Origin of the sequence: Candidatus Kapaibacterium sp., from assembly GCA_023957315.1 — a bacterium.
Lineage (GTDB): Bacteria > Bacteroidota > Ignavibacteria > Kapaibacteriales > UBA2268 > PGYU01.
This window is the reverse complement of the sequence record JAMLHE010000010.1, coordinates 1-57,671: the sequence shown is the minus strand read 5'-3', so window position 1 is coordinate 57,671 and position 57,671 is coordinate 1. Positions and strand designations below refer to the sequence as shown.

Genomic DNA, 57,671 nt, shown 5'->3' with positions numbered 1-57,671 from the left:
AATTATAAATTATCAGATTCAGACCGACTTTTTGTCAGCGGATTTTTTGGAAGAGATGTGCTGAAAGAGCCGGAATCTTCCAAAGAAAATTTTAGCATCAATTGGGGCAATTCTACTGCAAATATAAGATGGATGCATATTATGTCGCCCGAAATATTTACTAATTTCTCGCTAATTTATACCGATTATACTTTTGGAACTGAAATATACAATAAAGACAGACCGAGCGAAAATTTCAACACTAGTTCCCATATTAAAGACTTTATGTTGCGAGCAGAAGCTCAATACTTCCCGTCGCAAAATCATACTATCAAAACAGGCATCGAGACGATTTGGCATAATTTCCGCTCCGAATTAGGTTTCGATATGTTCGATGAAGTCTCAAATGAATTCACGAGCAAGGAACTGAAGTCGCTCGAAGCAGCTTTGTATTTACAGGATGAATGGAAAGTTTCAGAATTGATGAATGCCAATATTGGTGCGAGGATGTATTATTTTCAGGGTGGCGATTACTTTGCTTTCGAGCCGAGACTATCTACATCATATAAGCTTACGGACAAAACTTCTATGACAGGCTCGCTTGCTTTGGCGCATCAATTCTTACATTTGATTGTCCGAAATGACATTACTCTACCAACAGATTTGTGGTTCCCTTCGACCGAGAAAATCAAACCAAGCAAATCTTGGCAGGGAGTTTTGGGTGTCGAACATATTTTTGCCGAAGGTGAATACCTATTTTCAGCTGAAGTTTATTACAAGGATATGAAAAATTTGTATGAGTACAAGGAAGGTTCCTATTTTTCTCTCGGAATCCCGATTGAAGACCAATTCACATCCGGCAGAGGTGTTGCATACGGATTAGAACTGTTTTTGAACAAGCAAATTGGCTCATTCACAGGTTGGATTGGCTACACACTTGCATGGACAAAACGCCAATTTGACGAAATTAATGGTGGCAGATGGTTTTCACCGCGTTATGACAGACGACACGACGTAAATTTAGTATTGACATACCAACTCGGCGAACATTGGGAACTTGGGGCTTCGTGGGTATATGGTACCGGTCAAGCCTTTACTATGCCGACAGGTGTGTATTCATTCAACGATGTTGGTGATGAGTATTACGGCGGTTACGAGAAATATCAATATACCGACAGAAACGGCGCCAGATTGCCTGCATTTCACAAAATGGATTTGAATTTCATGTACAAATTCTCATGGTTCGATTTGCCTTTCCAACTTTCGATGAATATTTACAACGTTTACAATCGCAAAAATCCTTTTGCTTGGTACATTAGCGATTGGGACGAAGAAACAGGCGAATATAAAAAGACTGTTCGCCAAGTTACGTTGTTTCCAATTATTCCGACACTCGGACTTAGTTTCAAATTTTAATTCGGAGAAAATAAAATGAAATATTTATTATTAATAGCAATTATATTCAGCGTCGCACTAAACTCTTGCGAAGAAACAGTTTCGGATGTCACTTTGCCATATGTGGAACAATTAGTCATTCGTGCAATTATAAGTCCCGGACAAGGAATCAATTCTATTACAGTCGAACGCACTTTACCGCCGCTTGATGAGTACATCAAGGAAAATGCAATCGTCAGAGATGCGAAATTAACTATTTCAGATGGCACCAATGATTATGAATTGAGCTTCGACGGTGAATTCTATGGCAATGAAGAAATATTCGTGGAAGTTGGCAAAACATATTATTTGAGAGCCGAATGGAAAGGAAAAGTTGCGACATCGCAAACAACAATCCCCGAACCTGTAGAAATTGATGAAATTTACTACGAAATTGTCGAGCATAAATATGAATACGAGAACTTCAGGTATAAAGAAGTTTTTGTATATGGTGAATTCACTCCAAAGCCCGGTGCAGTATATCAGACGAGCTATAATTCTGAGTCACTACAATTAAGATTCGATTTTGATATCTATAGCTATAATAACAGAAATGCGGCAGGTAAAATCCGTACGGTATTACTGCGATTCTCCTATGATGAAACAATGGGCGAAGAGTTTATAAAAAATTATATTAAAGATTATGAGTTTTTGTTATACTCTTATGATGAGCAGTATTATAGTTATTTCAACTCAAGACACAATGGAAGCAGCAACAGCGGAATCTTTGGCTCAGATGGTTTAAACGTCCAGTGGAATGTGCATGGCAACGGCATAGGATTATTCATAGGTCATTCTTCGACAATGACAAGATACGAATAGGTGGGGGTAGAATCTTTTAAAGTTGAATGACTGAAATTGATTCACATTAATTATTCTCGAATAACAACCGGAGCTTTTGCGTTACTTCTTCAAAGCTTGAATGGTTTAAAATGCTGAATTTCTTCACAATCTTGCTTTTATGAATTGTGAATAGTTTATAAATCTTGATTACAGATGGCTCGGGCAATATACCGTATTCAAGTTCATTATTAGTTATAATTACGGAGTATTCATCAGTAAATTACTTGCTTGTTATTGCTGCTACAACCAAGTCCTCACTATTATCATTGAAACGATTGTTACTCAAAATAACAACTGGGCGCCTTTTGACAGAAGTCAAGTCTGAATATGGAAATGGAACTAATACTATTTCGCGTTGATTATACTTCATTCCAAACATCGCCTTTTGAGTGCCACTCGCTTAATTCATCTATAGTAACGGAAGTCAAATCGTCAGTGAAATCGCCGAGATACAAACCATATTTGCTCTCATACATCAAATCAATGACTTGGTTGACTTTCACCAACAAGTCTTGATTCTTAAGAATACGAATCTCATCAATCAGAGCCTTGTATTCTTCTATAGGTATATTCACTGTTCCCATCTCACAATTCCTTATCATACAAACTAAGTTTATGGACACTAAAGAGAATGTTTTATTTTGGTTAAGGTGAATCCAGCGGGTCAATCGAATTAATAAACTTCGTCATGAGTGCCGATATCTATTAGCTGAATCATACTGTCATCTAGTAATTTAAATACTAAACGGTAAGTATAATTGAGCGAACAGGATAGGTATGATTTTAATCTACCTTGCAATTTGTGTGTCTTTAAAGATGGGTGGTAAGGTTCAAGTTCCAAAATATTAATCTTAGCTCTAAAAATGCTCTCGATTTCGGGGTTGTTTTTTGTGAGTCTTCTTAGTTTACGCAAAAAAGAGTCATCCCAAACTAACTTATACATTGTTCATTTCCTCAAACAAATCGTCAGCGGAGCCACTCTTTACTTTTCCATCTGTGTAATTCTGCTCGGCTTCATAAATTCTGTCCACCAAGGCTTGTCGCTTCAGTTCTGCAAATCCTTTTTGGAGAATTTCCAAAGTCATTTCCTTATCCTCATAATCTAAGGATTCCCAAGTTTCGACTACTTCTGCAATTGTACTCATTTGTCATTCCAATATAACTATACACATAATTTATAAACGAAATTTTTAGTAATGTATTTTTATAGAATTTGAAGTTAAACTCCAAAAATATATGGATACCAAAGCTAGTTTGTTAACAGTTATGCCCGCCGTATTGTTTTCCGGCTCGCAACCTCTCACTCCACAAACTCAATATGCTCAAATAAACTTCTATCAAATGATGAATAGCTATGGTCAATCGTAATTTCTTTATATTTTTTATATATGTAAACTCCTTCGAAATCAGGATAAAGCTGTTGTAATGTTTTCATACTTAAATTTGTAGTTATTGTGTCAGTGAGTTTGTTAATTCCCCATAAGTATCTTGGTATTGCAACATCGGGGTTATACTTTAAATCAGAAAGATTCATGGGTTTTGAAGACCATTGAATATAAGCAGCACCATTTGAGAAAGCATCTAAATTGTGTTCAAAAGCTAATATTAACATTTTCTTTCTACCTGATAATTCTAATGGATATTCAATTTGGTATAACATTCCATTATAATCATTTGTTGAGTAAATCATGTATTTATAAAATAAAAATTCTCGAATATTATCTTTATAGTATTCTATTGATTGCCAAGTTAAATATGGAGTGGTATCTACTTCATTGATCTTGCGATAATTTATAAAATTTGAACTATCATTTAATACTTTACCTATTATGTCAGTATTTAATAACTTAGTATTTTCAGTTAATGTGTATCTGATAAAATGATCATAGTATTCAGGAAAATCCTCATAATACGCTCCTTTATAAATTTTAAGTTTCTTCTCATTATCGCAAGAAAGCATTAAAATTGATAGACCAAAAAAAAATAGTATTCTTTTCATCATTTTCATCTTTCATTCCAGTATTTTGATAAGTTACTTAAATTTCCTATTGAAAGGATATGTTTATACAACTCAATCATAGTATTTATTCAATTTAGCCCAATTTTTCCAAAAATGAATTGCGGAATCGCTTGTTTGGTATTTGCCACTTTCGTTTGTTATTTCTTCAAGACAATATACAATATAGTCCGTTTCAAAAATATATTTTCTGTCAAGTTTATTGAGTAGTTTGGGAATAGCTTCATTGCCTAAATCAATTATTTTTGCTGCGCTATTTTCTCTAATCTCTAAACTTTCAGAACTAAGATTCCAAACATAATACTCAAATATAGCTCTGTCTTTAAATAACAATAATATAGCAACAATAACTATGAAGGCTAATATTAATATTTTCATCTTTTTCATATTATTCACATTCAAAATAACTTTCCAAATTTTTTATATAATTATAATAATCTATTTGGTAAATTGGTGGTAATCGCTCAGTAAATAATTTTAATAGTGGTATTCTCGGCTTATAAAAATATTGATTAAAAACTATATCAAAGCATTCTCCAAATGCCAAAGTGTCAATTTTACCTGATTTTCTGAATATCAATGCAACTAATCTATAATCATTGCAAAAATTAATATTAACGGGTGTTGTGAATTTATTGAATTCAGCATCGAATAAGTCCAATAAGGAATCAGAAGTTATTGTATCTCTCTTTATATATAAAAGGGAAGTTTTTCTATGAAAAAATCCATAGTCAGATTGGTATTAATATGTATTCTCAAATCAGTATAATTAACAGCTATATATTTAATCGGATCACCATTTTGAGATTTCACGACTGATGAAAATAAAAATATAGTCAGTATGATAATTGTTAGTCTCATTTTATTTCCCTCACTCCTTCTTCAACTTCATTTCTTTGAGATTCATTTCGTAAAACTCGGAGTTACCAACATTGATTTTGATGTAAACGAAGCCATATTTTTCGTGAAAATAATAATCGTACAAGAATTTTGCACCATTATATTTATCGCCATCTACATTGTATGTAAAGCTGATTTGATAGTGTTCACAGCTATCATTAACTACCGGATTTGAAGAAAAGGATTTGCCTAAATACTTTAATTCATAGGGATATTCAATCTTTTGAGGTTCTGATTTTGCATTATCAACATCGTCAATTAGATTTCCTTCTTCATCATAACTTTTTGATGATGTTTCCCATTTTTTAATTGAAAATGTCTTTTCATCAGATTCATTTGCTTTTAGTGACTTGTCAATTTGTAATCTGGGCAATAAAGACCAAAACTGTTCATCTGTTAAGCTTGGAGTTGACAATTCAATCTTCAAAATTGAGACTTCTGATGCAGCAACGTATTCTCTTTCCGGATTCCCATTTGGATAAAACGAAGAATAGTACTGCCATTTAATTATAAGTTCCCCTTTTCTTGAATTCTCCTCTTTATCAATTTTGGTGTATAGCTTTACAGAATCGCCCGTTTTGTCGTGTGTCTCTAAGGCGAAATGCCAATAGTTGCCCTCAACATAGATATTGTTCTTGAGATTCTCAATTTCTGAGCAAGAGCCGAGTATGAAGGCTAAAATAATTAATAGTATTTTCATGGCACATCCCATTAGTTAAAAAATATTTTCATCAACAAATCTTTCAAATTGCATACAATCACTTTCCAAAGTAAAAATAGTTTATGATATATACAAATTATTTTTATTAACGTGAATTCCGCACTTTACCTTAAATATAAAAAAAAAACCGCCACAAAGTGACGGTATTAGGAGGTCTTATGAGATATAGAGAGATTAGTTTGTTACGAAACTTGTGCCGACATTGAATGCTTCCATGTTCAGTGGGACTAATTTATGGTAGCGTTCGGGGAGCACTTGTTTGAGTGCTTCGGTGATTGTTTCTTCTTTTACTATTTTTGTAGCTCTAACGAATGCACCTAACATCAGCATATTCAATACTTTGATGTTTTTGAGCTTTACTGCTTCTTCGCTGCCGGGCACATTGTAAATTGTGATGTCGGTACGAGTGGGCGGAGTCAATATATTTGTGCTGTCGTAAATTATCATACCACCGGGTTTGACTCTCGATTCGAATTTATCAACGGATGGTTGATTGAGTGCGATTACTGAGTCAAATCTCGATATAATGGGCGAACTGATATAGTCGTCGGATACAATTGTAATGGCATTTGCTGTACCGCCGCGCATTTCGGGTCCGTAGGATGGCATCCAACATACTTCTTTATTTTCGAGCATGCCCGAATAAGCCAAAATCATTCCCATCGAAAGTACGCCTTGACCGCCGAATCCTGCGAAAATTGCTTCTTGTGTCATATTATTTGCCCTCCGGAACTTTTATATCGCCAAGCGGATAAAATGGAATCATTTTTTCTTCGACGAATTGATTTGATTGCTTGGGTGTCATTTTCCAGTTGGACGGACAATTAGTCACGATTTCAACTAAGCAGAATCCGAGCCCTTGCTTTTGATATTCCAAAGCTTTTGCGATTGATTTTTTTGCTTTTCGGACATTATTTGGAGTATGGACTGAATGACGACTGACGTATGCCACACCCGGCAAATTTGCCAATAAATTGCTAATATATAGCGGATAGCCTTGAGTTTTGACATCGCGACCGTAAGGTGAAGTTGTAGTCACCATTCCGGGCAATGTAGTAGGAGCCATTTGACCGCTTGTCATACCATAAATACCGTTATTGATGAAAACTACCAGGATATTTTCGCCGCGATTTGCTGCGTGAACAGTTTCTGCGGTGCCAATTGCTGCCAAATCGCCGTCACCTTGGTAAGTGAAGACATATTTTTCGGGCATAATGCGTTTGAGACCGGTTGCAACTGCACAAGCGCGTCCGTGGGCTGCTTCTTGCATATCTACATTCATGTAGTGATAGGCGAATACGGAGCATCCAACCGGCGCTACGCCGATGATTTCTTCTTGAATTCCCATTTCGTCCACAACTTCCATCAGAATTTTATGTGCTGTACTGTGACCGCAACCCGGGCAATAGTGCATTGGGACGTCAATCAGAGTTTGTGGTTTGATATAGACCACATTTTCTGCCAGACAAATATCTTCGTCAAAATTGATTGGTTGGTCGGTCAATTCAGCTTCTATATCAACATATGTTCTTTCGCTCATTTTGTTTCTCCTTTGATGTAGATTCTTTCAAAATTTTCGAGAATTTCTTCGGGTGAGGGAATCATACCGCCCATTCTGCCGTAAAATTCAACTCTTGTGGCGCCATTTACCGATAGGCGAACGTCTTCTACCATTTGCCCTGCGTTCATTTCCACATCTAAAATTCCTTTTAGTTTTGGTGCAATGTCAGCATAAACTTGCGTTGGGAATGGGAATACTGTAATCGGTCTGATAACGCCCACTTTGTATCCTTTGGCGCGAGCCATTTCCATAGCTTTGATACAAATCCGAGCAACTAAGCCAAATCCTGTGAAAACGTATTCGGCATCGTCAAGATTGACAGCTTGGTAACGTACTTCATTTTTTTCGATTTCTTTGTATTTTGCTTGGAGTCTAAGGTTAATTTCTTCCATTTTTTCGGATTGAATATGCAAGGAAGTAATATAATTTCTGTCTTTGCCGGGTTTTTTGCCAACGGTAGCCCAATCGGGGAATTCAGTTTTTCGTGGCATTTGCTCAAACAAAACGACTTTTTCCATCATTTGTCCGATAGCACCGTCGGTTAAAATCATCACCGGATTGCGATATTTTTCGCCAAGTTCAAATCCGAGCTTGACAAAATCAACCATTTCTTGAACGCTTGACGGAGCTAAAACGATTAATTTATAGTCACCATGTCCGCCACCTTTGACAGATTGAAAATAATCAGCTTGCGAAGGCTGAATAGTGCCAAGTCCGGGACCACCTCTGACAACATTTGCCAAGAGGCAAGGCAGTTCGGCACTTGCGATATATGAAAGCCCTTCTTGCATAAGACTTATGCCGGGGCTTGATGAAGTAGTCATAACACGTCTTCCGGCGCCTGAAGCACCGTAAATCATATTAATAGCCGCAACTTCACTCTCGGCTTGCAGTACCACCATTCCGGTGCGTTGCGATGCTTCACGAGCAAGATATTCGAGTACTTCGGATTGCGGAGTGATAGGATAACCGAAATATGCATCACATCCGGCTCTAATCATTGCCTCGGAGAGTGCTTCGTTTCCTTTCATAAGCTTTAGATCGCCCATTTCTGTTCCTTTTAGTTAATCTTCAATTTCTATTACTTTGACAGGTCTTTTTGTTTTGTCCACCTTACGGTAAACTGTAATTACAGCGTCAGGGCATACCAATGCACAACTTGCGCAGCCATTGCATAAGTCGTTGACCTTGATTGCAAATTGGTATCCTTTGGAATTTATCGTGTCGCTCAACTGTATAGCTTCTTTCGGGCATGCATCGAAGCATAGTTCACAACCCTTGCACCTTTCGATATCAATTATGATTTCGCCCATTACTTTTGCCATGTTTTACCTCGTTCTTTTCTACGATGTTACTAAATGTTAGCTATTATGCTAATCTTATCTCATAAAAAAATGTTTTTTACCATTTTGTTACATTTAAAATTACGAAATTTTCTTTACATGGCAAAAGAAAATCGTATCAGTAACAAAATAAACGCTTTAATAATTAAGGACTTGCGAAGAATGATGTTAAGCGTAACTAAGTTTATTGTATCATCTGTCACATTAAATATCAACATTATGTCACATTTGAATTCATCGATTAAATTTCATTAACTGAAAAATTAACTTGCATACAATTAAATTATTATATATCTTTGTTATATATAACTTTATAAAGTTGCTTATGAAAATCACAGAAGTTGATTCGGAGAGTAAAATAGAGCCATTACGTAAGTCATTCCTGATAATATTTGTTGCAGGAATTTGTATTCTATTGATTTCGATTGCTTACTATTACTACAGTTCAACGCGTGAAATAGTAGTAAACGAGAAGTATAGTGAGTTGAAGACTTTATGCCAAATCAAAGCAACTCGCATCAATCAATGGCTATTTGAGCGACATTCCGATATTAAATTCTTCTCGAATAACAAATATCTCAGTGACTTGATAGTCGAATACAACAGCAAAGCCCATTCTGATGAACTCGAAAGCCAAATTATTGATATTCTCGAGCCTGTATTGCTCAATGATAGATACCATGATATAATAATTTTGGATACAAATCGCAAAATTTCATTATCACTCAAAAACGGTTCTTCATTGATGCCTTCGATTCTTGATTCATATATTGACAAAGCCATTTACGCAGATAGTATTGTATTGAGCGATTTATATAAAGATGATGTTCGAGAAGTGATTTTTATTGACCTTATTGCCCCAATAAGAGATAGTTCCGGAATTGTCCGAGCAATTATGTTATTCAGAATTGACCCTTCAATTAATTTTTATCCTCTGATTGTTGAATGGCCCGGACCAAGTCCATCGGCAGAATCTTTCTTAGTAAGATATCAAAATGACGAACTGCTTGTGTTGAACGAATTGCGTCATGCCCAAAATACAGCCCTAAAACTTACTATTCCTTTGCGATTTGTCGAGAATACTGCGGTCAAGGCTGTTAGTGGGCAAAGTGGCAAAATAGTGGGCGAAGATTACAGAGGTGTGCAGGTACTGGCTCACGCTCAGCCCATCAAGAATACAAATTGGTTCATTATCACCGAAATTGATATGGATGAAGTTGTGAGTGAATTGCGTAAGCGTGAATTTAATATTATGTTTGCTGTAGGGGTTATAATAATAATTCTTATACTCGGCTTATTAATATTTTATAAGAATCGAAAACAACAGATTTTCCAAAAATTGTATCAGAGAGAAAAGGCACTACGCGAGACTAACGAGATTTTCAGAACCACATTATACAGTATTGGCGATGCAGTAATCACCACAGGTGTGGATGGAAATATTATAAGAATGAACAAAATTGCCGAACAACTCACGGGTTGGCTCGAATCTGAAGCATTAGGACTGAATGTAGAGAAAGTTTTCAGAATTGTTAATGAAGATGACTTAAAAAGGGTAGAAAATCCCGTAAGGATTGTTCTCCAAAAAGGAAAAATTGTAGGATTAGCAAATCATACATTACTAATTTCAAAAGATGGAAATCAAATTCCAATCGTTGATAGTGGTGCTCCTATCAAAAATGAAGAGGGCGAAATATTTGGCGTGGTGTTAGTATTTCGTGACCAAACTGAAGAACGTCTTGCCCAAAATCAAATTAACGAATCCCGCGAGTTTTTTGTCAGAATGTTCAACTTATCGCCTTTGCCTACTGCCATTTTGAACGCTGATGAGATGCTGTACCTTAATATTAGCGACAGTTTTACCGATATAATTGGATATGCACCGGAAGACGTATTAAATAAGAGCTTTTATCATCTGCCAATTTGGATGCACCCCGAATCCATTATTGAACAGATGAGTACATTAATGACATTGAAAAAAATCACAAAGCACGAAGTTGAAGTCATTACCAGAACCGGTGAAGTACGACAGATGTTGCTTTTCCTTGATTTATTCGAACAGAAAGAAAGGCAATATATTTTCTTGAAATTATTGGATGTTACTAATGAGCACCAATACATTCAGGCGATTCGTGATAGCGAACAGCGATTCAAAACAATGTTTGTCTCAAATCCGCAGCCGATGATGGTATATGATATGGAAACCGAAAATATATTGGAAGTCAATGATGCTGCAATTAAGCACTTTGGGTTTAGCTACGAAGAATTCATAAACATTAAACTAAGTTCAATTAAATCTAAAGACAGTGCAAATCTAATTCAAGTGAAGTCCTTTTATGGTCCGGGTTGGGAAAAGCTCAAATGCCTACAAAAAAAATCCGGCGAATCTTTTGTTGCTGATGTTTTAACCGATAAAATTAGTTGGCAAGGTATTGATGCAAGAGTCATGTTGGTAATTGACATTACCGAAAGAATCAATGCTCAGAAAACATTGATAGAAGCAAAAGAAAGAGCAGAAATGAATGATAAGCTGAAATCGGCTTTCCTTGCAAACATGTCTCATGAAATCAGAACACCGCTTAATGGTATCATCGGTTTTTCGGAGTTACTGAAACAAATGGATTTTACTGTCACTGAACAATTTGAATTTTTCGAGATAATTAATAGTAGCGGTAAACGATTGTTAGCATTAGTGAATGATATTATTGATTTGTCCAAAATTCAGTCAGGAAACATAAAAGCCAAATTCTCCCAATTCGACTTAAATAAGACTTTTAATGATTTATATATCTTCTTCAAGCCAATTGCAGAAGCGAAATCCTTAAAATTATCAAAAGAAATCGCTTTACCGAATCAGGAAACGCTCATTGTTTCTGACGAACAAAGAGTATATCAGATTCTTGCCAATTTAATCGGAAATGCTATCAAATATACCGATACCGGAAGTATTGAAATTGGATACAAAATCAAAGAAGCGAAAATCATATTCTACGTCAAGGATACAGGAATCGGAATACCCGAAGAGGCTAGAGAAAGAGTATTTGAGCGTTTCATGCAATTAGAACGCCCGGACAAACAAGTGGACGGTACCGGGCTTGGGCTGGCAATTTCTAAGGGTTTGGTAGATATTCTTGGCGGCAAGATTGACTTTGAGTCCAACAAAGACGAAGGGACAACTTTCTTTGTCGAAATTCCTTACTTGAAAAATATGGAAATGTAATAAAATCGTAGGGACAGAACAGCGTTCTGTCCGAAAATATAGCCCATGAATTCATTCGTTTTCTGTACCGTCAGTTGTTACAACTAATGGATATTGATGAATCTGTATTATAGTGTCAGATGTAACAAAGACGATTCACTAACTATGGAACAACTGACGGGACCGCAAAATGCCAATAATCAGAGCAACATATTGAATCTTTTCTCGAACTTTTCTTGTATCTTGTACCCTATACTTAGGTAACTTGCATACCAAGGAGCATCGGGCTTTAATTTCAGCTTGATAGTCCAAATGCCGAAAAGCCAGATTGGGCTATAAAAATCATATAGAATTTTATTGCCTTCTATTGCAATCTCAAGGACAATGAGCGAGCCTTTGGGTCCTACAATATAATAAGTACGGTAATTTTCCCTTTCGATTAACTTGAATCCAATTGTACGATTGCCCCAATATGTGGAAACATAATCACGCCCCTTTTTGAATTCTGCTTGTTTTAATCCGTGGGCTTCAATCCAAGCATAAATTGAATTAATGTCGAGCTTTTTGTCTATTAAACCGTAATCTATGATTTGAGTCTCTGTATTCATCGTTGTATATATATACCATATTTAAACATCTCTATTTACTTAACGATAAATTAACAGATTTGTTTGGTAAAAATATTTTTGAGGATATTTTAATTTAACAATGAAGCTAAAATCAAAAAAAGGCAAGGCATGTAACACATACCTTGCCATTAATATTTAGAGCCACTTTACTTAATCAATCGAAACTTCTATTTGCTTTGGTTTGACAGGCTCAATCTTCGCCAAAGTCACAGTCAAAATGCCATCATCATACTTTGCTGAAATGCTGTCCTTATTTATATTGTCGGGCAAAGTAAACGAGCGAGTGAAGTCACCATATGCCCTTTCGGCTCTGATGTAAGTTCTCTCGGGCTTTTGAACTTCACCGTCAACAACTTCTTCATTGGCATACGGACTTTTCTTTGAGCCCTTGAAATAGATGATTTTGTCGTCGCTTACGGTCACTTTCACATCTTCTTTCTTCACACCGGGTAATTCGGCTGTAAAGTAGAGATTATTTTCGTCCTCGCTAATGTCAATCCTTGGAGCGAAAGGACCGTACTCGATTGAAAATCCTTTATCGAATTCATCGGCAATATTTGCCATTCTGCGAGTTAATTTCTCGAACCCTTTGAAAGGGTCTAATCTTAAGTAAGTCATTGTTATACCTCCTTTGATTGATTAATTAATAATAACTTCATATTGTTTTGGTGTTTCGGGTATTTTTTTGTCAATTGTCAATTCCAATACACCTTGGTTGTATGTAGCTTTGATTTTCTCGACATCGGCAGTTTCGGGCAATTGCAAATTGCGTTTGAAAGCTCCGAAAACACGTTCGCTACGTAATAGATTTGATTCATCGGAACGTTTCTTTTCGCCTTCGATAGTCATCAAATATTCGTCGTTGACCGATACTTTCACATCGCTTTTAGCCACACCGGGCAATTCGATATGAACAATAAAATTAGCATCGTTTTCGGTAACATCAAGTCTGGGGCTGAAATTGCCCGATTCGACAGTGATACCTTTTTCGATTGAGTCGGCAATTCCTTGAAATTGCTTAACAAATTCTTCGATGCCGCGTGCAGGATTCATTCTGTAATATCCCATTTTAAAACTCCTTTTGTATAATATTTTGTGAAATAACATTTTCAAATTCGAAAGTTAAATTACGAAAAGCGTGCCAAACGAAAAAAGTGCCGAAATGGCACAAATTAAAGACACAATGTCGCAAATATTTTGACAAAATGTCAGCATAAAATGCGACATTGTCACATTGTCGTTAATTTACCATTATTGACACACTTGAAATTTACAAAATATAATTTTTTTATTATCAGAACTTTTGCTAATTTTACATTTTGCGAAAGTAGCTCAGTTGGTAGAGCGTCGGCTTCCCAAGCCGTAGGTCGCGGGTTCGACTCCCGTCTTTCGCTCTTAAATATGAATAGAACACATAATAACTTATACGCTAAATGCTCAAGCAAGCAGCTGACAATCGAACACGCCTGCGAAGTCGGTGTATATATGCCCGAGAGTTCAAATGTTATTGATTTTATAGAAACAGGAAAACGCACTACATTGATAGAAGCCGACCCGGAGTCAATTGCATTAATAAATAAACGTTTCGGCGACTATCCGAGTGTTTCAATTCACTCTGTTGCGGTCTTCAATCGAAGGGGGAGAGTGAAACTCTCGCGTGCCAAAGCTTCAACATTCATATCAGAATTGACCGAAAGCCCGGCATTGGTCAATGATTCATACCAAAAGGCACCTGATAATGAATTTGAAACTGATTGCGTACTTTTCTCGGATTTAGATGATGGTAAGATTGATTTGCTCAGTATAGACATCGAAGGTGCAGAATGGTTCGTATTGTCGCACATGAAAAGTATGCCAAAGGTAATATCAGTCGAAACACACGGCAAATATTATACAAATCCCTATATAAAAAAAATACGTTCATTCATGCACGGGAATGATTATCAAGAATGGTTTATGGATTTATCAGATACTGTATATCTCAACAAAAATTCCGCTCGAGTTACGCTAACCGAGAAACTCAAGCTCACAATCATGAAAATTCGCATATTTGCTCGCAGAATGAAGAAAGTATTTAGAAGGCGGAAATAGAACTTCATAAACTAAAATCAAAATTTAGAAGTCAATGATTTCATCAAGGGGACGCGAACAACTCCTAAGCTTCATATTTATACTTTCCCGTATAAAGCGTTCCCTTGGTGCTATTTTGCTTTGACTTTGATTTTGAAATGCTTGACTATTCGCTGTATTTCTTCTAATTTGATTTCGCTGTGAATGCCCAATAGTGCTATATCGGTGACGAACTTGCTATCATTTTTCTCGAAAAGCATAATTGTCTCGTCAATGTCGTGCCAATCTCCAATTTGCTCTTGTAATTCATCAAGATATTCAACATTGAGATAGACTTTGTCCTTGAGTTTTGAGGGCATGAAGCGATAAGTATAAATCAGATTTTTGATTCTTTTGCGGCATTCGTGGAGATTTTCCTCAATTTCAGACGAATTCAAAAGCTCAGCCAATACATTTACTTGATTTTTGTAAAAGCTCTTAATGTCTTTTTCTTTAATTCGGGAGATTTCGCGATTGATTCTTTTCAACGAGCGGCTTAATTTTTCAGTATTATCGTAGTATTTCATCCTGAATTCCATCAGATGATTGTCCAATACTGCGTTTTGCATCTCGATTATTTCGATGTCGGCAAGCTCGTATTTTTCTGCAAGATTCAAATTGAGTTGAGCCACCCTTACTAAGCCGGCTTTTTTGAATACAGGGCGAATTGATTTGAGTTGCTTTTTCAATTTGGAGTTTTTGTTAATCAGAGTCAAAAACAGCACAAATGATGAGATTTTCTTCATTTCAAGACGCATTTTATGCAAATCTTCGGGATTCTCGAATTCGTTGAAAAGGTGATAGCTGCGAAGTAGTTTCTTAGTTCGCTTCTTGAGGTATTGCTTTTGTGAACTTTTAGACAGCATTTAAAAATCTTGAATATGTACTACAAAACAATGCAATATATGCTTTTTGGGTCATTTTTATCTTAACAAAAAACACATTCACATATCCCCTCAAAAAAAATTCAAATATTTTTACACTCTTACAATAACAAAAAATATTGCACGTTAATACATTAGTTGTTGTTACACATAATTTAAAAAGCACCTATGAAATTAGAAGACGAAATAAAGCAAAATAAGTTCAAAAGCGAGCACCACAAGATGGTTTTGAACATCATTTTTACTGCTCATTGGGTTGAATTGCAAAATACCAGAATGTTGAAGCCATTCGGTATTTCGCCGCAACAATACAATATACTCAGAATTTTAAGAGGGCAGCACCCTAATCCTGCTTCAATAACTTTGCTTCAAGATAGGATGATGGACAAAATGTCTAACGCATCGCGATTAGTCGAAAAATTGCGTATCAAAGGCTTTATCGAGCGTGTCCAATGCGAAGATGACAGACGTCAATGCGATGTTTTCATCAGCAAAAAGGGGCTTGAAGTGCTCAAACAATTAGACGAGGTATTTGACAATCAAAACGAATCGTTCAAAGTCCTTACCCAAGAGGAAGCCAAAATCGTCAATGAATTATTAGACAAATTAAGAAATTAAGTTTTTATTATAAATTTAGGAGATTTATTATGTTTACACAAAAAGCACTTACCATTCTCATCGGAGCGTTTCTGATGTTTACAGCGACTGCTATGCAGGCACAAAAATACACTTTAGACGTGAAATCCAGCTCAATCAAATGGATTGGGGAAAAAGTAATAGGCAAACACTGGGGAACAATCAAAATTGAGCAAGGACACTTAATTCGTAACGATAACCAAGCACGCGGAGAATTTCGCATTGACATGACAACGATAAAAATTGATGATTTGAAAGATGCTGCATCAAATGCCAAACTTTTGGGGCATTTGAAATCAGATGATTTCTTTAACGTTGATAATTACAAATTATCTACATTTTTATTAGATAAAATAACACCTTACAACCCGAAACCCGGAGAAAATTATAATTATTGGGTAACCGGCAAATTGATTATCAAAGGAATTACGAACGAAATTCGTTTCCCTGCAAAAATCAATTTTGATGAAAGAACTTTTACTGCTCATGCAGAATTTACAATTGACCGCACAAGATGGGATGTAAAATATAACTCAGGCAGTTTGTTCAGTGGCTTAGGCGACGCAATGATTTACGACGACATTAAATTTGAGTTGAATTTGAAAGGCTTTGCAAACTAAGAAGAACTTATAAAGTACTTCATTTTTTAATGATTCGGAGCATCAGTATAATTCGTTGATGTTCCGTTTTTTATTAAAACAAATACATCGCTTAAGTGTTTATAAGTATATAATTTAATCGGAGGAAAAATGACGGAAAATATGCTATTTGAATCGTACCAATATGATGGAATGGAACTAAAAAACAGAATTATCATGGCAGCAATGACACGAAGTCGTGCTTTTGAAAGAGGCATTCCACATGAATTAGCTTCACTGTATTATACTCAACGTGCTTCTGCGGGATTGATTATCACAGAAGGAACACATATTTCTCCCAGAAGTGCCGGTTATTTGTGGTGTCCGGGAATTTACACCGATGAACAAATCACGTCTTGGGCAAAGATTGTCAAGGCTGTCCATGAGAAGGGTGGCAAAATCTCTATGCAATTATGGCATACAGGGCGAATATCTCATTCCGATTTTCATGATGGCGACAAACCACCCGCGCCTTCAGCTATCAAGGCAATTGGCAAAACCTATACTGATGACGGTTGGAAAGAATTTTCGGAGCCGCGAGAAATGAGTCGCGATGAAATTAAAAGCGTAATCAACGATTACAAGAATGCTGCTAAAAATGCTATGGAAGCAGGATTTGACGGTATAGAAATTCACGCTGCTTTTGGTTATCTTCCCGACCAATTTTTGTGCTCGGGTTCCAATCAACGAAGTGATGAATATGGCGGTTCTGTCGAAAATAGGTCGAGATTTGTAATTGAAATAATCGAATCTATTTCCGAACTTATGGATTCATGGAGAATCGGCATTAAACTATCTCCTTCAAATATCGGAAATTCGATGAGTGATGAAAATCCTACCGAAACATTCGGCTATCTCATCAACAAATTGAATGACTACAATTTGGGACACATCCAACTTATGGAGGCAGATGAAGCCGCAAAGGAATTGCCAAACTACGTTGCCAATGTTGCCGCTCATTTTCGTGAAATTTACAAAGGCACTTTGATTTCGAATAATAACCACAATCGCAAAACGGCAATCGAATTTGTCGAATCCGGCAAAGCCAATTTGGTATCATTTGCAAGGTTGTTCTTAGCAAATCCCGATTTGCCCGAGCGACTCAGACTGAATACATCTTTGAATGAACCTCATAAAAGGACTTTTTACGGTGGTGGTGCCGAAGGTTACGTGGATTATCCCTTTTTATAATCAAAGCTAATGAAATACGATTTTAAGTATGGTGAAATCGTCCTTTTGGATGGTTTCGCCATACATTCCCAATATGTAATTATGCAAGTTATTTAGCTCCGATGCTTTTTTGTCTTTTCGGGTATCGAGGAAATGAATTAAATCATCTATAGTCCATTGAGTGCCATCAGACTTGACAATTTCAAATGTGCCATCTGAAAACACAAATAGTTCGCTCTCCGGTTCTAACTTCAAAGTCTCTTGCTTGAAATTATACTCCTCCATACCACCAACGATGAAATTGCCCTCGTCCAACTTAGAAAAGGAATCATCAGAATTGAATAATACTGATGGGTGATGCCCGGCAGCAGAATAATTTAACTCTCGTCTGGGAATATTATACACACCATACCAAATCGTGAAATACATTCCATGATGGGATGTGGTCTGGAAAATTTTGTTCAAAGAATTAAAAACATCTTTAGGTTGGCGGAAATCTGTATTTGGTAGATTGCGGAAGCGAAGAATATTCAATAATGATACTGAATAAAGCCCCGAAGCAATACCATGCCCGCAAACATCGAATAGGTAAAAAACGAAATTTTCGTCATCGAGCATAAAATACCCGAAAGCATCTCCACCTAATTTTTGAGTTGGGACATAATGCCAATATGTCGAAATTGATTTGTTGTCAATTCTATCGGGAAGTAGCGAGCGGAAATACTCAGCAGCAATTGATAACTCCGAGTTGAGCTTATTGTTCAACAAATTGATTTCGTCAGCAAAGGCTTTCAATTGGTCGCGAGAGCGTTTAAGTTCAATTTGGCTTTTGATTCTCGCCTTGATTTCCTGCTTGTGAAATGGCTTGGTGATGTAATCAGTCCCACCGACAGCAAATCCTTTCAAAATGTCGTCTATATCATTTTTCGCAGTCAAAAAGACCACCGGAACATCCGCCGTTTCCGGCATTTGTTTCAGCTGACGGCATACTTCATAACCATCCATATTCGGCATCATTATGTCAAGCAGAATCAAATCGGGTTTGATTAACTTTGCCGTTGTTAGAGCTTGTTCACCGGTCATAGCCAGCGATATATCATAGCCGGTTTCAATCAAATGATTACCGATGATTTGTAAATTTCTTACCACATCATCAACAATCAAAATCAACGGTTTTTTAGTATTCTTATATTTATCAGACATTGACATCTCCTTTATATTCCAAAGTAAAGAATTTGTCGCATACTAAAAAATAGTTAGTGATTTTCAATGACAAAATTGGACTATTTCAAATTTCTGAAAAAAATTTATAGGATTCGATTGCTTTAATTAAAAAATTGCTTAGTTTTGTTTTTTCTTTAAAAGAGGACAATATGAAAAAGGAAATTTTACATCCGATAGTGTTAGACAAAACACAACAAACGATAGTAGATATGCATAGTTTGATAAATATTATCAATATCATTGTAAGCGAAATATACTTGTTGCAGATTGACACTTTCTTTGACAATGAACTGAAAGAAGCTCTTGAACTAAACCAATCATTTGCAAAGGATATGTATTCAGAAAAAGTACGAATGAAACGCTTTTACTTGATTGATGATTTCATATCACAAAACAACCGTCATCTGAATGAATTTGCCAAACAGCTCCCACCTGACAAGCTACCAATCTTCGAAATCGCTCGTGATAATCTACGCTCAATTTTTAGCATATTGAAGGTACGAATTACAGAGATTTTGAATAGATTTGATTCTGAAGAAAAGTGGGTCGTACATGACATAGCACATCTAAAGACAAATTTTTCGGATGTCTTTGCTGCGATTGAAAAAAATAGTAAAGGTCGTTATAAAATTGTTTACTCTGCTGATGAGCATGACGAGAACTCATATCTTGTTGATTTAAAAATCCAAAGCCCGGATGGCAAAATTCTTCATATGCCTTCTATTATGCAAGATGTCTTTCGTGATTTGATAGCAAATGCACGCAAATATACAGAACCGGGTGGCAAAATAAGAGCGCACTTAATCAACGATGGAGTAAATCTTACAATCGAAGTCGAGGACACCGGAATCGGAATCCCCGATGAGGAGATAGACTTAGTTGTAGATTTTGGCTATCGAGCAGATAACGTACTTCACATCCAAACCAGAGGTGGAGGTTTCGGACTGACCAAAGCATATCACATTACCAAAAGAAACAATGGAAGATTCTGGATTGATTCCAAAATTGGTCAGGGAACCTTAGTAAAAATTGAAATTCCCGCTAATATGGATGAATAGCCAAATTTTATTCCATGAATTGAACTTCGCCGGTTGCAATATCATAGAATGCACCAACAATAGCGATTTTCTTTTCCTTAACATACTCGCTTATTACAGCACTTTTGGACAAAATATCTTCGATTGTCATTTTGACATTATTTTTAGCCGTTTCGTTGATAACATCAGAATGGCTCAAAGGAGTTTTGATTGCAGGTTTGATTTGAGCTAATAATTGAGTCAAATTACCTAACTTCACATCATGAATGGCACCTGTGACTGCTCCACAACTACTATGTCCCATCACGACAATTAGTTTGACTCCTGCATGGTCAACAGCGTATTCCATACTACCAAGAATGTTTTCATCTTCGATATTGCCTGCATTACGTAACGCAAATATGTTCCCAATCCCTTGGTCGAAAATGATTTCCGGCGGCACTCGCGAATCCATGCAACTCAGAATAGCAGAATGTGGCTTTTGACCGGATTTAGTTTCTTCAATATTCTCGCTATAATTAGTATTTATCAGATTCTCTGACAGAAATCTGCGATTTCCGGCTTTGAGCTCAACAAGAGCATCGTCCGGCGTTAATATCTGAACCTTCTCGATAGTTTGCAAAGTGTCTTGGATTTCGCCATTTTCTGCTACCTTAACCTTCTCATTACAAGAAATGAGAATCAAAGCAAAAATTAGTGACAACACGATAAAATAGGACTTTTTCATAGCACTCCTTATGAAAAGTGTAAAAATTTGTTTTTTGAATCTTTCAAAAAACTAAATTACATATTATTCAAAACTACAAAAGAATTAGGAGAGAAGAGTAAAAAAAAACTTTTTTTGCTTTTTTACAAAAGTTTATGTAATTTTGTCTATGGCGAAAATGATGTACATATTATTTTTTGTGTTGATTATCTCGTGTACCCACAAAGACGAGGACGAAAAGTATGTAGAGCTCGAAGGTGATTGGATTAGCCGATTTGACGGTAGTAGGCTGATGATTACAAAGGAAGAAACTTTCGCTGTCCAACTTAAAGACGGTTCCGCTTTAACAATCGAAGGCACTCTCTGGCACAATAAGGGCTACGTTTATTTCCTCAACTCTCCCAATGCTGTTCGCTGCAAGGGCGATACAGGCATTTATCAGTTTGTGTTAATAGGCGGCAATCTAGAATTTGCAGTCGTCAAAGACAGATGCAATAACCGAATCAAGCATCTTACAAACATCTGGGTTCGAAAATCCACGCTACAATAAACTCCTTTCGCAATCATTTTATCATAAAATCAGAATCTGACGTCTATATATAATTGTAGTATTTATACTTAGAGATTATGCGAAAGATTGAAATAGATAAAACGATTAAAAGTATCAACGTGATGACACTCGGATGTGCTAAAAATCTTGTTGATTCGGAGCGATTCACGGGCTTGCTTTTGGCTAACGGATTTGAATATACCGACAATGCCGATAAAGCCGATGCTTTGATTATCAACACTTGCGGCTTTATTAAGTCTGCGAAAGAGGAAAACGTACAACTGATACTGCAAGCTGCAGATATGCGTCGCCGCGGAAAATTGAAAAAGCTGATTGTAACCGGTTGCCTGAGCGAACGCTATAACAAGGAACTGAGCACGCAAATTAAAAATGTTGACTTTTTTCTGGGTATAAATTCTGACGAGAAAATTCTGAAAATCCTCAAAGGCGACTCGAAATACATTTTGCATGGCGAGCGTGCCTTATTCACTCCAAAGCATTATGCTTATCTGAAAATCTCGGAAGGTTGTAATCAAAAATGCTCATTTTGTGCGATTCCGCTCATGCGGGGCAAGCACATTTCCGAACCACAAGAAAAATTGCTGAACGAAGCTCGCAGACTTGCCAAAAACGGTACCAAGGAATTGGTACTGATAGCCCAAGACAGCACCTATTACGGAAAAGATGCCTCCGGAAAACAGATTTTAGCTCAACTTTTGCAAAATATTGCCGATATCGAAGAACTGAAATGGGTGCGTCTGATGTATGCTTATCCGCGCCAGTTTCCTCACGAAATATTAGACGTAATCGCAAATCACCCAAAATTATGTAATTATATTGATATACCGCTCCAACACATTTCGGATAATGTGCTTAAATCTATGAAACGCGGAATTAAAGCATTTAAAATCAAGAATTTAGTCGAAACAATCCGTGAAAAAATTCCGAATGTCGCAATTCGTAGCACATTTATCGTCGGCTATCCGAACGAAACGGAGCAAGATTTTGAGATGCTCTTAGACTTTATTCGCGAGACCGAACTTGATAGAGTCGGCGTGTTTACTTATTCGCACGAGGAAGGAACTACAGCTTATCCGCTTGGCGACCCAATTCCACAAAGTGTCAAAGATGAACGCCGTGGCAGACTTATGTTGGTGCAGCAGGAAATTTCACTCAAGAAAAATAATGCTAAAATCGGCAAAAAAATCGAAGTCATGATTGACGGTCGTGAAAACGGGCATTATATAGCACGAAGCCGTCATGATGCACCGGAAGTGGACAATTTTGTGTTTGTCGAATCGGATGCCGAATTGCAAAATGGAGATATTATGGAAGTTATTATTAACAAAGCAGAAGAATACGATTTATGGGCGACTCCGACAAATTAATCCCGAAAATACAATTAAAAAAATATCATAACAAATACCAAAGCGGGTATTTGTGGATTTTCAGCAACGAGCTTGTTGAGGTTCCAAAAATTGAAGCCGGAACTTTAGTAGAAGCTATTGCCGGCGATAATGTCAGTCTTGGGCTTGCATTCTATAATCCAAACAGCTTAATTTCATTGAGATTATTACTAACTGATGCGAAATCAAATGTTTCCGAATTAATTAAATATCGAATAATCGGTGCAAATAATCGCCGCAAACAATTATTAGCTCATTCAGACAGCTACCGCATGGTGTTTGGCGAATCGGATTTGTTGCCGGGATTAATCATCGATAAATACGGCTCATATTATGCCGTTCAGATTCAGTCTGCCGGATTTGAGGGAATGAAGAAATTAATTGCCGATACAATTTTGGAAATTGATTCAAATGCCAAAGGAATTATTTTAAAAGCAAATTCAAAATCTCGCGAAATCGAGGGTCTGTCAACAATTGATGAAAGATTATTTGGTGAAATTCCCGAATTAATTCAAATTAACGACCGAGAAATTAAAATAAATATTAATATTTCCGATGGGCAAAAAACCGGATATTTCTTAGACCAATGCAATAACAGACATTTATTATCACAAATTAGTCGCGGAAAAAATGTGCTGGATTGTTTTACGCATATCGGCGGATTTGCCCTAAATGCAGCCTATGGCGGTGCGGCAGAAATTACGGCAGTAGATTCATCTGCACCGGCAATCGAATTAGCAAAGCAAAATGCAGCAAATAATAATTATAATATTAATTTTGTTACTCAAGATGTTTTCGACTTTTTCAAAAATAATCCCGATAAAAAATGGGATATAATTGTACTCGACCCTCCGGCTTTTGCAAAGAATAAAAAATCTGTAACAAATGCAAAAGCAGCGTATTTGAAAATGAACCAAATCGCTCTCGAAGCCTTAGCACCTAATGGAATTTTGCTAACTGCAAGTTGCTCGCACCACATTTACGAAGATGTCTTTTACGACATCATCACAAGAGCAGCTTTGCGAGCGGACAAAACCGTTAATATGATTTATCGCGGCTCCCAAGCCCCAGACCATCCGGTTTATCCGCCAATGCCCGAAACCTCATACTTAAAATTCTACGCTCTGCAAAGCATAGATTAGATGTGAATTGTAGGGACAGAACAGCGTTCTGTCCGAAACATAGCCCATGGTTTCAACCGTGGGTGAAAATAAACGTAAACATAGCCCACGGTTTTAACCGTGGGATTATTTTTTATGGGTTTTCATTTTTAGTGGCTTAATCTCGAAGAGATTACATGTTTATAGAAAATTATTTATACTCGTTGCGGTGCGACCTCGAAGAGGTCGAATGTATAATTTAAACATTTTTTGCTATAAACATGTGACTCTTTCAGAGTCAAAATGCTTTTACAGTCTTTGTTACACCTGACGAAACAAAAAAATCACATTCTCGGGAACAAATTGTATTTTTATGTGTCATATAAGATATGTAGGTACAAATTTGAAAATTTGAAGGAAAGAATATGAAAAAGTTTTTGACTATTATTTTAACAGTGCTGTTTGTTTCGTCTTCGACGCAAGCGGATTTTAAAGCTGAGGAATAAATCAAATTCCTCGAAGAGAACAAGGATATGAGCGTTGATGAATTGCTTGAGATGTATCCTGCCGGAGCTTTTCTTAAAGAGGCTAACACTGATTTCATGAATGCCGATTATTCGAAAGAAATTGATTCCATTTTCACATTGACTGATTATGAGAAAGCTCTGATTTCAAAGCATGGCTTTATGGTCACGGAAAGATTGAATTTCCCGACATTTATCCATGCATTTTGGGATGTTTTCATCAAGGATATGCCTATTTATATTTCCGCCGATGCTATGCTTCATGCACTACATTTTACTTATAGTAGTATATTACACTAAACTGTTCTAAAAAATCTGAAATTGTCTGAAAATTGTAAGTAAATATCTCAAAATGTCTATAGTATGAGACAAAAGATGCTGAATAGCACTGTGTTTACAGCGATATTCAGCAACTAAGTTAGAGAGATATTCTTGGTTGTAAGCTAATTTTCGTGGTAAATTTCAAACTTATTATTCCCAACAGCTCTCTTCTTACCACTTCACAAACTTCACCACTTTATTGCCTACCCTTACGAAATACAATCCCGTTTGCAAATTTTCAATATTTATTGAGTATTAGAAATTTCAACACCGAAAACTACAGAAGTTTTTGAGGTTCGTTTAATAATTGAAAATTTCTATTAGACTATATTTACTTGATTTCATTAGTTACATCTCCGCATGTAAGCATAGACTTCCCGAAGTACGGATTCTTAATTTCTTTTTCGGAACTCAGCCAATCGGCGCCTTTGTTGTCATTAGCCATTAAGCAATGTTGGATGTACAGCGTTTTATTAAAGGGGTTGAAACTGTTCGTCATTTCAATCATAGTCATGGAAATATGCCGAAATTTCTCTCTGACTTCTTCCAGATTTGATAAATGAGGCACATGTTGCAGATTGCTTTTTAATTCTTTGTCGAATTTCATCCACTTATTGTGTGATTCACCTTTAAATAAAGTCATATCCACTTTTGCGAGATTTTCTTGCATGGATACAGCCGCCTTTTTGGCATTTTCCAAATTATCAGCTACAAGAGCGTCTTTCAGTTTTAAGTATTGAACATAAATCGGTTGAAGTGCATTTTTCGCCTGCTGACCGATAGACTTAGTTTCATTTACTTGCTCAACTTGTTGTGTAGCAGGAGCTTTACTGTCTTTCGTTTCTCCATGGTCGTGTCCTGTGATTACTGCACCTCCTTCCGGGCTCATCATACTGGGTTTACCTGCAAGTTGAGCGGCGGCATCAATACTGAAGGTTCCACTAACAGCAATTTCTTCGCCTTCCTGTAAACCGCTTTCAACAATATAACTTTCTCCCAGTGTGGTACCTAAAGTTATCTCACGCATGATAAAACTTACTCCGTTTTCAGTATCTGTTTTGATGTAAACAACAGAGCGCTTTCCTGTCCACATTACAGCAGTTTTCGGCACAACAAGCGCATTAGAGCTTGTCTTTAGTTTTGCCTCAACCACTCCTGATACGAACATTTCAGGCATAAGATTACCATTGGTATTGTTATACTCTACTCTTGCTTTCGCGACCCTTGTTTTTGGGTCAATTATTGGGTCTAAATATGAAATATTCCCCTCAAAACTTTTTCCGGGAATGGACGCTATAGTAAATTGAACCTTGTCACCTTTTTTTATCCATGCCATATCTGATTCATATATATCAAATAAAACCCAAACTTTAGTCAGATTTGTAATTTCATAAATAGTTTCTCCTTTTCGGACATAATCGCCCAAATTGATTGTTTTATTGGTCACATAACCGGAGACATCTGCTTGTATTGGGAATTCTTCCAGTATTTTACCATTTTTTAATATTCCTTCTATTTGATTATCGGAAAGTTTCCAATTTTTCAACTTTTCTTTGGCAGCAAGAAAAAGCTGAGGTTGGGATTCTCTGATTTTCTGTGCTTCAAATAACTCTTCTTGAGCCATTACCAAATCAGGAGAATAAATGTTAGCAATGGTTTGCCCTTTGCTTACAAACTCGCCGGTGAAATTCACAAATAGTTTTTCTATCCTTCCGGGAATATGTGATGCTTGTGAAAAAGCCAATCGTTCATCAGCCTGCACTTTCCCGCTTAACCTTACTTGTTTTACGGGATTCATTTTACCAACAAAAGCAGTGCTTACATTGGCTAATTTCATAGCAGTTGGAGACATTATGATTGCCATCGGGTCAATTTCACTGTTTTGGTCATCCTCCAATGGAATTAAATCCATTCCACAAATGGGACAATCGCCCGATTCGCTTTGTCGAATTTGTGGGTGCATAGAGCAAGTCCAAATAGTTTCCGATTCATCGCCTACAGAATGATTGTGGTCATCGGCACTTGATTGACCGGATGTGCTGAAAAGTAGCCATCCAAGCAGTAAGCCAACCGCAAGTGTACTTACGGCTATTATAACGGTTGATTTATTTATTTTTTTCATTTTACCCCTTGATTTGTTTTTTCAGTAATTGTGCATTGAGGGCAACTATAATGGTGCTTAGGCTCATCAAAACAGCAGCAATAGCAGGACTAAGAATTATACCGACACCTGCCAATACTCCGGCTGCCAAAGGCACTGCTACAATGTTGTAACCTGCTGCCCACCACAGGTTTTGCATCATTTTATTGTAAGTCGCAGTTCCAAATAAAATCAGATTAGCAATGTCTTTGGGATTGCTATTAACTAATATGATATCAGCAGTTTCAGCGGCTACATCAGTGCCTGACCCTACTGCTATGCCAACATTTGCTTGTGCAAGTGCAGGTGCATCATTTACTCCATCACCGGTCATTGCTACAAACTCTCCCTTCTCCTGAAGTTCTTTAATAATACGTTGCTTATCTTCCGGTAGCACTTCTGCATAGAAGTCATCTAATGAAAGTTGTTCGCTAACCGCTTTTGCTACTTGATGGTTGTCGCCTGTAGCCATCAATACTTTAATCCCCTTTTTCTTCAGGGTTTCAACAGCAGACAAGGATTCAGGTCTGATTTCATCTGCCAGGGCGATAAACCCTGCTAACTTGTCGTCAATCAAAATAAAGACTACTGTTTCATCTTCTGATTTGAATGCTTCTAATGGACTCTCAATTCCTTGTTCTTTCAGCATTCCGGGACTTACTATTTTGATTTCTTGCCCTTTTAAGGTTGCCTTTATGCCTTTACCTGTGATGTTTTGAAAGTTTTGTGGTTCGTCGAACTCCAACCCATCTGTTTTAGCTTTTCGAACGATTCCCCCGGCAATAGGGTGTTCTGAACTGCTTTCAACCGAAGCTGCAATTTGGAGTAATTCATTGTCTGACAATTTATCTGAAACACTTTGGACTCGCGTAACACCAAACTCTCCTTTTGTTAAGGTACCAGTTTTGTCAAAAATAATAGCTGTCAATTTTCGGGCATTCTCAAAGGCAGCTCTATTGCGAATCAATAATCCATTTTTGGCAGAAACAGCCGTAGATATTGCCACTACCAATGGAACCGCCAATCCAAGAGCGTGTGGGCAGGATATTATCATAACAGTAACCATCCGTTCTAAAGCATACTCAAATTCTTTTCCCAAACTTAACCAAACAATCAGAGTGGTAATCCCACCTCCAAGTGCAATGTAGAACAACCATGCAGCAGCTTTATCAGCCAGATTTTGAGTTTTGGATTTGGATTTCTGCGCTTCTTTGACCATACCAATCACTTTAGTCAGATAGGAGTCTTCACCAGTGTGTTTGACTTTGATTTTTAAAGTCCCATTGTCATTTACCGAACCACCAATCACCTGATCGTCCTTATGCTTTGAAACAGGTTTCGATTCTCCGGTAAGCATTGATTCGTTGACATGGCTTTCTCCTTCTATGACCGTTCCGTCCGCAGGTACTTTTTCTCCCGGTCGTACAAGTATGATGTCATTGCTTTGCAAGTCTTCAATAGATACATCTTCATGTTCACCGTCTTTATTGATTCTCCGAGCTGTGGAAGGCATCATTTTCGCTAATTCCTGAAGCGCGTTAGATGCGCCCAAGACCGACTTCATTTCTATCCAATGTCCTAAAAGCATAATGACTATTAGGCTTGCCAATTCCCAAAAGAATATTTTGCCACCAAGACCAAATACAACTGCCGAACTATAGAAGTAAGCAACCGAAATGGCAAGAGCAATCAAAGTCATCATGCCAGGTGCTTTCTTTTTAATTTCTTTAACCAAGCCTTTCAGAAAGGGCCATCCGCCATAAAAGAAGATGATAGAAGAAAGTACAAACTGCACGTATCGGTCACCAATGAAGCGAAGTTCATAACCCACCAGTTCCTGAATCATTGGGGCAAGCACTACAATAGGCAATGTTATGACCATTGAAATCCAAAAACGTTTTTTGAAATCTTCAATCATCATGGCATGATGGTCGTGGTTGCCATGTTGATGATCTGATTTGTTATTGGTTTGATTATCAGATAATTGATTCTTTTGGTGATTTTGATGTTTATTTTTCATTTTAATTCGATTTTGATGTGATATAATCCAATTTTGCTATTGCTATGTGGTATTGAGTCAAAGCCGTGGCTCTCATTTTCCGGTATTTCAGTAATTGTTGTTGCATTCTAAGTACCTCTTCGAACTCCTTACCGGAATTACCATATGATGTAAAGATTAAATTCAGTGATTGTTGTGATAATTGTATTTGTTGCTCATAAAGTGATAATAGTTGTTGTTGTTGTTGAATCTCAAACCACACCATTTCATAATTTGAAATTAGTGAATTTGTTAAATCAATCTTTTGATACATATAGCTTTCCTGCATTAATTTAGCTTCTGTCTCGGAAGCATCGTATTTTCCTCTGAAAATGGGAATGCTAATACTTATCATCGGCATTATTGCATCTTTGCCGTTATCCGGCATTACTATATCACGACGTTCACCAACCATCACATAATCTAATCCAATACCAAATTTTGGCATACCTTGCTTTTGTGCTGACAGTTCACCGGCTTCGCTTGCCTTTATTTTCAAGTCCAATGATTTTAAAATTGGATTTGCGGAAATCAAGGAATCCTTACGGAAATCATCGGTCAAGTAGTCCGTTTTGAGCGAATCAGTCATTGTCACCTTCTCATTTTCTGACCTATTCAACAGCTTATTGAAAGTGGTTAATAACGGTTTTTCTTTATCAATTAAAATATTCAAATTAGTCTGTGCATCCTTGAGCATAATTTCCACCCTTAAAACATCAACCATTGTTCCAATTCCATTTTCAAATTTTTTGGTTGAAATGCTTTTGTATGATTCAAGTATGTCTATGTTTTCCTTTTCAATGGCTATCAAATCATTTAGCTCATACAAAGGATAGAATGCAGCAGCTACCTGAAAATATAGTTTGTTTCGGGCATCCAGGAAATTTTGAAATTTTGCTTCTGCAATTAATGCTGCGGCATCACCCTGCGCTTTTAATGTGCCAAACCATGGAAACATTTGTACAAGTGAGAACCTTGCTTGTTGTGGTCCAACCCGTGTTTCTACCGGAGAAATAAAGTACCCGAATGTAAATGTTGGGTCAGGCAGGGAATTGACTTGTGGTACTTTTTGTAATGCAGCCTCGTATTCCTTATATACTGACTGCAAGCCCGGATTGTTTTCTGCGGCTATCTTAAAAGAGTCGTCCAGCGTTTGGGCATAGCACCATGAGTTACACAAAAGTGCGACGATTATTATTTTTATTATATATTTGTTCATGATGATTGTCTTTTAAGTTTATATTCTTCACGCATACAGTAAAGAGTAGGGACGATAAAGTATGTAATTGCAGCTACTATCATACCCCCGAATGCCGGAATCGCCATAGGGACCATAATGTCAGAACCTCGACCTGTTGAAGTAAGTATGGGCAGCAGGGCAATAACTGTAGTAGCGGTCGTCATTACAGCAGGGCGGATTCTACGCTCTCCTGCTTCTACAACAGCCTGCTTTATCCCATTTATAGTTTTAGTAGGATTTCGTTCAAAACTTTGGTCGAGATAAGTTCCCATAAGTACACCATCATCGGTTGCTAATCCAAAAAGGGCTATAAAACCAACCCAAACTGCTACACTCAGGTTAACGGTGTGCATTTGGAACAATTCACGCATATTCATTCCAAACACCGAAAAATCGGCAAACCAACCCTGCCCGTATAACCAAAGCATAATAAAACCTCCGCTGAAAGCCATAGCAATACCGGAAAAAATCATGAGTGAAGTAGTTACTGATTTGAACTGAAAATATAAAATCAGAAAAATAATCAGTAACACAATAGGTACAATGATTGTTAATCGCTTTTCTGCACGTATCTGATTTTCGTAACTTCCTGAAAATTTGTAATTCACACCTGCCGGAACAATGAGTTCTCCCGCATCAATTCTACGTTGAATCATTTCTTGGGCATCGTTCACCACATCTACTTCAGCAAATCCTTCCCGCTTATCGAAAAGCACATAAGCTACCAGAAAAGTATTTTCACTTTTTATAGCTTGAGGTCCACGTACATATTCGATATCAAGCAATTGCCCAAGTGGTATTTGAGCCCCTGTTGGTGTTGGTATAAGGATTTTACTTAGCGATTCAGGGTCATCCCGGAGTTCTCGCGGGTAACGCACTCTTATCGGGAAACGCTCGCGTCCTTCAACCGTAGAGGAAATCTTCATTCCGCCAATTGCTGTTTCAATAGTTTGTTGCACATCTTCAATATTTAAGCCGTATCGGGAAATTTCATCACGATTGATATTCAGATGAATGTATGGTTTACCTACAATCCTGTCGGCAAATGCAGCTTCTGCTTTTACCGATGGAACTTCTTTAAGAATGCCTTCCAACTTTAAACCAAATTGTTCGATAGTTACAAGGTCGGGTCCAAAAATTTTAATGCCCATAGGTGCTCGCATTCCGGTTTGTAACATTACAAGTCGGGTTTCAATAGGCTGTAATTTTGGAGCCGAAGTAACACCCGGTATTTTTGATACAGCTACTATTTCTTTCCAAATATCATTGGATGATTTGATGTGTGTACGCCAGTTTCGGAAATAGCTGCCATTTTCATGTGGTATCAGTTCGTTTGTTGATATACCACGTAAGAGCACCTCTTCATTGGTCAAAGTATCTCCGTTTGTAAGTATAAAACGGTTCTTATTATCAGTTTTAAATCTTTTGCGATGCCCCTTTTCATTGAGTGCATATTCGGATTTGTAGTTAATTAAATTCTCAAACATAGATATTGGTGCCGGATCAAGTGCCGATTCAACTCTGCCCAGCTTACCCACAGCAAGTTCTACTTCAGGGATGCCTGTAAGCAACATATCCAATTGGGCTACAACTTTCCGGTTAAATTCGACGCCCGAATGAGGCATTGATGTTGGCATAAGCAAAAAGCTACCTTCATCCAGTGAGGGCATAAACTCCTTCCCTAATCCCGGGAAAGTATGGGTTAATCCCGACCAAACTGAAGTAGTTCTGACATTCCAGCCAACCTGGTCTGTTCCTTTTGCTAAAAATCCAAAAACGCTCGTAAAGCCCATCCAGATATTTACTGCCAAAAGAATTAAAAAGGTCGGAATAAGGAGAAATATCACTTTATTGTTCAAACACCAAAGCAATATATTTTTGTAGAAATGTTGTAATAAACCAAATGCTCCCAGAATTAAACCAACCAACAGGGCAACAAAAATAAAGTTAAGTATAAGACTATTGCCTGCTCCAAGCGGTAACCAGTATTTTGCTAAAAGCCAAATTACGCCGATAACCACTAAAATCAATTCTGCATTATCTATAACTTTTCGATTAAAACGACTCTTAAACAGTTCCTTATCTTGGATTAGTGGTTTGATTAATCCGATTAATCCAAATAACATAAGCAAGATACCCGCCCATACCATTCCAAGTAATAATCCAATAATACCCACTAAAACAAGGATAAAATTTACCCATTTAATAAGGCGGAGATTTTTGAATTTAAAACCAAAAAACCAATGTGCTAATGTGGGTAAAATGAATAAGGCAACAATAAGTGCAGCAACCAAAGCAAAGGTTTTGGTAAAGGCAAGAGGACCAAATAATTTACCTTCGGCAGCCTGCATGGTAAATACAGGAATAAAACTCACAATGGTGGTCGAAACCGCAGTAAGAATTGCGGAGCTTACTTCCGCCGAACCCTTATATATGGTTGTAATTAGCTTTTGTTCGGGTGGAGCTTCATCAAGGTGTTTTATTACATTCTCAGTAAGGATAATGCCCAAATCAACCATCGTCCCAATTGCAATGGCAATTCCGGAAAGGGCTACTATATTGGCATCAACCCCAAAATAACGCATCGCAATAAAAACCATAAGAACTGCAATTGGCAATAGGCTCGAGATGAGCAACGATGCCCTCAGATTATAAATCATAACAATAATCACCAAAATGGTAATTAATATTTGAAGTGACAAAGCCTCTTCCAATGTTCCCAATGTCTCATAAATAAGTTCCGAACGGTCGTAAAAAGGCACAATTGTTAGTTGGCTAACTACTCCATTTGCAAGTGTTTTTTGGGGTAAGCCGGGCGAAATCTCTTTAATTTTATCTTTTAAATTATTAATGACTTGTAATGGGTTGGCACCATATCGGGCAACAACAACACCGCCCACCACTTCGGCTCCGTCTTTGTCAAGCACACCTCTGCGAGAGGCGGGTCCGAGTGTTACAAAAGCAATATCCTTAATGCGAATAGGGACATTGTCCTGAACAGCAACGACTGCTTTTTCAATATCTTCTACACTTTTAACATAGCCTAAGCCGCGTACAAGATATTCAGCCTGATTGATTTCTATGGTTTTTGCACCAACATCTCGGTTTGATTTTTGGACTGCCTGCATTACTTTATATAGTGGAATATTATATACTTTCAACGCATCGGGATTTACATCAATCTGATACTCCTGTACAAAACCACCAATGGAAGCCACTTCCGAAACTCCTTCGCTTGCATTCAGACCATATTTTACATAGAAATCCTGAACGGTACGGATTTCATGCAAATCCCATCCACCGGTTGGATTGCCTTCTTTGTCTCTCCCTTCAAGCGTGTACCAATAAATTTGTCCCAAAGCAGTTGCATCGGGACCCAAGGTAGGTTGGACACCATCAGGGAGCAAACCTGACGGTAACGAACTCAATTTTTCAAGGATGCGAGAGCGTGACCAATAAAATTCAATGTCTTCATCAAAGATAATATAAATGCTCGAAAACCCAAATATCGAGGAACTCCGAATAGTCTTTACTCCGGGAATACCCAACAAATAGGTAGTTAGCGGGTAGGAGATTTGGTCTTCAATATCTTGTGGTGAACGCCCTGCCCATGGAGTAAACACTATTTGTTGGTTTTCACCGATGTCGGGGATGGCATCTACCGGAACCGGGTCGGATGGCAAGCCTCCTACTTGCCATCCAAATGGTGCGGTAACAATACCCCAGGCTATTAAGCCAAGCAGAACAAGTAGCGTAACCAACTTATTCTCTAAAAAGTATTTGATTATTTTATTTAGCACAAAAAATCCCTATTTCTAATAATAACTGCCATTTATTTGCATAGAGTCTATTATCTATGAGTTATTTTATTAATACTTATTATACTTGTTAAATTGTAGAATAAATAAAAAGCAGGCAGAGCTTTTACCTCTCTGCCTGCAAAAAGTCTTAATTACCTCTTGTTCGGAAATGTGTTATGATATTTGAATTGCCCGGTCCATTTTTATGACAATCACAATTCATTAAACCCATTCCACTTGACATCATTCTCCTTTCAGACATTATTGATTTCATATGATTCATTACTTGGCTATCCATAAACACCATATAGTCAGTGTCAGCTTCAAAACCGGAATCAGGCATGAATTCGCACTTTGTTTTTTCGGAATTCCACTCAAAAGAACCTTTTATACAGTGGTTTTCTTTTAGATGTGCCAACATAGAACCATCGGACATCATTGAATTCATATCCGAATGGTCCATTTTTTTTCCATCAATATATTCAATATCCGAGATAGAATTTTGGTTGATTATGACAAAATTTTCTTCAACTATGTTCGCATCCACCGGGGCAGCAAATTGGAGGATAATTGGCTCATTGATTCCAATTTCTTGAGAATTGTCAGTCGGGGAAATAGTTAAGAAATTTTCGACAAACTGATTTGATGGATTGCTATCCATCATATTACTGCAGCCTAAAAACAAGGCAGTTGATATTAGCAATAATGCTAAATTGATTTGAAGTGTTGTTTTCACTTTTAACTCCTTTTAATTATTTTGAGAACCTTGGTTAATCCAAGCTTGAATTTTTATTCTTTCACAATCTGAACCGGTAAAGTAGTGGCTTCTTGATATAATTCGATTATTAATTTTGACTTTGTTAGATTTAATATTGTCGAAATCTTCAAGATTAATTCCACCGTACGTTGTTGAACTATTATGACACGAAACGCAATCGTCGAATAATGATTTGACAGTAATAGAGTATGATACATTCAACGTATCACAATCATTATCAATCAATATCGGGTCCACGATTGCAATTTCATCTCTTTCGCATGAACTTATCACCATTGCGAATACCAGAAGTAGCACTGCAGCACTTCTAATAAGAAATTGCCTGCATTTGTTTATATACAGTTTCATTTCCAGTCTCCTATGACTATAAATATAATTTGCTGTTTAAGGCAAATCTAATAGATTTCTAAGATTTTAATTTTTTAATATTCTAAAAAGGGGATTTTGCTAAGAAAATTTAGCAAATATCAGAGGCGGGAATGTCTGATTCATCATCAGATTGAGATGTAGTATGGATATACGATATGATAAAATCATTGGGTTCCTTGAGCGGGAATAGAATAGCTTTGATTTTACTTTTATCGTTATTTATGAAATCATACTGCATTTTGGAGATTAGACAAGAAGAATTTGCATATCCTTCAAAGTTCATTTTCACTTTTTCAGTTACAAGAACTTTGCCGGTTTGAGCAATTGATATTTCAGATGTGGAGCAACATTTTGCCTGTACCGGAGAACATTCTGCATTATTAGTTGATTGAAATTTTGAAACCAAGATAGCAGCATCTTGATTCATATTCTTATCACAACAAGAATACAAACCTAATTCTACTCCATCACTGCACCCACAAGATTCTATCTGAGATTTTTGGGACATTTCACTTCCGGAGCAGCAGCAATTGTTATGTTGTAGTACTTTAGGAGGAGCAAAAAAAGCTAAATGGAAAGTTCCTTTATGATTGCACTTTTGAACATTAATACTTAACCCAGTGGCTGATATTGGTAGGCTCACCAAGAGAAGTAATGCTACAATATGTTTTAATATGCTCAACAAGTCCTTTCGTCAAATTAGTATTCTATTTTAAGCTACGCAAAGATTTGAATATTATTGTGTCTTATTCACTTTATTTTTCAAAATGTAGAAGAGGTAGAATGTATATTATTAACTTTTTGCTATAAACATGTGACTCCTTCGGAGTCAAAACGATTTTTGCAGTCTTGGTAACAACTGACCGGACAAAAAAGGGATTAATCATAATAATCATATAAATCATAATTCAGACAAGTTTATATCAACACAAACCAAAAAAAAATAATTTCCGGGAACAAATTGTATTTTTATGTGTCATATAATATATGAAGGTACCAATTTGATAAATTGAAGGATAGACTATGAAAAAGTTTTTGACTATTATTTTAGCTTTGTTGTTTGTTTCGGCTTCGACGTATGCGAATTTTAAAGTTGAGGAATATATCAAATTCCTCGAAGAGAACAAGGATATGAGCGTTGATGATTTGCTTGAGATGTATCCTGCCGGAGCTTTTCTTAAAGAGGCAAACACTGATTTCATGAATGCCGATTATTCGAAAGAAATTGATTCCATTTTCACATTGACTGATTATGAGAAAGCTCTGATTTCAAAGCATGGCTTTATGGTCACGGAAAGATTGAATTTCCCGACATTTATCCATGCATTTTGGGATGTTTTCATCAAGGATATGCCTATTTATATTTCCGCCGATGCTATGCTTCATGCACTACATTTTACTTATAGTAGTTTATTACCTTATATTGAAGAGTATGAGATAGCAACAAGACTTGGAATAGGCATCAATTCTGTAAAAGAATATATGAAAAGCATTGACACAAATGAGATACCGGACAATTACCATAAAGCTCTGTTTGATATGGATTTATATTTCTCGGTAACTCAAATGTTGCTTTACCATGATTTTGAATGTAATTTTCCCGATAATCAAGCTAAAGTTGAAGAAATAAAGCAAATGGTTAAAGATTTATCGCCTTTAGATTATGCTCTTTTCTGCAACAGTCCTCGCAAATTGGATTTCAGTCAGTTTCAAATTCGTGGGCATTACACAAGAAGCTGGTACTTAGAAAGATATTTTCAAGCAATGATGTGGCTGGGTAGAACGGAAATTTTAATCTCGGCTCCTAAAAATGACCCGGTAAATATATTCACAAAAGAAGACATTGACCAAATGACGCTTTTGACAGCTGTGATAGCAGAAACAGTTCATAAATCAGGAGCTGATAAGGATTTTGCGTGGATAGACAGTATGTTGGTTATCCTCATCGGCAAACAGGATAACATTAACTTATGGGAAATCATAAATGCTATGGATGAACTCCAAATTACAGCTCTTGAACTTGCAGATACTAATAAATTAGAACTTTTCCGAAATAAAATTCTTGAATTAAATTCTGCAAATCAGCTATATAGTTCTCAGATACTATTTTCTGACCCTTTCGACCTGAACCAAGTAGTTCCACCTGCGGCATTTTTGCTAATGGGGCAACGACCGATTATTGACGGGTTTATAACTGCGAATGTTACATATGACAAGATTCTTTATAAAGGAAAAAAAGTCGAAAGAATGGTACCTCAGACATTAGATATTCTTTTTTCACTTGGAAATGATGCCGCAATTCAATTAATGCTCGAGGAATTAAAAAAGTATCCTTATTCATCAAATTTAGCCGCACTTCGTTATCTTATTGATTCTTATGATGGTAGTTTTTGGAATGAAAATGTATATGGCAGATGGATAAATACAATACGTTCATTGAATCCGCCAGTGAAGCGGGACAATTTGCCTCCATTTATGCAAACTGCTGCTTGGTGGCAAAAGACAATGAACACACAACTTGCTTCTTGGGCTGAACTGCGGCATGACTTTCTATTATATGGTAAGCAACCTTATACAAGTGGTAATATTTGTTCATATCCTCATGGATATGTAGAACCCGTCCCTGAATTATACGAAGAATTAAAAAATGTAATAAAAAATATTCACGAATTTCTTCCAAATGGTATTCCATATATATATCACAAGTGGGAAAATGCCTGCAATAACCTTAAAGCAATTTCCGAAAAGATACTTGCCGGAGAAAAATATTCTGAAAGTGATGTTGATTTTTTATGTTCAACTATTAAGGAAGATAGGAGTTGCGGAGGCACTAATCTCGGGTGGTATATTGGGCTATATGCGTATCTCACTGCAAATGAATTCAATGATAATTATTTAAAAGGTGATGGTTTTGAATCCGACAAACCTGTCGTTGCAGACGTACACACAATTCCCACAGATGAATTTGGCAATGAAGTGGGTTGGGTATTGCACGCCGGTACAGGCAAAATTAATATGGCTGTGATAACTGCACCCACTCCCGAAGGTGGAATGCGCTCATATATTGGTCCTGTTTCGAGCTATTACGAATTTCTTTCCAATGATTTTAAACGACTTACAAATGAAGAATGGCGAGAGATGGACGGCGCCCCTGCATATCGCCCTGCTTCTACAAATTTATATCTAGCCGATAAAGATGGTGCCAAGCCCGATGGCGATATAATGTCATTATTCACATATATTAGCAATAGCACCGAAGATTTGCCATTGGCAACAAATAACATAAGGATGAAAAATCATCCAAATCCGTTCAATCATAAAACTGTCATCAATTTTGTAATCCCATGGAATTTGGATGGTCAAAAAGCTAATTTAAGCATTTACGATATTCAGGGTAATAGGGTTATCACTTTATTCGACCAAATTGTTCCTGCAAATTCATATTCTTTGATTTGGAACGGATTGAATGCGAACGACATAGCAGTGCCGTCAGGAATATATATTTACACTCTCAAGATTGGCAAAATAATTCAATCCGGTAAAATGAATTTGATAAGGTAAAAATGAAAACATAGCCCATGAATTTATTCATGGGATTGTTTTTTTATGGGTCAAAACGCTTTTACAGTCTTTGTCACTATGACCACAAAGTTCCAAAAATAAAACCTTCCGAAAGTTTCAAAGCTTCGGAAGGTTAATTTTTTCCTGTCTTTGCAACAAAAACAGGGACAAAAAAATATTTTAGGCAATTCTAAAAATATTTTGTATTTTTGATAAGTAATGTTTAGGTTTCTAATTTTTTTATTAATTAATAAGAGATACTTTATGAAAAAATTCTCCTTCATCGTTTTGTTTCTATTATGCAATTCATTTGCATTTTCGCAGCCAACCACTATAACATACCAAGGTAAGCTGCTTGATAATAGTGATAAGCCGGTCAACGAATCGGCTGTAGCATTTACTTTTGCTATATATGATGCTGAAACAGGTGGCAACAAAATATGGCCTCCAAGTAATGCAGCTGCGACGAAATCCATTGACATAGTAAATGGATTATATTCAGTAATTCTTGGTACCGCATCTGGAAATGACGAGGTGATTGAACCAAGCATTTTTAATGGTATTACGCCATATCTGGAAGTCGGAGTAAAGTCTACTACTCTCCCAAGGACAAGTATTACCAGTGTACCATTTTCGATATTATCAAATAATTTAACAGCAAGTGCATGGGCGACGCCAATGGCAATTGGCTCTGCTACTCCAAATAGCGGTGCCTTTACTGCACTTACAGTTGGGACAACTAATACATATGCATTCCCTTCCGAAGATGGGACTGATGGCCAAGTATTAGTAACTGACGGAACGGGTGATTTGAGTTGGGAAACACCTTCAGGAATCACTGGATCAGGTACAACTAATTACATGACAAAATGGACTACTGGTGGCTCTGTTATTGGGAATTCTCTTTTTCAGGATAATGGAACAAGTGCGAGTATAAATACTTCTATTGCTTCAGGATACCAATTATATGTTTATAGACAGCAATTAACTGCTAATGGTGACGGGCAACATACGCTAATGGGTTATAGAAATCGTGATTCTAAAAATGATGGTACTGGTTATTCACAAGATGCTAGTAACACTGGTTCAGCTGGTCATAGTTTTTGGGGCGACCTTTATACTTTTGGTGTCGGTGGTTGGAATTATAATGATTATAGTCGGTGTGGTGGCGTTTTAGGGGCAGATGTTTCAGGTACTTATTGGGGCTCATTAGGGTATAGGAGTAGTGGAAGTATTAATTATGGAGTTTATGGAACTTCTGCTTATGCAAGTGGAACTGGATTTCTTTCGAACAATGAAGTTATGGGAATTGGAGCAGGTTTCTTCGGTGGCATAATCGGCTCTTGGTCACGTGGTATGATTATGGGTAATGTAAATAGTGGTGAGTTGTTTGCATCTTATAATGTCGGTAACGAATATACAAGTGGCTACTCTGCAGATTTAGTAAAGCCAAATACAGGTCAAACAAGAGTACCCGCTTACTCAATGACTTCCACTGAGCTTTCAATCCATACTTATGGGGTTTCACAAATCGAACAGCAGCCTGTTTACGTTGCTTTCCCAACTACATTTTCATCAATTCTTGGCGATGTACCTGTTGCAACTGTAACTCCAATCGGAGCCCCTGCAAGTTTGTATATTGCAAGTATTGACCAGAATGGTTTTTGGGTAGCATTAGCTCCTTCGAGTATAGCTGAAGGAATTTCAAATGTAAGATTTAGCTGGATTGCTGTCGGAAAGAGAATTGATGCTAATCAAATTGCAGAAGTACCAGCTGAAATCACGAATATTAACTTTGACTCAAATATGAACAATGTGTTATTTGACGAAAACAATAAAGAACAATCAGGTGGTTCTATATGGTGGGATGGTAATAAAGTTCGTTTCGATACAGCTCCTACTATTCCTGCAGCTCCTAAAGTTGAACCAATGCAAGAGCAAACTAAATAATAAATTTCAAATTTATGAAAATTTTTATCATATTTTTCTTATTATCATTTGTCAGTCTTCATTCGCAAGAATTTAGAAAGCATATTCTATTCCTAACAGCAGATTCATTAAATGGTAGGTACCCAGCAACTGAAGGAGAGCAAATTGCAGCAGATTATATTATCAGTGAACTTTTGAAATCCAATTGCGAAATTTATATTCAAAAATTTCCATTCGAGAAGAGCAAAGCCACGAATATTCTTGGAATTTTTGATAGGCAAGCTGATAGCACCATAATTATTAGTGCACATTACGATCACCTCGGCAATGGTTCTAATAAATCCCGCGAGATTGTTCGTAAAGGAATTCATCCTGGGGCTGATGATAATGCGTCTGGAGTTTCATTGATTCTTGAGTTATCAAAGCAAATAAGCAAGAATAAGAAATTAAAATACAATTATATTATTGCTGCTTGGTCTGGACACGAAGCTGGTTTATTAGGCTCGGAATTTTTTACTCGAAGTGGATTTTATCGTTCATTGAAAGTTGCTGCTGTTATAAATATTGATATGATAGGAAGATTAAATCTTACAAACCCGACTTTAAGAGTTAGTGGTGCGATAAAGAATTTAAAATTCTCTGAAATATTGAATGAATATGATGATAAATTTATATCATTTAGGTTTGATGATGAAAATATCATGAAGTCGGATTTAAAATACTTTGCTATAGATGGTGTAGATGTTTTGAACTTAACTACCGGTATTCATGATGATTATCACAAATTAAGTGATACCGAAAGTAAGATTAATTATGATGGAATTTATAGAATTTTAAATCTTGTGAATTATTTGATTGACAAAATTTAATTGTAAACATTTTGGTGTAATGTAAGTAATTATGAAGAAATTGATTAGGCTATACATATGAAAATAATAAAGTATATTTTGATTTTGATGCTGCTGCCGATGATGCTTTCTGCTCAAACCAACCAGACAGATGTGTTTCCTGCCGGTGGTGGGCAATCGGATAATACTCAGTACAAGAATTTCGGAACTATTGGTCAACCTGCGGCGAGCACAAGCTCAAATTCTTCCTACAAAAATAAGGAAGGTTTTCTAAATGCCCAGTATCTCGAATCAATAATTTTAACCCAACCGGTTTATAATATCACAAATAATTCGGCAATAAGCGGCGGCTCCATCAAATTAATTGATGATGGCAACGATGTTACCCAAAAAGGCGTCGTTTGGTCAACTTCAGCAATGCCAACAACTTTAGACAACGACGGTATAACGGAACAAGGAGCCGGACCAACATCAGGCAATTCTACGATATTTGCATCAAATTTGACCGGTATGCAATTAGGCACAAAATATTACGTTCGTGCTTACATGGTGAACAGCGAAGGCACATTCTACGGTCAGCAGCGCATCTTCACAACCATACCAACTCTCGGCGAATGGGGCTTAATCGCTCTCGGACTGCTTTTCGCAAGCTTCGGTGGCTGGTTCGTTATGCGTAAAATGGTGTAAATTTCGAAATCCGCTCCCTGAGCCTGTCGAAGGGTGGTTTTTGGTCTTTTACCACGAAGTGGTTAAATATCAATAGAAAAAAAACATTTAACCTTCCGAAGGTTCCAAACCTTCGGAAGGTTCATATTACTAAGCCCAAGCAAATTTCTTAGGATGGTCCGACTTCGAGAGCTACGATTTGGCTGCGGTTGGGATACTTAACGTTCAAAATTATTACGTCGCCCTTCTTTTTACTGTCTAAAATCTTTTTCAATTCTTTAGGTGAATTTACAGGTTTGCGGTCAATATTTGTAATTACTCCTTTTGGCATCAAACCGCGTTCGGCTGCTGCACCATATCTTGCAACATCGCTTACCAATACTCCGCTTTTGACATCGTATTCGTCTTTTATATCTTTTGTCAATGATTCTACAGTGAATCCGAGATTATCGAATTTTACGACGTCATTTTCCTTTTCTTCTTTTTCATCGGGGATATTTGTTCTGCCCGCAATTACTTCATCTTCATCTCTTGCTTTAAGTTTGACGGGGATTTTTATAATTTCGGCGTTTCTCCATATTGTAAGCATTACTTTGTCGCCTGCTTTGTGGAATACAATACGGCTTTGTAATTCTGAGGGCGAATTGACTTCTCTGCCTTCGATTTCGAGTATTACGTCACCTTTTTCAACTCCTGCAGATCTGGCAGCGCCATCTTCGACTAAATTTTCTACCAAAACCCCTTGAACTTTTGGCATTCCAAATCCTTTGGCAACCAATTCATCAACATTTGTGATAAAGACCCCGATATAGCCGCGATTAATTTTTCCGTCATCAATCAAATCATCTACAACAGCTTTCACCAAATCAACCGGAATTGCAAACCCGTAACCCATGAAAGCACCGGTTTCTGTTGCGATGGCTGTATTGATTCCAATCAGCGAGCCGTTTATGTCGAAAAGCCCGCCGCCACTATTGCCGGGATTAATTGCTGCATCAGTTTGAATGTAATGTTCGATGCTGTTTGGTTCTGACCTACCACGGGCGCCTCTACCGGTAGCACTAACAATGCCGCTTGTAACGGTATGATTCAGCCCGATTGGGTTGCCGACTGCAAGTACCAACTCACCGACTTTTAGATTATCGATATTTCCGAAGTGAACCGAGCTTAGTCCTTCAACTTCAATTTTAAGTAAAGCCAAGTCTGTCAATGGGTCTGTTCCAACCACTTTGGCAGTATATTCTTTCTTATCGTAAGTCATTACTTTTATTCCACCTTTTGTAGCATTTTCTACAACGTGATTATTTGTTACGATGTAACCGTTCGACGATATGATAACCCCCGAGCCGCTTCCACGTTGGCGACGTTGTTCGGGTCGAATATCGGGATGACCATCGGGTTGTTGTCCAAAAAATCGTTCGAACAAACTGCCACCACCACGAGTAATTTCTGCATCAACACTAATATATACTACAGTTGGCAGTACAGCTTCGCTTACTGCAACGAAAGTTCTGTTTAAAATCATAGCAGATTCGTCCGCTTTGATTGGTGGATTATCCGCTCCTAATTTTGTATTCTCGTCTGCAAAAAGCGAGTTTAAAGAGCCCAAACTAAGGTTGGACACAAGCAAGACACCCATGAAGATGCCGATTCCGACCATCAGGACTGAGACTACTAAAGTCCTTTTCATTATTACTCCTACCTATATTTAATATTATTACTTAACTTGTTAATAAACGTTCAAAAAATCAAATTCTTGTTTGTTTATAGTATAGACGAAATGAGCAATCAATAGGTAACTAATAAATTTTCAAGCATTGCAATTTATATGTAAATCCTTTGAAACATTTTTTCTTGAGTTCCGTTTTACCATTATATTTTAAAACATAATAGGTGGAGATACTTATGACTAAATTTTTGACTATCATCTTAACAACTTTTGCGTTGTTTGCACTTTTTTCTTGTTCGGAGGATAAAGCTCCAAATACCAATACCGATGCTGAATATTACCCAATGACTACCGGTTCTTACTGGGTTTATGAATCCAAAGAACTTGATGGCGAAGGAAAAGTAACAGCGACTACAACTGATTCGGTAGCTATTTCAAAGACAACAACCAAACTTGGTAAAGAATGCTTTGAATTCAAAAACTATGAAGGTGATGACCACGTTGGAAACACTTATAAATATAAAACTGAGACTGAGTTATATACTTTGTTGGATGTGATTTTGCCAGACCCGGATGATTTCCCTTTGCCTTATAGCGAAATTGATGACCAATGGGTGAAGATTGCTGATGAAAATCAATCCTCTTGGGATATTTTTGAGCTTGCATTAAATGAATTTGAGATTGAAATGGAGGGTGTTGCTGGCAAGTTGACTGGTACATTAAAAATCGTTGGTAGAAAAGGCGGAATAGTAAAACTTTCAGGAATTATGGGACAATCTTATAATGCTCAAGAATTTATAGTCGAAAACCATATTTCAGGCGTATTCACAATAACATCATTTGGCTGGCCGGTTGATGTTGATATTGACGAAAAGATTAACATCAGATATTATTATGCCGATAATATTGGTTTGATTAAGTATCGCGCCGAACCTTTGTTAGTTAAGTTGGTTACCCCATTAGGCACATATAATGTGCCGATTAAAGGCAGAGAAGAAATTTTGCTAAGAACTAATGTCAAAGCAGAATAAATCTTGTATAAATAAAAAAAACGCTGTCTTGATTGTTCGAGACAGCGTTTTTTTATATGTGAAACCCAATCTTATATGGCGTCAACGTAGATGTTTCTACCCACTTCGTTGCCAACGATGTATTCTTTACCGCTGTACTTAATCGTGAGAGGACCGTTGAAATGAGCTTTGGATAGCACCATAATATCAACGCCCGGAATCAATCCGACTTCCTCAAAATAGGCAACCATTTCATGATTGTCATCGGCAATTCGCTTGATTATGTATTGCTTGTTGAGTTCAGCATCTGTCACCGGCAAATAGCTGCTTTCGGGAATCCTGCCTTCCTTAGTCGGAATAGGATTGCCTAATGGGCTGTATTCGGGGCGACCTAACAAATCATCAATACGCTCAACGAATTCATCGGAAACGTAATGCTCCAAACGACAAGCTTCATCATGAACTTTTGCTAATGAAAAGCCGAGTGATTCTTTAAGGTAAAGCTCTAAAAGTCTGTGGTGACGTAAAATTTCAAGAGCAACTTTGGTTCCGTCTTCGGTCAAACGTACACCCTTGTATGAGTTATAGTCCACTAATTTCATAGCAGCTAAACGCTTCAACATGCCGGTAACTGAAGCACCGGATATATCCAACTCTTTGGCTATTTGAGTGGTAGAAACTGCAGAAGTATTTTCCTGCAGCTTATAGATTGTTTTCAAGTAGTCTTGAACTGATTGACTTAACATAACATTTTTTTATAATTTTAACACAATAATTTTACACATAAAAAGAAACTAATTTTTAATCTTACCTAAAGTAAGAAATTTTTTACAAATATCTAAATAAAATATTCAATTACATAAAATAAAAATCTAAAAATAAGTGCGGAACCGATTGCAACCAAAATACTTAAAACCGCCGAACCTGTTGCTACCTTTGCTCCAAACTCCTTCCAGATGACTACAAAAGTTGTGAAACACGGAAAATAGAAAGTTACAAAGGCAATGAATGTCATAACTTGAGCTGTCGTCAACGGCAAAAGTTCCAAACTTTCTACTCCTAATGCTTGGTTGACCATGACCAAAATCAGCTCTTTGCGAAAGAACCCAAACACTAATGTAGAACCCAATTCTTCAGGTAAATTCAATACATACTCGAGTATAGGTGCGAAAAGCAAATCTACATACATAGCTATATCAAAATATTCTATCCATCCCAAAAATATGCTGCCAAGTATCAAAAACGGCAATGCTTCCTTGAGAAATTCGATGATTTTATACCAAGTCTTGCGAAAAGTCATAGATATTTGCGGCATTCTAAGTACCGGAATTTCCAAAATCAGCCCAATCGGCTTCTTTAAGAATAATGAAATCAATTTGCCGTTGACTGCGATTACTAAAATCACATACAAAAATATTACAATTGCCCAAACTGGTCCTGCAAATGCGGCTGTGAGTGCAAATATTACGGCAATCCTTGCCGAACATGGCACAAATGGTACTAATATCCCAGTCAAAATCCTGTCTCGTCGTGATTCGAGTATGCGTGTCGCATAAATTGCAGGTACAGTGCAACCGACTCCCAAAATAAATGCCGCTACTGATTTGCCGTGCAAGCCGATTCGGTGGATTGTGTTGTCGATTAAAAATGCTAAACGAGCCAAATAGCCTGTATCCTCGAAAAATGCAGTGAGGAACACGAGCGGCAGGAAATAGGGCAATACTATCCCGATTGCACCCGTAATCCCCTGAACAATCCCATCTACTGTAAACCAGGCGAACATATTCCATTCTTTCAGTGGCGAATACAAGCTCCCTATGAAGTCAAATGCAGGTTCTATCAGTTCTGTTAGGAAATTCCCTACGTAAAATATCGTTACAAACATCAGCCCGAAAAATATTGGTAATGACAAGAATCCATATTTCGGATTCATGATGAATCTATCAAGTCTATCTATGAAGTTCAGTTTATCTTTAGGCGTAAATCGTGATGCTTTTTCGGCAATTTTCATTGATAAATGATGTCGTTCGTACGAGATAGCTTCGTAAGTATCAACATTGTGCTCGAGTTTGATTTCAGTTTCGACTACTTTCAAAGCTGTACTAAGAGATGATTGCAATTCTAAGGGCAATAGTTCAGGATTTTCGATGGCTTTGATAGCCAAGAACACATCAGAAACCCTATACGATTTTGAGCTTCGATTTTGAATTTCCGCACTGATTCGATGTACGTGTTTCTCCATATGCTGAGTATATGGAAATCGCGAAAAATTTATTTCACTTTTTCGGAGTACTTCATAGCATTTTGTCGTGAGTGCTTTTACCCCTTTGCCATAAATTGCCGAAATCGGTACGATTGGAATTTTGAGTTCATCAGCCAAAATTTCTTGGTTTATTTCCAAACCGCTGAACTTAGCTTCGTCCATCATATTGAGAGCCACCACCATCGGAATGCCTAATTCCATTATCTCGACGGTCATTTCCAAGCTCCGAACAAATAGCGATGCATCCATCACATTTATGATTAGGTCAACCTTTTCATTAAGCAGGTAATCATAAGTCACTTTTTCGGCGTTATCGGAATAGTTCAGCGAATAAGTACCGGGCAAATCAACTATTTTGAAGTAATCTCCATAGATATTAATCAAGGATTCGGACATTTGAACCGAAGTACCCGCAAAATTTGAAGTAGAGGTCTTCAAATCTGAAAGTACGTTGAATAAAGTGCTTTTCCCTGCGTTTGGTTGCCCGACAATCGCTATAGTTTTAGTGTGGGGCATGGATGTAGGAAATATATATGTTAGATGCCAAATTTTGCCCTAAAGCTATCGGGGTTGACATATTTGACACATTGCTTATTAATACAGGGCTTGCGGAGTTGCCACCGGTTTTGACGTAAATATTACGTGCATGAATACCCATAGTATGCAGCCGTAATTTTGATTCCCTGTCTAGATCTATCTTTTCTATTACAAAATTTCTACCTAATTCAGCTTGAAGTAAATTCAATTCTTTCATTTGATACACACAATAATCATTAGAAAAATCTAATTACAAAATTAGACAAATCTAACTAAATAAGCAAGTATAGATTGCATTATTATTTAAAAATTAACAATAACTTTGCTTGTGCATCATCCAAAGATTCCTTGGCAGTTTTCTTTCCATATAGAGCTTCGACTGCAGCTTCCTCAATTATTGCTTCGATATCTAACCATTTCGGGTGAACCGGTGTCATCAAAGCATGATTAAGCTGATTTGCGAAGACCAATCTATTTGGCTGACTTTGGTAAAAATCGTCTCTGTAATAATTTTTATCTGCAGGAAATCCTGCTTCGATAATCTTACTACTGAATTTGATGGCATTTTCGCCCGAAGTCATATATTTGATAAATTTCAAGGACAGTTCGCGATTTTGACTTGACTTGCTGATAGCAAGGTATTCTCCACCTGCAAAAGATATTCCGAGACTGTCATTTACTCCCGGGACCAACTGAACTTCAAAATTGAGCGTAGGATTCTCGTTCTTAATTTTTTCCAAGAGCCAACCTCCGGAAACCCAATATCCGAGTTTACCTTCGGCGAATCGTGAATCCAATTGACGCTGTGTTTCTATTAAGCCATTTTGAGAAAGTCGAACGTATGATTCGAGAGCTTTGATATTTTGGGCAGAATTGATGACTGGTTTGCCTGACGAATCCAAAATTGTACCGCCATAAGTCCAAAATAATGATACGACTTTTTTGTAAATCATGTGCGAGCCCGAACCGGTTGCCCCGTAACCATAGACTCCTTCTATAGCATTTACTTTTTCGGCATTTTCAAGCAATTGCTTTGTGTTGGTAACTTTCGTATCTTCAATACCTGCTTGATGCAACAAAGCCTTGTTGACATACAGCACCCTTGTATCAACTATCCAGGGTAAGGCATAAATGCTGTCTTTCCACAATGATGGTGCAGTCGAAAATTCAACATATTGACTGAGATTTGCTTCCTCATCTGTCAATTTTTCGAGAACGCCCGCCGATGAAAATTGTGCAACCCAATCGGAGCCAAGTTCCAAAACATCGGGAGCAGTAGAGGAATTGAACGCCGCAAACAATTTAGTTTTGCCGTCAGACCAACTAAGCTCGACAGTTTCGACCTTGCAATCGTATTCTTGCTCGAATCCGTTTATGATTTCCTTCAGAACTTTCCGGTGGTTTGGTTCGCTCCAGAAGTGCCAAAAGACTAATTTTCCTGTTTCTCCGGGCTGTTCTTTTTTTTCGGAGCACGATATTACTACAAGAGACAAAATGATAATAAGTAACTTTTTCATTGTATAAAGTTTAAATTTAGAGAAAGTTTCAAATTTAAATATAAGAAATTTTTCAAAACTGACTTTTTTTTTACTTATAATCCTTTGTAATTTTGTTAATTTGTAAGAGATTTTTGTAACAAATGAAATATAATAATGTCAAAAAATGAAAAATTTACGACTAAGTATGTATTTATAACAGGCGGAGTGCTTTCTTCTTTGGGGAAAGGCATTGCATCAGCGTCACTTGGATTGCTTTTGCAACAACGCGGTTTCAGCGTAACGATGATGAAGCTCGACCCCTACATAAATGTTGACCCGGGAACAATGAACCCTTTTCAACACGGTGAAGTATTCGTTACTGACGACGGAGCCGAAACTGACTTGGATTTGGGGCACTACGAAAGATTCTTGGGCTATTCATTGAACAAGAAAAATAACCATACTACAGGTCAGGTTTATTTCGAAGTTATCACGAAAGAGCGCAAAGGACAATATCTCGGCAAAACGGTTCAAGTGATTCCGCATATTACCGATGAAATTAAAAAACGCATTTTCAGTTTCGAAGGAGAGTACGATTTTGTGCTTATCGAAATTGGCGGAACTGTAGGCGATATTGAATCATTGCCATTTTTGGAAGCCCAAAGACAAATCAACCTTGAGTTAGGTTGGAGCAGAACGATTAATTTGCATCTGACCTATGTGCCATACATAAAGTCTGCAGGAGAGGTTAAGACCAAACCGACGCAGCACTCTGTCAAAACGCTTATGGAATTCGGTATCAGACCCGATATTTTGTTATGCCGCTCCGAATCTAAGCTTTCTAAGGATGTACGTCAAAAAATTGCTCTCTTTTGCAGCGTAGAGGAAAATTCCGTAGTCGAAGTTGTTGACGTTGATACTACTATTTACGAAGTTCCGATTATGTTTGCCAAAAGAGGTTTGGAAGAAATTGTCCTTAAAAAACTAAATCTTCCGGAAAGCAAATTGGAATTCGATACTTGGACAAAATTCGTCAATCGTATCAAAAGCCCCAAACACGAAGTGACTATTGCATTAGTGGGCAAATATACCAAATATAGAGATTCATATAAAAGCATTCTCGAAGCATTCATTCATGCGGGCTCGATAAATAACACGCGTGTAAATGTAGAATTGATAAACGCCGAAAGCATAACCGAAGCAACGGTTGACGAACTTTTAGGTAACGTGAACGGCATATTGGTTGGTCCCGGATTCGGTCACAGAGGAATCGAAGGGAAAATCACTGCTATTAAATACGTTCGTGAAAACAATATCCCATTTTTCGGTATTTGCCTTGGTATGCAATGTGCAGTTATCGAATTTGCTCGCAATGTTTGCGATATGCCTGATGCAAATTCCGGTGAATTCGAAAAACCGAGCATAATGTAATCGATATGATGGAAGAGCAGAAAAAAATTACGAATAAGGGTGGAACAATGCGTCTGGGTGCATATCCTTGCACTATCGAAGCCGGTACCAAAGCATTCCAAGCCTATAAGAGTTATGATATTTCCGAGCGTCACAGACATAGATATGAGCTAAACAATACTTTTAAAGACGATTTGCTTGCAAATGGTATGATTATGAGCGGTCATTCACCGGATGGGCATTTAGTAGAGATTGTAGAATTGAAAAATCATCTTTGGTTTGTCGGAGTTCAGTTCCATCCCGAACTGAAATCTCGCGCCGTTACGGGACATCCGCTTTTTATCAGCTTTATTAAAGCGGCTTTGCAATCTAACAATAAGACAAATCGAACCAAAAAGGCTGAGGATTAATCACCGCATGGATATAAATAACATCATATTGTTCGAAAATAATAATACAAGTGATTTGTATCCATTTTCAATTATGCATTGCAGTTGGGAATTACGGACAGGTGTGTTCAGAAATTGCGACCGAGTCCAACATTTATTCCCAAAGGTCAACTTAGGATTTATAGGCAGAGCATTGCATATTGACTCTTTTATTGCTCGCGAAGGCTTAAAAAATACTATTATTGATGGAAATGCACTGCTGATTGATGGAAATGCATATATCAATTATGATTTCCCCGAGCTTTTAGAATCAAAATTGAATTCAATTGGCGATAAACCGATTATTTTGACTTCTAACGGCAAAAGATTTGGATGTTTTATACCGGAAAATTATGATTTTAAATCTTCGTTAAATTCTCAAAATATAAATCTTGATGACGATGTTTTTAAAGTATATGATGAAATTGAATTTCCGGGCATTATCCAATACAATTATCTCTGGGAAACGCTTGATACGGTAGCGGAGAATATTGCAAAAGACGCAAAAATTGTCACCAAAAATTACCACAGATTGTATTTGCCCCAATTCCACGGGATTCATGCACATAATCCTGATAATGTACTTGTCGGCAAAAATATTAGCATTTCGCCCAATGTTCTGCTCGATGCTACCGATGGTCCCATCATTCTTGGTGACGGAGTGCGAATTATGCCCAATTCTACAATTATCGGCCCGACATCAATAGGCGATAATACTATAATTAAAATCGGTGCAAAAATATACGGTAATAATATTTTCGGTCCACATTGCAAATTAGGTGGCGAAATCGAAAATAGTATAATTCAAAGCTATTCGAACAAACAACATGATGGATATCTCGGTCATTCCTATATCTGCGAATGGGTTAATCTGGGTGCTGATACGAACACTTCCGATTTGAAAAATACATATTCCGAAATTACAATGGAATTACCACATAAATCAATCAATACCGGCAAAATTTTTGTGGGTCTTATGTGTGGTGACCATACCAAAAGCGGTATAAATTCCATGTTCACTACAGGAACTACCGCAGGTATTTGTGGGATACTGGTAAAAGAATGGTTTTTGCCAAATTATATCAAATCATATTCATGGGGTGGCAAATCAACATCGCCTGTTTACAAATTCGACAAAGCAATCGAAACTGCCAAAATTGTAATGGCAAGAAGAAATAAATCAATAACTGACGAAGAAATTGAACTTATGCAAATCGAATATGATAAAGTAAGAGAGAGCCAAATTTGAAAATGAAATCAATTTGGCATATTGTAATTTGTATTATAATTATTATCCCTGTTATTTATTTTCCATATTCGGGTGATTTGTGGATTTATGTCACCGGTGGTCAAGTAATTGCCGAAGGTGGCAAAATATTTAAAGATTTTGTGGACTTGAAGCCGCCCTTCCTATTTATGATATTTTCTGTTATTTATTCGATTTTTGGTAATTCCGATATTAACATACGTTTGGCAGAATTTTTTATCCAATCCGGAATAATTGTATCATTATATTACTTAATGCGAAAAGTATTTGATTCGGCTAATTTAGCTTTTTATGGCACATTTTTTTACGCTCTTTCATATGGTGCACTGACCCATTCAAACACATTTCAAACTGAATCATTTTTGCCACTTTTCATATTACCAATTATATATTTGCGAATTAAAAATCAAAGCAATCTTAATCTTTTCCTCCAAGGTCTATTTATTGGACTATCGGGAGGATTGAAATATACGTTTATTGCAATTTATCCTGCAATGTTTCTTGCAGATTTATTTGCCAAAAAGCAAGCAAAAATTTTCATTCGTGAGCAATTAATCATTCTTTTAGGTGTTGTTATCGGATTCGGGCTGACTTTTGTTTTATTATTGGATTCTGAAGTCAGGACAGGATTTTGGGAAGTTCAGAATTTTACTTATTTATACGCACAGCTACCTGAAGTAAATTTTGCATTATTCAAGTTTGCACACGAGAAAGTAACTTATTTTTTCGGGAATCATTTATCTATGCTGTTTGTATCAGTTATCATTATAGGTCTATTTAACATATTCAGCAAAAGTAATAACTATAAAGATCAAAAACAGATAATCTTTCTTTTATTATCAATAGCTCTATTCCTATTATTAACTGTTTTTATCGAGAAAAAATTTGCTCCTTATCACTTCACCAGAATATTCATCCCCTTATCATTCATTTTTTCTATCGGAACAAATGAATTAATAAAAATATTAAAATATAAATTTAATAATATCACTATCCCCAAAATCATAGTAATACTTATTATAATTCCTTTTGTCATCTTTTTTTCGCCTCTTCCGCGTTATATGACTGTACTGACTCCAATACCGCATTACTACTTGAATAAAGATAAATATCTCGAACATTATAATAAACCGGAAACTCATTCAGTACTTCATAAAGAAATGAAGAATATTGCCCAATATGTTAAGAATTCTGAATATTATAATGAGAATGATAAAATCATGGTTATGAGTTTGGGAAGTCAGACATTGAATTATTATTTAGACAACAAAGATATTTCAAAATTCCCATTGCCATTATTTCCATTATCCGGTGTAAGTGATAAGTGGCTCAAGGAATACATTATCGAAATTGATAATTCAGACTTTTTAATCATTCAAACTGATGATTCGCACCCAATTGTAAGTGGATATATTGAGCCTACTATCGACAAAATTAATATGAATACTCAAATATCGAATATTTTGCACAATGATTTTCACATGATATATCAAGACGACTATTTTGTAATTTTCAAAAGAAATTAATTATTTACTTAACGGCGATAAAACCAATCAAATACTCCCGTAATTATTAATATCATAAAGACTAACGACGCTAAAGGTATCAACAGCATATGATATGGACCCAGAATTGCTTGGAAAATTCTGCCATTATGCAATTCAAACAAAAAATTCCAAAATGGTAGTTCAGCCGTATTCAAAATATGCTCCGGCATTAGAAATTTATCGCTCTCAGCAGCCTTTTTGTTAGCAGGAATCAATCCGGCAAAATGCGTTGCAATATATTCTTCACCTTCAGGAGTTTTGAAATATCCGGTAACAAGATTAGTACCCGGTCGGAGCGCAGTTACGTTATAAGGCGGCTTTCCTGTTGATACATCAACGATTTTACCTTCGTAATTAACTTTGAAAAGTCCTGCAAATGAACCAAGCAAATGATTTCCGGCATAATCTGTTTCAAAAACAGTAGCACCCATCGCAAATATTGGCGCCGGAGGTGCTTGCTTTGTGTAAAATCCCCGTAAGCCTCTGTCAGAAACCCAATAGCCGTCTTTCGTGTCAATAATGAATTTATCTCGCTTCTCATCGTACATTGCGTTGCGAATTCTATGATTCCAGGGATTAGATTTATCCATCCCGATTATCCAAGATTTATCAATATCACTCCCAAAAATCATCGCAATCATCGGAGGACGCATAAAAAAGCCTGTCAAACCGAAAATGAAGAGAATTAGCGCTGAATAAATGCCAAGTTTCAGATGATACTTTGTGAAAAATTTATACAGCGTCCATCGAGATTTACGATATTTTTCAAGCATTTTGAGCTTAAATACGCTCTTTTTGGGAGTAATCCATAAGAAAAATCCACTTATCGCGAGGAATAATAATATCAAGCCTGCAACATCGAACAGCAGCTTGCCCGGTAATCCCCAAAGCTCGCCCGTATGGAGGCTGAACATGAATTCGACCATTGTCAGTTTATTGTCATCATCAAACCTTATCAAATCGCTCTGCTGAAAATTCAAAGGCAATGACGCATGGCTAACGAAGGCATTCGATTCGCTAAAAACCGCAATGCTATCCTTATAACTAAGTATTTTTGCAATTCTCGGATTGCTGCCGCCAAGTTCGATATTTGTCCATTTATTAATGCTCTTTTCGTAAAAGTACAATCCGCCATATGTACCCGCCAAAAGCAACTCATTCCCGTCAAAGTTTGTGAGCATCATGGATTTGACGCGTCTGTAATATCTCGAATCCGGTAAACCTTCTACATTGAGGCTCGAAAAATTCAATCCGGCATCCGTAGTTTTCCAAACTCCCTCAAAACCACCGATATAAGCGAGCTTTTGGTCGTCATTTGAGAATTGAACATTGTTCAAAGTGCTTCTTGCCCAATTGTGGGCACTATAATTATCTGGCAAATACTTATAAGGAATAGATAGTCCGCTTATAAGCTCGGGATGATTCATCAAAATTCCTGAGATGCTCATCCAAATAAGGAACACAATCAGCGCCAAGCTGGAATATTTATGTAAAAACTTCGATATTCTATATAATCTTTTCATATCATTCTCAAAACAGATATAATAATCTGATTCAAAAGTAACACTAAAAATTGTCATAAGCAAGAAAAATCGTATCTAAGAGTCAAAATTGAACAATAATTGAGTACAATACAACAATCGGAACTTAATTCGTCACTAAAAATACCCGGGGATGTAACGGATTCGACGGGGTGATGGACGTTTGATGTGGCATGTCGTGCTTAGTCGGTGGCGCACGTAAATTCAACTGACACAGCTATAAATGCTGACAATAACTATGCTCTGGCTGCTTAATTAAAACGTAGCCACATTCTTTTAAGGACTTGCCTGTTAGTTCTTACGAGGGTGACGCAAACAAACAGGATAGTGTGTGTGCTCTCATTCGGTACCCATGCGAAATAATAGAATGATAGGTTTTCGGAGACCCGTCCGTTGGTCACCCGAAGAAAGAAAATTAGAAAGCGGAATAAACATGTAGAGGCTCAGATTGAAACTCTTCGGACGCGGGTTCGACTCCCGCCATCTCCACAAAACGATTTGCTAAGCCCTTGTAATATAAGAAGTTACGAGGGCTTGTTTTTTGTTTCCAACACATTTCCAACAGAATTTCCCAAAAGCTAAGTATTTTGAGTTTGATTCCGAGGAAAACTTCAAATGAAGTTGGAACTATTTTATCACCAACAATAACTTTCCTATCAAAGAACAATCACAGAACAATCACAATGTTACGCAAAAATACAAAATGCCGGATTAATAGTGCTATAGTAGGGTATTTTACTACAGACCGCCATAAATGCCCTACAACGCATTTTTACAAATCGAGCCATAGTTAGATATAGCCTGATATTTTTAACTATGGCTAAAAGTGTGGGTGGAGGTTGGAAGTTGAAATCACAACTGCAATAGATTTCATTTTTTGTCGTATAATATTGAGTGCAGCAACCACAATTCAGGATAATGGCAATAGGAACCTCAAATTTTATACATTTATGAATGGTGTTATTATGACAGGAAGTGAATTTAGGGCAATTAGACGTTTTAACAAATATTCTCAGCGAACTATTTCGGAAAAAACTGGGATGTACATGTCAGACAGTGCAGTCAAAGAAATGGAAAGAGGTAGTAAAGCGCCTCATTTTTTCGTGAGGATTTTATCATCGCTAATAGGACTTGATTTGTCTAAAGAAGACAACTTGAGAAAGGTGTTAGATGGAATTCCCGAAAAATTATTTCATGCCAAAATAAGTACTCGTAAACCTAAACCTAAGCCTGCGGTGGTATTCCGCCCAACAGGGAATATTTTTTTAAATTGAATCCCGAAACTGTACAGACATGCTGGACAATATTGAAATCAATACGGTTTGTCGTATTCACTATGACAAATCGTATTTTGTTGTTTCTTGTATGATAAATCGAAAAGGCTGTACCAATCAGTCTAAGATGAGCTTTGGACTTAATATGTTCTTCTTATACGAATTTTTTTGTGTTACAAACTCGTACTTTTCCAACAAATCCCTGTATCTCTTTTATTTTCTAAAGAATTACAATGGGGGAAATGTAGGGGAGATGTAGTGGAAATGTAGGGGGAATGTATTGGAGATGTACGCATCTCGAAAATTTGGCGAAAATTCACCGTTGGGAATGTGTTGGATAAGGTTTTAGAACTCCAACACTTCTCCCCTAAATCCTGTTTTGTAAGTATCAATATTTTATAATAGTTAGCCATGCTTGTTGGAGAAGGTTTTACATCTCCAACACTTCTCCCCCTCAGTAACCCATTAGAATTTAATAGACATGCGGCGATTTTCAATTTTTACCCCTTGTTTCGTCGGACACTTTTTTTAAAAAAAATATTTTGAAATTCTTAATCACTACTAAACCTCAGATGAATACTGAATACTTCTTCTGTTACTGTCAAACTCGCTGTGCCATCATCATGAGCCGGACAAACAGCCTGATGATTATTATTCAGGCTTTTTGTTATTTTAAATTTCGATAAAACACTTTCTAATTTGGATCCTTGATTTTCGTTCTTCATTTCTTAGCTCACTCCTCTAAATACAAGTGTGAAGAGAACCTAAGTTGAAACTCTTTAGAGCTTGTTGAACTTCCACGGGGTCGAAGTAAACCATTTTGGAGATTTTTTTGTAGGGAAGGATGCCTTTTTTACGCCAGTTGTAAATTATAATCCTGCTTACTCCTAACAATTTGCATAATTGCTCAGTATTAATTAAACTGAACTTCTGCTCTTTAGTTACAG

Annotated in this window: 51 protein-coding genes, 1 tRNA gene, 1 other RNA gene and 2 pseudogenes (1 of these 55 running past the window's edge); 23 read left to right on the top strand and 32 right to left on the bottom strand. The window is 37.0% G+C overall.

What is annotated here, in order from left to right; genetic code table 11:
• Both M9949_11040 and M9949_11035 read left to right on the top strand, forming a co-directional pair.
• On the top strand, positions 1-1,395 hold the 3' portion of the coding sequence (locus M9949_11040) for a TonB-dependent receptor (GenBank protein MCO5251937.1). 924 nt of this gene lie to the left of the window's left edge; the window shows 1,395 of its 2,319 coding nt (coding positions 925-2,319); its start codon lies beyond the left edge, outside the window; its stop codon occupies positions 1,393-1,395.
• Between the two features lie 15 nt (positions 1,396-1,410).
• The gene (locus tag M9949_11035) at positions 1,411-2,235 is read left to right on the top strand and encodes a DUF4249 domain-containing protein (GenBank protein ID MCO5251936.1); all 825 of its coding nucleotides are present in this window, start codon (positions 1,411-1,413) and stop codon (positions 2,233-2,235) included.
• 46 nt (positions 2,236-2,281) lie between these two features.
• Here the strand turns inward: M9949_11035 and M9949_11030 are convergent.
• The 12 genes and pseudogenes from M9949_11030 to M9949_10975 all read right to left on the bottom strand — a co-directional run bounded on the left by M9949_11030 (position 2,282) and on the right by M9949_10975 (position 8,780).
• Positions 2,282-2,626 (bottom strand): annotated as a pseudogene (locus tag M9949_11030) (type II toxin-antitoxin system PemK/MazF family toxin).
• A complete protein-coding gene (locus M9949_11025; GenBank protein ID MCO5251935.1) occupies positions 2,616-2,840 on the bottom strand; it encodes a hypothetical protein in 225 nt (74 codons plus the stop codon). The pseudogene M9949_11030 and the gene M9949_11025 overlap by 11 nt, the downstream one beginning before the upstream one ends.
• An 89-nt stretch (positions 2,841-2,929) precedes the next feature.
• Positions 2,930-3,199, bottom strand: a complete 270-nt coding sequence (locus tag M9949_11020) for a type II toxin-antitoxin system mRNA interferase toxin, RelE/StbE family (protein MCO5251934.1) — start codon at positions 3,197-3,199, stop codon at positions 2,930-2,932.
• Positions 3,192-3,401, bottom strand: coding sequence for a hypothetical protein (locus M9949_11015; GenBank protein ID MCO5251933.1), 210 nt, complete (start codon positions 3,399-3,401; stop codon positions 3,192-3,194). Before M9949_11015 ends, M9949_11020 begins: the two co-directional genes overlap by 8 nt.
• A 155-nt stretch (positions 3,402-3,556) precedes the next feature.
• Positions 3,557-4,264, bottom strand: coding sequence for a hypothetical protein (locus M9949_11010; protein MCO5251932.1), 708 nt, complete (start codon positions 4,262-4,264; stop codon positions 3,557-3,559).
• A gap of 63 nt (positions 4,265-4,327) precedes the next feature.
• The gene (locus M9949_11005; protein ID MCO5251931.1) at positions 4,328-4,660 is read right to left on the bottom strand and encodes a hypothetical protein; all 333 of its coding nucleotides are present in this window, start codon (positions 4,658-4,660) and stop codon (positions 4,328-4,330) included.
• Positions 4,661-4,963: 303 nt separating this feature from the next.
• Positions 4,964-5,134: a hypothetical protein gene (locus M9949_11000; protein ID MCO5251930.1), complete on the bottom strand. Its 171-nt coding sequence runs from the start codon at positions 5,132-5,134 to the stop codon at positions 4,964-4,966.
• A gap of 10 nt (positions 5,135-5,144) precedes the next feature.
• Positions 5,145-5,873 carry a hypothetical protein gene (locus M9949_10995; protein MCO5251929.1) on the bottom strand — a complete coding sequence of 243 codons (729 nt, stop codon included), beginning with the start codon at positions 5,871-5,873 and terminating at the stop codon, positions 5,145-5,147.
• 195 nt (positions 5,874-6,068) lie between these two features.
• Positions 6,069-6,608 carry a 2-oxoacid:acceptor oxidoreductase family protein gene (locus M9949_10990; GenBank protein ID MCO5251928.1) on the bottom strand — a complete coding sequence of 180 codons (540 nt, stop codon included), beginning with the start codon at positions 6,606-6,608 and terminating at the stop codon, positions 6,069-6,071.
• 1 nt (position 6,609) lies between these two features.
• The gene (locus tag M9949_10985; protein ID MCO5251927.1) at positions 6,610-7,434 is read right to left on the bottom strand and encodes a thiamine pyrophosphate-dependent enzyme; all 825 of its coding nucleotides are present in this window, start codon (positions 7,432-7,434) and stop codon (positions 6,610-6,612) included.
• Positions 7,431-8,504 (bottom strand): 3-methyl-2-oxobutanoate dehydrogenase subunit VorB, encoded by a 1,074-nt coding sequence (locus M9949_10980; GenBank protein ID MCO5251926.1) that lies wholly within the window; start codon positions 8,502-8,504, stop codon positions 7,431-7,433. The genes M9949_10985 and M9949_10980 overlap by 4 nt, the downstream gene beginning before the upstream one ends.
• Before the next feature lie 15 nt (positions 8,505-8,519).
• Complete coding sequence (locus M9949_10975) at positions 8,520-8,780, bottom strand: ferredoxin family protein (protein ID MCO5251925.1); 261 nt, start codon at positions 8,778-8,780, stop codon at positions 8,520-8,522.
• A 343-nt stretch (positions 8,781-9,123) separates the two neighbouring features.
• On the opposite strand from M9949_10975, the gene M9949_10970 reads away from it, so the two are divergent.
• Positions 9,124-12,018, top strand: a complete 2,895-nt coding sequence (locus M9949_10970; GenBank protein ID MCO5251924.1) for a PAS domain S-box protein — start codon at positions 9,124-9,126, stop codon at positions 12,016-12,018.
• Between the two features lie 179 nt (positions 12,019-12,197).
• Here M9949_10970 and M9949_10965 read toward each other — a convergent pair whose 3' ends face one another.
• The 3 genes from M9949_10965 to M9949_10955 all read right to left on the bottom strand — a co-directional run bounded on the left by M9949_10965 (position 12,198) and on the right by M9949_10955 (position 13,694).
• On the bottom strand, positions 12,198-12,605 hold the full coding sequence (locus M9949_10965; protein ID MCO5251923.1) for a hypothetical protein: 408 nt from the start codon (positions 12,603-12,605) through the stop codon (positions 12,198-12,200).
• A gap of 171 nt (positions 12,606-12,776) precedes the next feature.
• Positions 12,777-13,244 carry an Hsp20/alpha crystallin family protein gene (locus M9949_10960; protein MCO5251922.1) on the bottom strand — a complete coding sequence of 156 codons (468 nt, stop codon included), beginning with the start codon at positions 13,242-13,244 and terminating at the stop codon, positions 12,777-12,779.
• A gap of 21 nt (positions 13,245-13,265) precedes the next feature.
• The gene (locus M9949_10955; GenBank protein ID MCO5251921.1) at positions 13,266-13,694 is read right to left on the bottom strand and encodes an Hsp20/alpha crystallin family protein; all 429 of its coding nucleotides are present in this window, start codon (positions 13,692-13,694) and stop codon (positions 13,266-13,268) included.
• 253 nt (positions 13,695-13,947) lie between these two features.
• On the opposite strand from M9949_10955, the gene M9949_10950 reads away from it, so the two are divergent.
• Positions 13,948-14,020: transfer RNA gene (locus M9949_10950), tRNA-Gly, on the top strand.
• 7 nt (positions 14,021-14,027) lie between these two features.
• Positions 14,028-14,717 (top strand): FkbM family methyltransferase, encoded by a 690-nt coding sequence (locus M9949_10945; protein ID MCO5251920.1) that lies wholly within the window; start codon positions 14,028-14,030, stop codon positions 14,715-14,717.
• Positions 14,718-14,827: 110 nt separating this feature from the next.
• Here the strand turns inward: M9949_10945 and M9949_10940 are convergent, their stop codons facing one another.
• Positions 14,828-15,601: a CHAD domain-containing protein gene (locus M9949_10940; GenBank protein MCO5251919.1), complete on the bottom strand. Its 774-nt coding sequence runs from the start codon at positions 15,599-15,601 to the stop codon at positions 14,828-14,830.
• 186 nt (positions 15,602-15,787) lie between these two features.
• On the opposite strand from M9949_10940, the gene M9949_10935 reads away from it, so the two are divergent.
• The 3 genes from M9949_10935 (at position 15,788) to M9949_10925 (ending at position 18,084) form a co-directional block, all read left to right on the top strand.
• On the top strand, positions 15,788-16,237 hold the full coding sequence (locus M9949_10935) for a MarR family transcriptional regulator (GenBank protein ID MCO5251918.1): 450 nt from the start codon (positions 15,788-15,790) through the stop codon (positions 16,235-16,237).
• 29 nt (positions 16,238-16,266) lie between these two features.
• Positions 16,267-16,875 carry a YceI family protein gene (locus tag M9949_10930; protein ID MCO5251917.1) on the top strand — a complete coding sequence of 203 codons (609 nt, stop codon included), beginning with the start codon at positions 16,267-16,269 and terminating at the stop codon, positions 16,873-16,875.
• A gap of 129 nt (positions 16,876-17,004) precedes the next feature.
• The gene (locus tag M9949_10925; protein ID MCO5251916.1) at positions 17,005-18,084 is read left to right on the top strand and encodes an alkene reductase; all 1,080 of its coding nucleotides are present in this window, start codon (positions 17,005-17,007) and stop codon (positions 18,082-18,084) included.
• Positions 18,085-18,090: 6 nt separating this feature from the next.
• On the opposite strand, the gene M9949_10920 is transcribed toward M9949_10925, so the two are convergent.
• Positions 18,091-19,266 (bottom strand): SpoIIE family protein phosphatase, encoded by a 1,176-nt coding sequence (locus tag M9949_10920; GenBank protein MCO5251915.1) that lies wholly within the window; start codon positions 19,264-19,266, stop codon positions 18,091-18,093.
• A gap of 170 nt (positions 19,267-19,436) precedes the next feature.
• On the opposite strand from M9949_10920, the gene M9949_10915 reads away from it, so the two are divergent.
• Positions 19,437-20,345: an ATP-binding protein gene (locus M9949_10915; GenBank protein MCO5251914.1), complete on the top strand. Its 909-nt coding sequence runs from the start codon at positions 19,437-19,439 to the stop codon at positions 20,343-20,345.
• A gap of 7 nt (positions 20,346-20,352) precedes the next feature.
• Here the strand turns inward: M9949_10915 and M9949_10910 are convergent, their stop codons facing one another.
• Positions 20,353-21,051 carry a carbonic anhydrase gene (locus tag M9949_10910; GenBank protein MCO5251913.1) on the bottom strand — a complete coding sequence of 233 codons (699 nt, stop codon included), beginning with the start codon at positions 21,049-21,051 and terminating at the stop codon, positions 20,353-20,355.
• 157 nt (positions 21,052-21,208) lie between these two features.
• Between M9949_10910 and M9949_10905 the strand changes: the two genes are divergently transcribed.
• From M9949_10905 to M9949_10890, 4 genes are all read left to right on the top strand, one after another.
• The gene (locus M9949_10905) at positions 21,209-21,580 is read left to right on the top strand and encodes a hypothetical protein (GenBank protein ID MCO5251912.1); all 372 of its coding nucleotides are present in this window, start codon (positions 21,209-21,211) and stop codon (positions 21,578-21,580) included.
• A gap of 77 nt (positions 21,581-21,657) precedes the next feature.
• Positions 21,658-22,968, top strand: coding sequence for a 30S ribosomal protein S12 methylthiotransferase RimO (rimO, locus tag M9949_10900; GenBank protein ID MCO5251911.1), 1,311 nt, complete (start codon positions 21,658-21,660; stop codon positions 22,966-22,968).
• Positions 22,947-24,128 (top strand): class I SAM-dependent rRNA methyltransferase, encoded by a 1,182-nt coding sequence (locus M9949_10895; GenBank protein MCO5251910.1) that lies wholly within the window; start codon positions 22,947-22,949, stop codon positions 24,126-24,128. Before rimO ends, M9949_10895 begins: the two co-directional genes overlap by 22 nt.
• 491 nt (positions 24,129-24,619) lie before the next feature.
• A complete protein-coding gene (locus tag M9949_10890) occupies positions 24,620-24,910 on the top strand; it encodes a DUF3160 domain-containing protein (protein ID MCO5251909.1) in 291 nt (96 codons plus the stop codon).
• 352 nt (positions 24,911-25,262) lie between these two features.
• Here the strand turns inward: M9949_10890 and M9949_10885 are convergent, their stop codons facing one another.
• The 7 genes from M9949_10885 to M9949_10855 form a co-directional block, all read right to left on the bottom strand.
• On the bottom strand, positions 25,263-27,053 hold the full coding sequence (locus M9949_10885) for an efflux RND transporter periplasmic adaptor subunit (GenBank protein MCO5251908.1): 1,791 nt from the start codon (positions 27,051-27,053) through the stop codon (positions 25,263-25,265).
• Between the two features lies 1 nt (position 27,054).
• Positions 27,055-29,091 (bottom strand): cadmium-translocating P-type ATPase, encoded by a 2,037-nt coding sequence (gene cadA / locus M9949_10880; GenBank protein ID MCO5251907.1) that lies wholly within the window; start codon positions 29,089-29,091, stop codon positions 27,055-27,057.
• 1 nt (position 29,092) lies between these two features.
• Positions 29,093-30,328, bottom strand: a complete 1,236-nt coding sequence (locus M9949_10875; protein ID MCO5251906.1) for a TolC family protein — start codon at positions 30,326-30,328, stop codon at positions 29,093-29,095.
• Complete coding sequence (locus M9949_10870) at positions 30,325-34,149, bottom strand: efflux RND transporter permease subunit (GenBank protein ID MCO5251905.1); 3,825 nt, start codon at positions 34,147-34,149, stop codon at positions 30,325-30,327. Before M9949_10870 ends, M9949_10875 begins: the two co-directional genes overlap by 4 nt.
• 148 nt (positions 34,150-34,297) lie before the next feature.
• Complete coding sequence (locus M9949_10865) at positions 34,298-34,885, bottom strand: hypothetical protein (protein ID MCO5251904.1); 588 nt, start codon at positions 34,883-34,885, stop codon at positions 34,298-34,300.
• A gap of 12 nt (positions 34,886-34,897) precedes the next feature.
• Positions 34,898-35,275 (bottom strand): hypothetical protein, encoded by a 378-nt coding sequence (locus M9949_10860; GenBank protein MCO5251903.1) that lies wholly within the window; start codon positions 35,273-35,275, stop codon positions 34,898-34,900.
• A gap of 109 nt (positions 35,276-35,384) precedes the next feature.
• Positions 35,385-35,804: a hypothetical protein gene (locus M9949_10855; GenBank protein MCO5251902.1), complete on the bottom strand. Its 420-nt coding sequence runs from the start codon at positions 35,802-35,804 to the stop codon at positions 35,385-35,387.
• A 515-nt stretch (positions 35,805-36,319) separates the two neighbouring features.
• Here M9949_10855 and M9949_10850 point away from each other — a divergent pair.
• The 4 genes from M9949_10850 (at position 36,320) to M9949_10835 (ending at position 42,321) form a co-directional block, all read left to right on the top strand.
• The gene (locus M9949_10850) at positions 36,320-38,857 is read left to right on the top strand and encodes a DUF3160 domain-containing protein (GenBank protein ID MCO5251901.1); all 2,538 of its coding nucleotides are present in this window, start codon (positions 36,320-36,322) and stop codon (positions 38,855-38,857) included.
• Positions 38,858-39,121: 264 nt separating this feature from the next.
• On the top strand, positions 39,122-40,807 hold the full coding sequence (locus M9949_10845; GenBank protein MCO5251900.1) for a hypothetical protein: 1,686 nt from the start codon (positions 39,122-39,124) through the stop codon (positions 40,805-40,807).
• 14 nt (positions 40,808-40,821) lie between these two features.
• The gene (locus tag M9949_10840; GenBank protein ID MCO5251899.1) at positions 40,822-41,655 is read left to right on the top strand and encodes a M28 family peptidase; all 834 of its coding nucleotides are present in this window, start codon (positions 40,822-40,824) and stop codon (positions 41,653-41,655) included.
• A 57-nt stretch (positions 41,656-41,712) separates the two neighbouring features.
• On the top strand, positions 41,713-42,321 hold the full coding sequence (locus M9949_10835) for an IPTL-CTERM sorting domain-containing protein (protein ID MCO5251898.1): 609 nt from the start codon (positions 41,713-41,715) through the stop codon (positions 42,319-42,321).
• Positions 42,322-42,469: 148 nt separating this feature from the next.
• On the opposite strand, the gene M9949_10830 is transcribed toward M9949_10835, so the two are convergent.
• Positions 42,470-43,990 carry a Do family serine endopeptidase gene (locus M9949_10830; GenBank protein ID MCO5251897.1) on the bottom strand — a complete coding sequence of 507 codons (1,521 nt, stop codon included), beginning with the start codon at positions 43,988-43,990 and terminating at the stop codon, positions 42,470-42,472.
• Between the two features lie 215 nt (positions 43,991-44,205).
• On the opposite strand from M9949_10830, the gene M9949_10825 reads away from it, so the two are divergent.
• A complete protein-coding gene (locus M9949_10825; protein MCO5251896.1) occupies positions 44,206-45,000 on the top strand; it encodes a hypothetical protein in 795 nt (264 codons plus the stop codon).
• Between the two features lie 71 nt (positions 45,001-45,071).
• Here M9949_10825 and M9949_10820 read toward each other — a convergent pair whose 3' ends face one another.
• The 3 genes from M9949_10820 to M9949_10810 all read right to left on the bottom strand — a co-directional run bounded on the left by M9949_10820 (position 45,072) and on the right by M9949_10810 (position 49,296).
• Complete coding sequence (locus M9949_10820; GenBank protein ID MCO5251895.1) at positions 45,072-45,725, bottom strand: metal-dependent transcriptional regulator; 654 nt, start codon at positions 45,723-45,725, stop codon at positions 45,072-45,074.
• A 92-nt stretch (positions 45,726-45,817) separates the two neighbouring features.
• Complete coding sequence (gene feoB, locus M9949_10815) at positions 45,818-47,758, bottom strand: ferrous iron transport protein B (GenBank protein ID MCO5251894.1); 1,941 nt, start codon at positions 47,756-47,758, stop codon at positions 45,818-45,820.
• Positions 47,759-48,078: 320 nt separating this feature from the next.
• Entirely contained in the window at positions 48,079-49,296 is a 1,218-nt protein-coding gene (locus M9949_10810; GenBank protein MCO5251893.1) for an extracellular solute-binding protein, read from the bottom strand.
• A 135-nt stretch (positions 49,297-49,431) separates the two neighbouring features.
• Between M9949_10810 and M9949_10805 the strand changes: the two are divergent.
• The 3 genes and pseudogenes from M9949_10805 (at position 49,432) to M9949_10795 (ending at position 53,888) form a co-directional block, all read left to right on the top strand.
• Positions 49,432-51,077: pseudogene (locus M9949_10805) on the top strand (CTP synthase).
• Between the two features lie 7 nt (positions 51,078-51,084).
• Complete coding sequence (locus M9949_10800; protein ID MCO5251892.1) at positions 51,085-52,344, top strand: hypothetical protein; 1,260 nt, start codon at positions 51,085-51,087, stop codon at positions 52,342-52,344.
• Between the two features lie 2 nt (positions 52,345-52,346).
• The gene (locus tag M9949_10795) at positions 52,347-53,888 is read left to right on the top strand and encodes a glycosyltransferase family 39 protein (GenBank protein MCO5251891.1); all 1,542 of its coding nucleotides are present in this window, start codon (positions 52,347-52,349) and stop codon (positions 53,886-53,888) included.
• An 8-nt stretch (positions 53,889-53,896) separates the two neighbouring features.
• Here the strand turns inward: M9949_10795 and M9949_10790 are convergent, their stop codons facing one another.
• On the bottom strand, positions 53,897-55,432 hold the full coding sequence (locus M9949_10790) for a PepSY domain-containing protein (GenBank protein ID MCO5251890.1): 1,536 nt from the start codon (positions 55,430-55,432) through the stop codon (positions 53,897-53,899).
• A gap of 147 nt (positions 55,433-55,579) precedes the next feature.
• Here M9949_10790 and ssrA point away from each other — a divergent pair.
• Both ssrA and M9949_10780 read left to right on the top strand, forming a co-directional pair.
• Positions 55,580-55,942, top strand: a transfer-messenger RNA (tmRNA) gene (ssrA, locus tag M9949_10785).
• Between the two features lie 347 nt (positions 55,943-56,289).
• On the top strand, positions 56,290-56,724 hold the full coding sequence (locus tag M9949_10780; GenBank protein ID MCO5251889.1) for a hypothetical protein: 435 nt from the start codon (positions 56,290-56,292) through the stop codon (positions 56,722-56,724).
• 551 nt (positions 56,725-57,275) lie between these two features.
• On the opposite strand, the gene M9949_10775 is transcribed toward M9949_10780, so the two are convergent.
• On the bottom strand, positions 57,276-57,449 hold the full coding sequence (locus tag M9949_10775; protein ID MCO5251888.1) for a hypothetical protein: 174 nt from the start codon (positions 57,447-57,449) through the stop codon (positions 57,276-57,278).
• Between the two features lie 16 nt (positions 57,450-57,465).
• The coding region (locus M9949_10770; protein ID MCO5251887.1) for a helix-turn-helix domain-containing protein at positions 57,466-57,671 on the bottom strand (206 nt) is incomplete at its 5' end.

Excerpts from the sequence above, each read along its gene's own strand:
- M9949_11035 (MCO5251936.1), top strand. The coding sequence starts at position 1,411 with ATGAAATATTTATTATTAATAGCAATTATATTCAGCGTCGCACTAAAC.
- M9949_11025 (MCO5251935.1), bottom strand. The coding sequence starts at position 2,840 with ATGGGAACAGTGAATATACCTATAGAAGAATACAAGGCTCTGATTGAT.
- M9949_11020 (MCO5251934.1), bottom strand. The coding sequence starts at position 3,199 with ATGTATAAGTTAGTTTGGGATGACTCTTTTTTGCGTAAACTAAGAAGA.
- M9949_11015 (MCO5251933.1), bottom strand. The coding sequence starts at position 3,401 with ATGAGTACAATTGCAGAAGTAGTCGAAACTTGGGAATCCTTAGATTAT.
- M9949_11010 (MCO5251932.1), bottom strand. The coding sequence starts at position 4,264 with ATGAAAATGATGAAAAGAATACTATTTTTTTTTGGTCTATCAATTTTA.
- M9949_11005 (MCO5251931.1), bottom strand. The coding sequence starts at position 4,660 with ATGAAAAAGATGAAAATATTAATATTAGCCTTCATAGTTATTGTTGCT.
- M9949_11000 (MCO5251930.1), bottom strand. The coding sequence starts at position 5,134 with ATGAGACTAACAATTATCATACTGACTATATTTTTATTTTCATCAGTC.
- M9949_10995 (MCO5251929.1), bottom strand. The coding sequence starts at position 5,873 with ATGAAAATACTATTAATTATTTTAGCCTTCATACTCGGCTCTTGCTCA.
- M9949_10990 (MCO5251928.1), bottom strand. The coding sequence starts at position 6,608 with ATGACACAAGAAGCAATTTTCGCAGGATTCGGCGGTCAAGGCGTACTT.
- M9949_10985 (MCO5251927.1), bottom strand. The coding sequence starts at position 7,434 with ATGAGCGAAAGAACATATGTTGATATAGAAGCTGAATTGACCGACCAA.
- M9949_10980 (MCO5251926.1), bottom strand. The coding sequence starts at position 8,504 with ATGGGCGATCTAAAGCTTATGAAAGGAAACGAAGCACTCTCCGAGGCA.
- M9949_10975 (MCO5251925.1), bottom strand. The coding sequence starts at position 8,780 with ATGGCAAAAGTAATGGGCGAAATCATAATTGATATCGAAAGGTGCAAG.
- M9949_10970 (MCO5251924.1), top strand. The coding sequence starts at position 9,124 with ATGAAAATCACAGAAGTTGATTCGGAGAGTAAAATAGAGCCATTACGT.
- M9949_10965 (MCO5251923.1), bottom strand. The coding sequence starts at position 12,605 with ATGAATACAGAGACTCAAATCATAGATTACGGTTTAATAGACAAAAAG.
- M9949_10960 (MCO5251922.1), bottom strand. The coding sequence starts at position 13,244 with ATGACTTACTTAAGATTAGACCCTTTCAAAGGGTTCGAGAAATTAACT.
- M9949_10955 (MCO5251921.1), bottom strand. The coding sequence starts at position 13,694 with ATGGGATATTACAGAATGAATCCTGCACGCGGCATCGAAGAATTTGTT.
- M9949_10945 (MCO5251920.1), top strand. The coding sequence starts at position 14,028 with ATGAATAGAACACATAATAACTTATACGCTAAATGCTCAAGCAAGCAG.
- M9949_10940 (MCO5251919.1), bottom strand. The coding sequence starts at position 15,601 with ATGCTGTCTAAAAGTTCACAAAAGCAATACCTCAAGAAGCGAACTAAG.
- M9949_10935 (MCO5251918.1), top strand. The coding sequence starts at position 15,788 with ATGAAATTAGAAGACGAAATAAAGCAAAATAAGTTCAAAAGCGAGCAC.
- M9949_10930 (MCO5251917.1), top strand. The coding sequence starts at position 16,267 with ATGTTTACACAAAAAGCACTTACCATTCTCATCGGAGCGTTTCTGATG.
- M9949_10925 (MCO5251916.1), top strand. The coding sequence starts at position 17,005 with ATGACGGAAAATATGCTATTTGAATCGTACCAATATGATGGAATGGAA.
- M9949_10920 (MCO5251915.1), bottom strand. The coding sequence starts at position 19,266 with ATGTCTGATAAATATAAGAATACTAAAAAACCGTTGATTTTGATTGTT.
- M9949_10915 (MCO5251914.1), top strand. The coding sequence starts at position 19,437 with ATGAAAAAGGAAATTTTACATCCGATAGTGTTAGACAAAACACAACAA.
- M9949_10910 (MCO5251913.1), bottom strand. The coding sequence starts at position 21,051 with ATGAAAAAGTCCTATTTTATCGTGTTGTCACTAATTTTTGCTTTGATT.
- M9949_10905 (MCO5251912.1), top strand. The coding sequence starts at position 21,209 with ATGATGTACATATTATTTTTTGTGTTGATTATCTCGTGTACCCACAAA.
- rimO (MCO5251911.1), top strand. The coding sequence starts at position 21,658 with ATGCGAAAGATTGAAATAGATAAAACGATTAAAAGTATCAACGTGATG.
- M9949_10895 (MCO5251910.1), top strand. The coding sequence starts at position 22,947 with ATGGGCGACTCCGACAAATTAATCCCGAAAATACAATTAAAAAAATAT.
- M9949_10890 (MCO5251909.1), top strand. The coding sequence starts at position 24,620 with ATGAGCGTTGATGAATTGCTTGAGATGTATCCTGCCGGAGCTTTTCTT.
- M9949_10885 (MCO5251908.1), bottom strand. The coding sequence starts at position 27,053 with ATGAAAAAAATAAATAAATCAACCGTTATAATAGCCGTAAGTACACTT.
- cadA (MCO5251907.1), bottom strand. The coding sequence starts at position 29,091 with ATGAAAAATAAACATCAAAATCACCAAAAGAATCAATTATCTGATAAT.
- M9949_10875 (MCO5251906.1), bottom strand. The coding sequence starts at position 30,328 with ATGAACAAATATATAATAAAAATAATAATCGTCGCACTTTTGTGTAAC.
- M9949_10860 (MCO5251903.1), bottom strand. The coding sequence starts at position 35,275 with ATGAAACTGTATATAAACAAATGCAGGCAATTTCTTATTAGAAGTGCT.
- M9949_10855 (MCO5251902.1), bottom strand. The coding sequence starts at position 35,804 with ATGTCCCAAAAATCTCAGATAGAATCTTGTGGGTGCAGTGATGGAGTA.
- M9949_10850 (MCO5251901.1), top strand. The coding sequence starts at position 36,320 with ATGAAAAAGTTTTTGACTATTATTTTAGCTTTGTTGTTTGTTTCGGCT.
- M9949_10845 (MCO5251900.1), top strand. The coding sequence starts at position 39,122 with ATGAAAAAATTCTCCTTCATCGTTTTGTTTCTATTATGCAATTCATTT.
- M9949_10840 (MCO5251899.1), top strand. The coding sequence starts at position 40,822 with ATGAAAATTTTTATCATATTTTTCTTATTATCATTTGTCAGTCTTCAT.
- M9949_10835 (MCO5251898.1), top strand. The coding sequence starts at position 41,713 with ATGAAAATAATAAAGTATATTTTGATTTTGATGCTGCTGCCGATGATG.
- M9949_10830 (MCO5251897.1), bottom strand. The coding sequence starts at position 43,990 with ATGAAAAGGACTTTAGTAGTCTCAGTCCTGATGGTCGGAATCGGCATC.
- M9949_10825 (MCO5251896.1), top strand. The coding sequence starts at position 44,206 with ATGACTAAATTTTTGACTATCATCTTAACAACTTTTGCGTTGTTTGCA.
- M9949_10820 (MCO5251895.1), bottom strand. The coding sequence starts at position 45,725 with ATGTTAAGTCAATCAGTTCAAGACTACTTGAAAACAATCTATAAGCTG.
- feoB (MCO5251894.1), bottom strand. The coding sequence starts at position 47,758 with ATGCCCCACACTAAAACTATAGCGATTGTCGGGCAACCAAACGCAGGG.
- M9949_10810 (MCO5251893.1), bottom strand. The coding sequence starts at position 49,296 with ATGAAAAAGTTACTTATTATCATTTTGTCTCTTGTAGTAATATCGTGC.
- M9949_10800 (MCO5251892.1), top strand. The coding sequence starts at position 51,085 with ATGGATATAAATAACATCATATTGTTCGAAAATAATAATACAAGTGAT.
- M9949_10795 (MCO5251891.1), top strand. The coding sequence starts at position 52,347 with ATGAAATCAATTTGGCATATTGTAATTTGTATTATAATTATTATCCCT.
- M9949_10790 (MCO5251890.1), bottom strand. The coding sequence starts at position 55,432 with ATGAAAAGATTATATAGAATATCGAAGTTTTTACATAAATATTCCAGC.
- M9949_10775 (MCO5251888.1), bottom strand. The coding sequence starts at position 57,449 with ATGAAGAACGAAAATCAAGGATCCAAATTAGAAAGTGTTTTATCGAAA.